37 protein-coding genes (1 of these 37 running past the window's edge) are annotated in these 57671 nt (G+C 67.3%); 21 read left to right on the top strand and 16 right to left on the bottom strand.

Annotated elements, in window-relative coordinates; translation table 11 throughout:
- Together J7J50_RS20160 and J7J50_RS20155 are read right to left on the bottom strand one after the other, a co-directional pair.
- Positions 1-12743 carry the 5' portion of a non-ribosomal peptide synthase/polyketide synthase gene (locus J7J50_RS20160; RefSeq protein WP_215057143.1) on the bottom strand. The gene continues 2464 nt to the left of window position 1, outside the view, so only the first 12743 of its 15207 coding nucleotides appear in the window; the start codon lies at positions 12741-12743; the stop codon falls past the left edge of the window.
- Positions 12744-13652: 909 nt separating this feature from the next.
- Complete coding sequence (locus J7J50_RS20155; protein ID WP_215057144.1) at positions 13653-13829, bottom strand: hypothetical protein; 177 nt, start codon at positions 13827-13829, stop codon at positions 13653-13655.
- 555 nt (positions 13830-14384) lie between these two features.
- On the opposite strand from J7J50_RS20155, the gene J7J50_RS20150 reads away from it, so the two are divergent.
- Positions 14385-15410, top strand: coding sequence for an AI-2E family transporter (locus J7J50_RS20150; protein ID WP_215057145.1), 1026 nt, complete (start codon positions 14385-14387; stop codon positions 15408-15410).
- A 24-nt stretch (positions 15411-15434) separates the two neighbouring features.
- Here the strand turns inward: J7J50_RS20150 and J7J50_RS20145 are convergent, their stop codons facing one another.
- Positions 15435-15878: a DCC1-like thiol-disulfide oxidoreductase family protein gene (locus tag J7J50_RS20145; protein ID WP_215057146.1), complete on the bottom strand. Its 444-nt coding sequence runs from the start codon at positions 15876-15878 to the stop codon at positions 15435-15437.
- 78 nt (positions 15879-15956) lie between these two features.
- Between J7J50_RS20145 and J7J50_RS20140 the strand changes: the two genes are divergently transcribed.
- The gene (locus J7J50_RS20140) at positions 15957-16241 is read left to right on the top strand and encodes a hypothetical protein (protein ID WP_215057147.1); all 285 of its coding nucleotides are present in this window, start codon (positions 15957-15959) and stop codon (positions 16239-16241) included.
- Positions 16242-16481: 240 nt separating this feature from the next.
- Positions 16482-18713: a TonB-dependent siderophore receptor gene (locus J7J50_RS20135; protein WP_215057148.1), complete on the top strand. Its 2232-nt coding sequence runs from the start codon at positions 16482-16484 to the stop codon at positions 18711-18713.
- A gap of 96 nt (positions 18714-18809) precedes the next feature.
- Here J7J50_RS20135 and J7J50_RS20130 read toward each other — a convergent pair whose 3' ends face one another.
- From J7J50_RS20130 to J7J50_RS20120, 3 genes are all read right to left on the bottom strand, one after another.
- Positions 18810-19598, bottom strand: a complete 789-nt coding sequence (locus tag J7J50_RS20130) for an NrdJb (protein ID WP_215057149.1) — start codon at positions 19596-19598, stop codon at positions 18810-18812.
- A 126-nt stretch (positions 19599-19724) separates the two neighbouring features.
- A complete protein-coding gene (locus J7J50_RS20125; protein ID WP_215057150.1) occupies positions 19725-20231 on the bottom strand; it encodes a hypothetical protein in 507 nt (168 codons plus the stop codon).
- A gap of 315 nt (positions 20232-20546) precedes the next feature.
- Positions 20547-22700 carry an adenosylcobalamin-dependent ribonucleoside-diphosphate reductase gene (locus tag J7J50_RS20120; protein ID WP_215057151.1) on the bottom strand — a complete coding sequence of 718 codons (2154 nt, stop codon included), beginning with the start codon at positions 22698-22700 and terminating at the stop codon, positions 20547-20549.
- Between the two features lie 863 nt (positions 22701-23563).
- On the opposite strand from J7J50_RS20120, the gene J7J50_RS20115 reads away from it, so the two are divergent.
- The 14 genes from J7J50_RS20115 to J7J50_RS20050 all read left to right on the top strand — a co-directional run bounded on the left by J7J50_RS20115 (position 23564) and on the right by J7J50_RS20050 (position 41030).
- The gene (locus J7J50_RS20115; RefSeq protein ID WP_215057152.1) at positions 23564-25003 is read left to right on the top strand and encodes a Do family serine endopeptidase; all 1440 of its coding nucleotides are present in this window, start codon (positions 23564-23566) and stop codon (positions 25001-25003) included.
- 307 nt (positions 25004-25310) lie between these two features.
- On the top strand, positions 25311-25673 hold the full coding sequence (locus J7J50_RS20110) for a hypothetical protein (protein ID WP_215057153.1): 363 nt from the start codon (positions 25311-25313) through the stop codon (positions 25671-25673).
- 86 nt (positions 25674-25759) lie between these two features.
- Positions 25760-26179, top strand: coding sequence for a phage holin family protein (locus J7J50_RS20105; RefSeq protein ID WP_215057211.1), 420 nt, complete (start codon positions 25760-25762; stop codon positions 26177-26179).
- The gene (locus J7J50_RS20100; protein ID WP_215057154.1) at positions 26176-26571 is read left to right on the top strand and encodes a hypothetical protein; all 396 of its coding nucleotides are present in this window, start codon (positions 26176-26178) and stop codon (positions 26569-26571) included. Before J7J50_RS20105 ends, J7J50_RS20100 begins: the two co-directional genes overlap by 4 nt.
- Positions 26572-27106: 535 nt before the next feature.
- On the top strand, positions 27107-28306 hold the full coding sequence (locus tag J7J50_RS20095) for an AI-2E family transporter (RefSeq protein ID WP_215057155.1): 1200 nt from the start codon (positions 27107-27109) through the stop codon (positions 28304-28306).
- Between the two features lie 189 nt (positions 28307-28495).
- Positions 28496-29212, top strand: coding sequence for an HAD-IA family hydrolase (locus J7J50_RS20090; RefSeq protein ID WP_215057156.1), 717 nt, complete (start codon positions 28496-28498; stop codon positions 29210-29212).
- The gene (locus J7J50_RS20085) at positions 29209-30588 is read left to right on the top strand and encodes a leucyl aminopeptidase family protein (RefSeq protein ID WP_215057157.1); all 1380 of its coding nucleotides are present in this window, start codon (positions 29209-29211) and stop codon (positions 30586-30588) included. Before J7J50_RS20090 ends, J7J50_RS20085 begins: the two co-directional genes overlap by 4 nt.
- A 76-nt stretch (positions 30589-30664) precedes the next feature.
- The gene (locus J7J50_RS20080; RefSeq protein ID WP_215057158.1) at positions 30665-31252 is read left to right on the top strand and encodes a nucleoside 2-deoxyribosyltransferase domain-containing protein; all 588 of its coding nucleotides are present in this window, start codon (positions 30665-30667) and stop codon (positions 31250-31252) included.
- Positions 31253-31579: 327 nt separating this feature from the next.
- Positions 31580-33676, top strand: coding sequence for a DUF11 domain-containing protein (locus J7J50_RS20075; RefSeq protein WP_215057159.1), 2097 nt, complete (start codon positions 31580-31582; stop codon positions 33674-33676).
- A gap of 498 nt (positions 33677-34174) precedes the next feature.
- Positions 34175-36130: a GEVED domain-containing protein gene (locus J7J50_RS20070; RefSeq protein WP_215057160.1), complete on the top strand. Its 1956-nt coding sequence runs from the start codon at positions 34175-34177 to the stop codon at positions 36128-36130.
- Between the two features lie 250 nt (positions 36131-36380).
- A complete protein-coding gene (locus tag J7J50_RS20065) occupies positions 36381-37640 on the top strand; it encodes an efflux RND transporter periplasmic adaptor subunit (RefSeq protein ID WP_215057161.1) in 1260 nt (419 codons plus the stop codon).
- 176 nt (positions 37641-37816) lie between these two features.
- Positions 37817-38509, top strand: coding sequence for an ABC transporter ATP-binding protein (locus J7J50_RS20060; RefSeq protein WP_215057162.1), 693 nt, complete (start codon positions 37817-37819; stop codon positions 38507-38509).
- A 16-nt stretch (positions 38510-38525) separates the two neighbouring features.
- The gene (locus tag J7J50_RS20055) at positions 38526-39692 is read left to right on the top strand and encodes an ABC transporter permease (RefSeq protein ID WP_215057163.1); all 1167 of its coding nucleotides are present in this window, start codon (positions 38526-38528) and stop codon (positions 39690-39692) included.
- A gap of 12 nt (positions 39693-39704) precedes the next feature.
- A complete protein-coding gene (locus J7J50_RS20050) occupies positions 39705-41030 on the top strand; it encodes an ABC transporter permease (protein WP_215057164.1) in 1326 nt (441 codons plus the stop codon).
- A 271-nt stretch (positions 41031-41301) separates the two neighbouring features.
- Here the strand turns inward: J7J50_RS20050 and rarD are convergent, their stop codons facing one another.
- The 3 genes from rarD to J7J50_RS20035 all read right to left on the bottom strand — a co-directional run bounded on the left by rarD (position 41302) and on the right by J7J50_RS20035 (position 44057).
- Positions 41302-42213 (bottom strand): EamA family transporter RarD, encoded by a 912-nt coding sequence (gene rarD, locus J7J50_RS20045; RefSeq protein WP_215057165.1) that lies wholly within the window; start codon positions 42211-42213, stop codon positions 41302-41304.
- Positions 42210-43172, bottom strand: coding sequence for a drug/metabolite exporter YedA (yedA, locus tag J7J50_RS20040; protein WP_215057166.1), 963 nt, complete (start codon positions 43170-43172; stop codon positions 42210-42212). The genes rarD and yedA overlap by 4 nt, the downstream gene beginning before the upstream one ends.
- A 324-nt stretch (positions 43173-43496) precedes the next feature.
- Entirely contained in the window at positions 43497-44057 is a 561-nt protein-coding gene (locus J7J50_RS20035; protein WP_215057167.1) for a GNAT family N-acetyltransferase, read from the bottom strand.
- Positions 44058-44149: 92 nt separating this feature from the next.
- Here J7J50_RS20035 and J7J50_RS20030 point away from each other — a divergent pair, with 92 nt between their 5' ends.
- Positions 44150-44653, top strand: a complete 504-nt coding sequence (locus J7J50_RS20030) for an Lrp/AsnC family transcriptional regulator (protein ID WP_187313058.1) — start codon at positions 44150-44152, stop codon at positions 44651-44653.
- Positions 44654-44948: 295 nt separating this feature from the next.
- On the opposite strand, the gene J7J50_RS20025 is transcribed toward J7J50_RS20030, so the two are convergent.
- The 5 genes from J7J50_RS20025 to J7J50_RS20005 form a co-directional block, all read right to left on the bottom strand.
- Positions 44949-45857, bottom strand: coding sequence for a methylated-DNA--[protein]-cysteine S-methyltransferase (locus J7J50_RS20025; protein ID WP_215057168.1), 909 nt, complete (start codon positions 45855-45857; stop codon positions 44949-44951).
- Between the two features lie 258 nt (positions 45858-46115).
- Positions 46116-48338: a carboxy terminal-processing peptidase gene (locus J7J50_RS20020; RefSeq protein ID WP_215057169.1), complete on the bottom strand. Its 2223-nt coding sequence runs from the start codon at positions 48336-48338 to the stop codon at positions 46116-46118.
- Between the two features lie 344 nt (positions 48339-48682).
- Positions 48683-49717 carry a lipoyl synthase gene (gene lipA, locus J7J50_RS20015; RefSeq protein WP_215057170.1) on the bottom strand — a complete coding sequence of 345 codons (1035 nt, stop codon included), beginning with the start codon at positions 49715-49717 and terminating at the stop codon, positions 48683-48685.
- A gap of 196 nt (positions 49718-49913) precedes the next feature.
- Positions 49914-50594: a lipoyl(octanoyl) transferase LipB gene (gene lipB / locus J7J50_RS20010; RefSeq protein ID WP_215057212.1), complete on the bottom strand. Its 681-nt coding sequence runs from the start codon at positions 50592-50594 to the stop codon at positions 49914-49916.
- On the bottom strand, positions 50594-50872 hold the full coding sequence (locus tag J7J50_RS20005; protein ID WP_057944384.1) for a DUF493 family protein: 279 nt from the start codon (positions 50870-50872) through the stop codon (positions 50594-50596). Before J7J50_RS20005 ends, lipB begins: the two co-directional genes overlap by 1 nt.
- Before the next feature lie 243 nt (positions 50873-51115).
- On the opposite strand from J7J50_RS20005, the gene J7J50_RS20000 reads away from it, so the two are divergent.
- The 3 genes from J7J50_RS20000 (at position 51116) to J7J50_RS19990 (ending at position 55315) form a co-directional block, all read left to right on the top strand.
- Positions 51116-51895, top strand: coding sequence for a hypothetical protein (locus J7J50_RS20000; protein WP_215057171.1), 780 nt, complete (start codon positions 51116-51118; stop codon positions 51893-51895).
- 420 nt (positions 51896-52315) lie between these two features.
- Positions 52316-53245 carry a hypothetical protein gene (locus tag J7J50_RS19995; RefSeq protein WP_215057172.1) on the top strand — a complete coding sequence of 310 codons (930 nt, stop codon included), beginning with the start codon at positions 52316-52318 and terminating at the stop codon, positions 53243-53245.
- A gap of 366 nt (positions 53246-53611) precedes the next feature.
- Positions 53612-55315: a hypothetical protein gene (locus J7J50_RS19990; protein ID WP_215057173.1), complete on the top strand. Its 1704-nt coding sequence runs from the start codon at positions 53612-53614 to the stop codon at positions 55313-55315.
- A gap of 80 nt (positions 55316-55395) precedes the next feature.
- On the opposite strand, the gene J7J50_RS19985 is transcribed toward J7J50_RS19990, so the two are convergent.
- Positions 55396-56649, bottom strand: coding sequence for a D-alanyl-D-alanine carboxypeptidase family protein (locus J7J50_RS19985; RefSeq protein WP_215057174.1), 1254 nt, complete (start codon positions 56647-56649; stop codon positions 55396-55398).
- Positions 56650-56839: 190 nt separating this feature from the next.
- The coding region (locus J7J50_RS19980; protein ID WP_215097542.1) for an SPOR domain-containing protein at positions 56840-57671 on the bottom strand (832 nt) is incomplete at its 5' end.

The raw sequence follows: 57671 nt of genomic DNA, 5'->3' as shown, positions 1-57671 counted from the left end.
ACGCCGGCGGCGCGCGCCGCCGCGCGCAGGCGGCGGCTGAGATCGGCCGCGACTTCGAAATCGGCTTCGGCGATGCGGCTGCCATCGCCCTGAGTGTCGAGCAAACCGAACGCCGCGGTCGGCTCGTCGATGTCGCCCAGCAGGTCGCGGAAATAGCTTTCGTGTTCTTCGCGGCTCACGCCCAGGCGGGCCTGAGCGACGAAGTTGCGGAACGGCACCGGCGCCGGCAGTCCGCTCGCGCGGCCGCGCAGGATCGCCTCGACCTCCTCATGAATCAGCTGCAGCGCGGTGTGATCGCTGGTCAGGTGATGCATCAGTTCCAGCGCGACCCAGCGCTGGTTGCGCTCATCGCGGGCGATGAACCAGCGCCATGCCGGCGCCTGGCGCAGATCCAGACGGTAGCGGCGCGGGTCGAAACGCTCGCGCAGCTGTCCGGCGATGTCGCCGTCGGCCGGATCGAGTTCGACCTGCTCGATCACCAGCGGCGCGCGCCGCCACACCACCTGCACCGGTTCGGGCAGGCCTTCCCAGGCCAGCGCGGTGCGCAGGATGTCGTGACGGTCGATCACCGTCTGCAAGGCTTCGGCGTAGAGGTCGAAATCTTCGCGATGCTGCACGGCGTACAGCGTCGGCGACAGGAACACGTCGCCGTGGCGGCCGAGCGCGTGATGGAACAGGAAGCTTTCCTGCAGCGGCGCCAGCGGATAGATGTCCTGGACATTGGCCGCGCCGCCGGGCACCGCCGCGACGATGCGGTCGATGTCGGCCTGCTGCAACCGCACCAGCGGCAACATCGCCGGCACGATGGCGTCGCAGTCGGGCGCGATCGCGTTGGCCGGCACCGCCACGCTGGCGTAGTCCCCGCCGACCGCCGCGGCCAGCGCCTGCAAGGTCGGCGCGGCGAACAAGGCGCGCACGTCGATGGCCAGCCCGGCGTTGCGCATGCGCTCGATCAGGCTCACCGCCAGCAGCGAATGACCGCCGAGTTCGAAGAAATTATCGTGGCGGCCGACCTGATCGAGCTTGAGCACTTCGCTCCACAACTGCGCGATCGCGATTTCGACCGCGCCGACCGGCGCTTCATACGCGCGCGACAGATACGCGTCGGCCTGCGGCGCCGGCAGCGCCTTGCGGTCCAGTTTGCCGTTGGTGGTCAGCGGCATGCGTTCGAGCACCACGTACGCCGCCGGCACCATGTACTCGGGCAGCGCGGCGCTCAAATGCGCGCGCAGGGTTTCGATTTCGATGCCGGCTTCGTCGTTGCCGCGAACGTAGGCGACCAGACGCTTGTCGCCGGGGCGATCTTCGCGCGCCAGCACCGCGACTTCGCCGACGCCGGGGCAACCGGCCAGACAGGCCTCGATCTCGCCCAGCTCGATACGGAAGCCGCGGATCTTGACCTGGAAATCGCCGCGGCCGAGGAACTGCAGGCTGCCGTCGGCGTTCCAGCGCGTGCGGTCGCCGGTGCGGTACAACTTCGCCCCGGCCTGCGCCGCGAACGGGTCGTCGAGGAAGCGCGCCGCGGTGAGATCCGGCGCGCCCAGATAACCGTGCGCGACACCGACGCCGCCGATGCACAGCTCGCCTTCGGCGCCGCGCGGCAACAGCCGCAGCTGCGCGTCGAGCACGTAGGTGCGCACGCCTGGCAGCGGCCGGCCGATCGGCAGCTCGGCGCCGGACAGCTCCGAGCCGTCGCGGGTGGCCAGCATGGTGGCGCAGACCGAGGCCTCGGTCGGGCCGTAGTGGTTGCTCAGCGCGACCCGGCCTTGCGTGAGTTCCGCGAAGCGGCGCACCAGTTCCAGCGGAACGCTTTCGCCGCCGAACATCAGCAGGCGCAGATCGGGCAGCACCGGCGCATCGCGGCCGGCGCGCAGATCGATCAGGCCGTCGGTCCAGCGCCGCCACAACGCCGCCGGCGCGTCGATCGCGCTGATGCGGTGTTCGCGGCAATAGTCTTCCAGCGCGCTCGCGGTCAAATCGGCGGGCGAAGGATGCAGCACCAGCGCCGCGCCGACCGACAGGACCGGAAAGACATCGCCGACCGAGGCATCGAACACCAGCGGCGGAATCATCAGCAGGCGTTGGCCGGCGAAATCGTGCCCGGCGACGAAGCCGCGCACCAGATTCATCGCGCCGCGGTGGCTGACGACCACGCCCTTCGGCGTGCCGGTCGAGCCGGAGGTGTAGATCACATACGCGGTGGCGTCGGCATCGGCGTTCAGCGACGGCGCGCGGTTGTGCGCCGGCAATCCGGCCACGGTGGCGATGTGGCCGGCCAGGCTTTCGCGCCATTGCACGGCCTTGCCGGCATATTCGGCGAACGCATCGTTCGGCAGCAGCAGGGCCAAAACTTGCGCATCGTTGAGCACGTAGGCGATGCGCTCGTCGGGATAACCCGGATCGACCGGCACATAGGCCGCGCCCGCGGCCAGGATGCCGAGCACGCCGATCAGCGAATCGATCGAGCGATCGGCCAGGATCGCGATGCGGCTGTCGGCATCGGCGCCGAGTTCGCGCAGATGCCGGGCGACGCCGTTGGCGCGCGCGACCAGTTCTCGGTAGTTCAATTCGCGGCCGGGTTCGACCACCGCGGTGGCCTGCGGCGTGCGTTCGGCCTGGGCCAGAATCCAGGTGTACAGCGATTGCGCATCGGCATCGAGGTGGCCGTGGGCATGCGTGCCGCCGTCGCCGAGCGCGAGCAGCTCGGCGCGTTCGATCGCGTCGGGCAACTCGATGTCGGCGATCGCCTGATGCTCGTCGGCGACCATCGCCTGCAGCATCCGCCGCAGATAACCCAGATGGCGTTCGATGCTGGAGCGGTCGAACAAGGCGCTGGCGTATTCCAGCTGGCCGACGATGCGCTCGCCGACTTCGCTCAGATCCAGGCCGAGATCGAACTTGGCGATGCCGTAGGCCGGATTGACTTCCGACACGCTCAGGCCGGGCAGGCGCAGGGATTCTTCGTCGAGGTTCTGCCAGGCCAGCATCACCTGGAAGATCGGCGCATGCGCCAGGCTGCGCAGCGGGTTGACGAGTTCCACCACTTGTTCGAACGGCAGATCCTGATGGTCCTGCGCTTCCAGCACCCGGCTCTTGACCTGCTGCAGCAGTTGCGCGGCGCTGCCGTCGATCTGCGCGCGCTGCGCCTGGGTGTTGACGAAGAAGCCGATCAGCGGCTCGATTTCCGGGCGCGTGCGATTGGCCACGGCGGTGCCGACGACGACATCGTCCTGGCCGGACAGACGCGACAACACCGCCATCCACGCCGCCAGCACGGTCATGTACAAAGTCGCGCCGTGGCGCTGGCCGAGCTTGCGCAGGGCCTGGGTGAGTTCGGCGTCGAACTCGACCGGCACCACGTCGCCGATGAAGGATTGCTGCGTCGGGCGCGGGCGATCGGTCGGCAATTCCAGCAGCGCCGGCGCGCCGGCCAGCGCCTGCCGCCAGTAGTCGCTCTGCTTGGCCAACACCTCGCCCTGCAGCCAATGCCGTTGCCACACCGCGTAATCGGCGTACTGGATCGGCAACGGCGGCAGCGGATCGTCTTCGCCGGCCAGATAGGCGGCGTACAAGGCGCTCAGCTCTTCGGTGAACACGCCCGCCGACCAGCCGTCGGAGGCGATGTGATGCATGGTGATCGACAGGACGTGTTCGTCGTCCGCGGTCTGCAACAGTTCGCCGCGCAGCAGCGGGCCGTGTTCCAGATCGAAGGCGCGGATGGTGGCCTCGGCCAGATTTCGGTCCAGCGCCGCGGCGTCGGCGCCGCGCAGATCGCGCATGCGCAAATCGAAGCCGGTATCGGCCGGGCCGATGTGCTGCACGGTCTGGCCATCGACGCGGCGGAAGGTGGTGCGCAGCACTTCGTGCCGCGCGACGATGCGGTCGAGCGCGCGCTGCAGCGCGCTGCGATCCAGCGCGCCGCGCAGGCGCAGCGCCATCGGGATGTGATACGCCTCGCTGCCGCCGTCGAGCTGGCTGAAGAACCACAGGCGTTGCTGCGCGTACGACAGCGGCAAGGCCTGATCGCGCGGCACCGGCAGGATCGGCTGCTGCTCGCTGCGGGTGCGGCCGTGCAGATGCCCGGCCAGTTCGGCCAGCACCGGTCGCGCGAACAGGTCCTTGAGCGAGACCTCGACTTCGAGCGCGCGGCGCAGGCGCGACAGCAGCGTCACCGCGAGCAGCGAATGCCCGCCGAGTTCGAAGAAGTTGTCGTGGCGGCCGACCCGTTCGAGCTTAAGCACGTCGGTCCACAGCTGCGCCAGGACGGATTCGACCTCGCCGACCGGCGCCTCGTATTCGCGCACCCGGTAGGCGGAGGCATCCGGCGCCGGCAACGCCTGGCGGTCGAGCTTGCCGTTGCCGGTCATCGGCATGCGTTCCAGCACCACGTACGCGCCCGGCACCATGTAGGCCGGCAGGCTCGCGGCCAGATGCGCGCGCAGGGCTTCGACGTCGATCTGGCCGGGATCGGCGGCCGACACGTAACCGACCAGGCGCTTGTCGCCGGGCTGGTCTTCGCGCGCCAGCACCGCGCTTTCGCGCACGCCGGGGAACTGCGCCAGGCGCGCTTCGATCTCGCCCAGCTCGATGCGGAAGCCGCGGATCTTGACCTGGAAATCGTTGCGGCCGAGGTATTCGATATGGCCGTCGCCGCGCCAGCGGCACAGGTCGCCGGTCTTGTACAGACGCTCGCCGGCCACGAACGGGCTGGCGATGAAACGTTCTTCGGTCAGCTGGGCGCGGTTGAGATAGCCGCGCGCGACCTGCGCGCCGCCGACATAGAGCTCGCCCGCCACGCCGATCGGCGCCGGCTGCAGGTGCTGATCGAGAATGTAGATGCGGGTGTGCACGATCGGCTTGCCGATCAGCAGTTGCGAAGACGGATCGCCATCGAGCACGCACATGGTCGCGTCCACCGTCGCCTCGGTCGGGCCGTAGGCGTTGATCAGGCGCGGCAGGTGGCCGTCGCGCTGGAACCAGCGCGCGACCATTTCCGAATTGACCTTCTCGCCGCCGATCATGATCTGGCGAACGCCGCGCGGAATCTCGCCGCCGCGTTCGTCGGCCAGTTGGTGCCAGAACGCGGTGGGCAGATTCAGCACGCTGATGCGCTGTTCTTCGCAGTGGCGCCAGAACGTGGTCGCATCGGCGATCCATTCGTCGCTGCGCAGCACCAGGGTGCAGCCGGTGCACAGCGCCCCGAAGTATTCCTCCACCGACATGTCGAAGCTCAGCGCGGCGAACTGCAGCAGGCGATCGTCGGGTTCGAGCGCGTAGCCGACCGCCAGCGCATGCACCAGCGTGGTCAGGCTGCGGTGCTCGATCATCACGCCCTTGGGCAGGCCGGTCGAGCCGGAGGTGTAGATCACGTAGGCCAGGTGATCCGGCCGCAGACCCAGCGCGGCCGGGTCCGGATTGCCGTCGTCGTGCGCGGAACGCGCATCGTCGCCGTCGAGCACGCGCACCTGCGCGTTCGTCGCCGGCAACGAAGCGCGCAATGCCGGCTGAGTCAGCACCACCTTCGGGCCGACATCGGCGAGCATGTATTCCAGACGATCCGGCGGATACGCCGGGTCCAGCGGCACGTAAGCGCCGCCGGCCTTGAGCGTGGCCAGGATGCCCACGACCATCTCGGCGCTGCGTTCCATGTAGATGGCGACGCGGTCGTCGGGCTTCAGGCCGTCCGCGATCAGGCTGTGCGCAAGACGGTTGGCGCGACGGTTGAGTTCGTCGTAGCTGACATCAGTACCCTGATGCACCAGGGCGATGGCGTCGGGACGCTGCGCGACCTGCGCTTCGAACAGGGCCTGCACGCATTGCGGCGGCGGCGGTTCGGCGGCGGTGTCGTTCCAGGCTTCCAGCACCTGATGGCGCTCGTCGGCGCCGAGCAGCTCGATCCGATCGACCGCCTGCGCGTCGTCGGCGGCCATCGCCGCGAGCATGCAGCGCAGGTAGCCGACGCCGCGCTCGACCGTCTCGCGGTCGAACAACGAGGTCGCGTATTCCATGCGGCCGACGATGCAGCCCTCGCTCTCGCCCAGGTCCAGGCTCAGGTCGAACTTGGCCACGTCGTAGGTCGAGGCTTCCAGCGAAGCCTCGATGCCGGGAAATTCGAGCACGCCTTCGGCCGTGTTCTGCCAGGCCAGCATCACCTGGAAGATCGGCGCATGCGCCATGCTGCGCACCGGATTGACCCGTTCCACGATCTGTTCGAACGGCAGATCCTGGTGATCCTGCGCTTCCAGCACCCGCGTCTTGACCCGCTGCAACAGCTGCGAGGCGCTGCCATCGACCGTGACGCGCAGGGCCTGGGTGTTGACGAAGAAGCCGATCAGGCCTTCGATTTCCGCGCGCGTGCGGTTGGCCACGGCGGTGCCGACGACGATGTCGTCCTGGCCCGACAGGCGCGACAGCACCGCCGTCCACGCGGCCAGCACGGTCATGTACAAGGTCGCGCCGTGGCGCTGGCTGAGCCTGCGCACGGCCTGGCTCAACTCGGCGTCGAAACGCACCGGCACGATGGCGCCGTCGAAGGATTGCTGCGGCGGACGCGGGCGATCGGTCGGCAGTTCCAGCACCGCCGGCGCGCCGGCCAGGGTCTTGTGCCAGTAATCGCTTTGCTTGCTCAGGACATCGCCGACCAGCCATTGCCGTTGCCAGACCGCGTAGTCGCTGTACTGGATCGGCAGCGGCGGCAGCGGATCGTCTTCGCCGGCCAAGTACGCCGCATACAACGCACTCAGTTCATCGCTGAACACGGCCAGCGACCAGCCGTCGGACACGATGTGGTGCATCGTGATCGCCAGCAGATGTTCGTCGTCGCCGACTTGCAGCAACAGGCCGCGGGCCAGCGGGCCGCGCTCCATGTCGAAGGGTCGCTCGGCCTCTTCGTCCAGGCGCCGGCGCACCGCTGCCGCGTCCGCGCCGCGCAGATCCGCGCGCTGCAGCGAGAAGCCGATATCGGCCGGGGCGATGCGCTGCACGGTCTGTTCCCGATCGCGCAGGAACGTGGTCCGCAGCACTTCGTGCCGCCATACGATGCGGTCGAGCGCGCGCTGCAGGGCGGCGCGATCGAGCGCGCCGCGCAGGCGCAGGGCCAGCGGAATGTGATACGCCTCGCTGCCGCCATCGACCTGGGCCAGGAACCACAGGCGCTGCTGCGCATACGACAGCGGCAGTTCCTGATCGCGCGGCGCCGGCAGGATCGGCTGCTGTTCGCTGCGCGCCTGGCCTTGCAGATGCGCGACCAGTTCCGACAGCACCGGCCGGGCGAACAGATCCTTCAGCGAGACTTCAACCGCCATCGCGCTGCGCACGCGCGACAGTAGCGTCACCGCCAGCAGCGAGTGGCCGCCGAGTTCGAAGAAATGATCGTGGCGGCCGACTTGGTCGAGCTTGAGCACGCCGGCCCAGATCTGCGCCAGCGCGGTTTCGGTTTCGGTCAACGGCGCTTCGTAGTCGCGGCGGCGGTAGGCATCGGCATCGGGCGCCGGCAGGGCCTTGCGGTCGAGTTTTCCGTTGGAGGTGCGCGGCAAGCTCTGCAGGTGCAGGTAGGCCGACGGCAGCATGTAGTCGGGCAGCGTTGCGCTCAGGTGGGAGCGCAATGCATCCGCGTCCATGGCTGCGCCGTCTTCAGTGACGACGTAGGCCACCAGGCGCTTGTCGCCCGGCTGATCTTCGCGCGCCAGTACCACGGCGTCGCGCACCGCTTCGTGTTCGACCAAGCGCGATTCGATCTCGCCCAGTTCGATACGGAAGCCACGGATCTTGACCTGGAAGTCGTTGCGGCCCAGGTATTCGATATTGCCGTCGGCGCGCCAGCGACCCAGGTCGCCGGTCTTGTACATCCGTTCGCCGTCGATGAACGGATTGGGGAGGAAGCGTTCCGCGGTCAGCTCATCGCGATTGAAATAACCGCGCGCCACACCCGCGCCGCCGATGTACAACTCGCCGCTGGCGCCCATCGGCACCGGCTGCAAGTGGCGGTCGAGCAGGTAAACCTGCGTGTTCGCCAGCGGCCGGCCGATATGTGGAGCAAAGCCGCTGTCGCGGTCCATCGCCACCCAGGTCGAATAGGTGGTGGTTTCGGTCGGGCCGTACAAGTTGCACAAGCGCTGCACTGGGGCCTGCATGAACAGACGTTCGGCAAGTTCGCGCTTGAGTGCTTCGCCGGCAACGTTGACGACTTCAACCTTGGGGTCGATGGCCTGCGCGTCCAGCAGCGCTTGCAGCGCCGACGGCACGGTGTTGATCAGGCGGATGTCGTGTTCGCCCTCTTGCAACGACAACGCATCATCGACGACTTCGGTGCAGCCGCCGACGATCAGCGGGGCGAAGCATTCGTAGATCGACAGATCGAAGTTCAGCGAGGTCGAGAACAGGGTCTTGGCCAGCACCGATGCCTCGAACGACTCCTTCGCCCATACCAGGAAGTTCACCGCATTGCGGTGTTCGATCATCACGCCTTTGGGCGTGCCGGTTGAACCGGAGGTGTAGATCAGGTATGCCAGATGAGCCGACGTCAGGCCGCTGACGGCCGGCGCTTCCGCCGATTCACTCCGCCACGCCGCATTCGAATCAACCAGATCGACCAATGGCGCCGCCACGACGTCCGGCAACGACTCGCGCGCAGCAGCCGAGGTCAACACCGCCATCGGCGCGCTGTCGGCGAGCATGTGCGCCAATCGATCGCGCGGGTACACCGGGTCCAACGGCACATAGGCGCCCCCGGCCTTGAGCACGCCGAACACGCCCACCACCATCGACAGACCGCGTTCGATGCTGATGCCGACCCGGTCATCGGGCTTGACGCCCAGGCCGATCAAATGATTCGCGAGTCGATTGGCCTGACGATCCAGCTCGGCATAGCTCAGCGATTCGCCGCCATGCACCACCGCTGTCGCATCCGGCGTCCGCGCGACCTGCGCTTGGAACAGCTCATGGATGCAGGCGGCGTGCGGATACTCAGCCTGGGTCTGATTGAGATCGCTCAGCACCAACCGGCGTTCGTCGGCATCGAGCAGATCGATGCGATCCACCGGCTGCGCATCGTCGCTCGCCAGCGCCTGCAGCATCCGGCGCAGATACCCCACGTAACGCTCGGCGGTGGCGCGGTCGAACAGCGCGGTCGCATATTCCAGGCGGCCGGCGATGCGGTCTTCGACTTCCGACAGTTCCAGGCCGAGATCGAGCTTGGCCAGATCGTAGGGCATCTCGATCGGGGTCGCGCTCAGATCCGGCAACGCCAACTCGCCCGCGTCGGTGTTCTGCCAGGCCAGCAGCACCTGGAAAATCGGCGCGTGCGACAGGCTGCGCGGCGGATTGACGATCTCCACCACTTGTTCGAACGGCAGGTCCTGGTGTTCCTGCGCATCCAGCACGCGGCCCTTGACCTGCTGCAACAGCTCGCCCACGGTACCGGCGATGTTGGCGCGCAACGCCTGCGTATTGACGAAGAAGCCGATCAGATCCTCGATCTCGGTGCGCGTGCGATTGGCCACCACGCTGCCGACCACGACATCCTCCTGACCGGACAGGCGCGACAACACCGCCATCCACGCGCTCAGAACGGTCATGTAGAGGGTGATGCCGTGACGCTGGCTCAGCCGCTTCAGGCTTTGGGTCAGCGCGGCGTCCAGTTCGACCGCGACGCTGGCGCCGACGAACACCGGCTGCGCCGGGCGCGGGCGGTCGGTCGGCAATTCCAGCAGCACCGGCGCGCCGTCCAATGCGTTGCGCCAGTACGCGCTCTGCCGGGACAACTGGTCGCCGCGCATCCACTGGCGTTGCCACACGGCGTAATCGGCGTACTGGATCGGCAGCGGCGGCAGCGGATCGTCCTGGCCGCGCGCGTAAGCGCTGTACAACGCATCCAGTTCGCGGATCAGCAGGCCCTTCGACCAACCGTCGGACACGGTGTGGTGCATGGTTACGACCAGCACGTGTTCGTCGTCCGCGGTCTGCAGCAGTTGCCCGCGAATCAGCGGGCCGCGCTCCAGATCGAACGGTGCTTCGGCTTCCGCGTGCAGATGCCGCTGCAGCGATTCGACATCGCCGCGCAGGTCGCGGTGTTGCAGCGCGAAGCCCAGTTCCGGCGCGGCGATGCGCTGCACGGTCTGCTCGTGCTCGCGCACGAACGTTGTGCGCAGTGCTTCGTGTCGCCACACGATGCGGTCGAGCGTGCGCTGCAGGGCGTCGCGGTCGAGCCGGCCGCGCAGGCGCAGGGCCAGCGGGACGTGATACGAGCCGCTGGCGCCATCGACCTGGGCCAGGAACCACAGGCGCTGCTGCGCATACGACAGCGGAAGTTCCTGATCGCGCGGCGCCGGCAGAATCGGCTGCTGTTCGCTGCGCGCTTGGCCTTGCAGATGCGCGGCCAGTTCCGACAACACCGGCCGCGCGAACAGATCGCGCAGCGAGACATCGACCGACAGCGCGCGGCGCAGACGCGAGAGCGAGGTGACCGCGAGCAGCGAGTGCCCGCCGAGTTCGAAGAAATGGTCGTTGCGGCCGACGCGGTCGAGCTTGAGCACATCGGCCCACAACTGCGCCAGCAGGGTTTCGGTCTCGCCCTGCGGAGCTTCGTAGTCGCGGCGGCGGTAGGCGTCGGCGTCGGGTGCCGGCAGCGCCTTGCGATCGAGCTTGCCGTTGGAGGTGCGCGGCAGGCTATGCAGGTGCAGGTAGGCCGACGGCAGCATGTAGTCGGGCAGGGTCGCGCTCAGGTGGGAGCGCAATGCATCCGCGTCCATGGCTGCGCCGTCTTCAGTGACGACGTAGGCCACCAGGCGCTTGTCGCCCGGCTGGTCCTCGCGCGCGAGCACCACCGCGTCGCGCACGGCTTCATGTTCGACCAAGCGCGATTCGATCTCGCCCAGCTCGATGCGGAAGCCGCGGATCTTGACCTGGAAATCGTTGCGGCCCAGGTACTCGATATTGCCATCGGCACGCCAGCGACCCAGGTCGCCGGTCTTGTACATCCGCTCGCCGTCGATGAACGGATTGGCCAGGAAGCGTTCGGCCGTCAGCTCATCGCGGTTGAAGTAACCGCGGGCCACGCCGGCACCGCCGATGTACAACTCGCCACTGGCGCCCATCGGCACCGGCTGCAAGTGGCGGTCGAGCAGGTAAACCTGCGTGTTCGCCAGCGGACGGCCGATATGCGGGGCGAAGCCGCTGTCGCGGTCCATCGCGACCCAGGTCGAATAGGTCGTGGTTTCGGTCGGGCCGTACAGATTGCACAGGCGCTGCACCGGGGTCTGCGCGAACAGGCGCTCGGCGAGCTCGCGCTTCAGGGCTTCGCCGGCGACGTTGACGACTTCGACCTTGGGATCGATGGCCTGCGCGTCCAGCAGCGCTTGCAGCGCCGACGGCACGGTGTTGATCAGGCGGATGTCGTGTTCGCCCTCTTGCAGCGCCAGCGCATCATCGACGACTTCCGTGCAACCGCCGACGATCAGCGGCGCGAAGCATTCGTAGATCGACAGATCGAAGTTCAGCGAGGTCGAGAACAGGGTCTTGGCCAGCACCGATGCCTCGAACGACTCTTTCGCCCATACCAGGAAGTTCACCGCATTGCGATGTTCGATCATCACGCCCTTCGGCGTGCCGGTCGAACCGGAGGTGTAGATCAGATAGGCGAGATGAGCCGACGTCAGGCCGCCGACAACCGGCGCATCGGAAGATTCGCTGCGCCACGCCGCATTCGAATCAACCAGATCGACCAATGGCGCCGCCACGACGTCCGGCAACGACTCGCGCGCGGCAGCCGAGGTCAACACCGCCATCGGCGCGCTGTCGGCGAGCATGTGCGCCAATCGATCGCGCGGATACACCGGGTCCAGCGGCACGTAGGCGCCGCCGGCCTTGAGCACGCCGAACACGCCCACCACCATCGACAGACCGCGTTCGATGCTGATCCCGACGCGGTCATCGGGCTTGACGCCCAGGCCGATCAGATGATTCGCGAGTCGATTGGCCTGACGATCCAGCTCGGCATAGCTCAGCGATTCGCCGCCATGCACCACCGCCGTCGCATCCGGCGCTCGCGCGACCTGCGCTTCGAACAGCTCATGGATGCAAGTCGCCTGCGGATACTCGGCCTGGGTCTGATTGAGATCGCTCAGCACCAACCGGCGTTCGTCGGCATCGAGCAGATCGATGCGATCCACCGGCTGAGCATCGTCGGCCGCCATCGCCCCGATCGCGCGCCGCAGATAGCCGGCGCAACGCTGGGCCATGGCCGGATCGAACAGCGTCGAGGCATAGCTCAGCCGGCCGACCATGCCGTCATCGGCGGCGCTCAGCTGCAAATGCAGCTCGAACGTTTCCCCACGCGCGAAAAACAGCGAGATTTCGCCACTGTCCGCGGCCTCGCCCGCATCCATCGCAACCAACCGGCCCACGTCGGCCAGCCATTGGCCGACGGACTGCGTCGCATCGATCGGCAAGCTGCGCGCATCGACGAAGCGGCCGGCGACGCCGTCGCGCTGCGCGTGTTCGCCGCGCGCCAGCGACACGCCGATCAACAGGCTGTCGTGCTCGCTGAGCTTCGCCAACACCGCCGCGCCAGCCGCCGCGACGACACTGCCGCGGCTCGATCGATGAGCGCGCTCCAGCGACTCCAGTTCGCGCAGCAATGCCGCGTCCCACCGTAGCGACAGCGCGCGGTCGAAGTGACCTTCGGCGCAGAACTTCAGCGTCGCGACCTGCGCGGACAGCGATTGCGCGATGGAAGCTGCAGACAATTCCGAATCTTCCGTCTGCACGGAGGACGTGTTTCGATCGCGTGTATTCACTGCTAGATCCCTTAGCCTGTGACTCAATTCCGTTCGAGTTGTATTGGTTCGCTCGAACCCCGCTACCTTCAGGCGACGAGGTGGCTAGCCGCTTGCATCGCGCATTCGCGACGCTTCCTTTCCACAAGAATCGCGCCGAGCCGTCGCTGCCTCTGCGACGGACGCCGGCGGCGCGCATCGCGGCGGGATGCGCAGCGCCCGAGTGGCAGCACCGGGCTGCCTTGGGCCGCAGGCATCGGATTCGGCATCGACCTCGACGGTGCGAGGCTCGGCCGTGATCCTGCGACCCTTGGCAACGAGTACGGAGAAATCGCCACGTTCCGGACACGAAATGTGACGTGCGTTGTGAACATGAATGATGTTCAGGAAACGCCGGGGAAACTCAGCGCGCACGCAGCCGGTCGCTGCGACAGGCATGTGCCGCAGCGGAATCGCATGGCGAAACCGTTGTTTTTCTTCGACATTCACCCACGCGCCCAGATCCGGCGCCGACGCGCTCCTGCAGTTCCCGCTGTCCATTTCGCCCCCCGGCGATGCTGCCCTGCGAACCTGCTCCGATGCCGATTCCCCGGCACTCACGCAGTGGCCTACAAATCCCTTCTGCGTGGCGAATTTGTCTACGGGATCATTATTGGGTTGTCAATTTGTGTCGCGTCGCTTGATGGAACTTGCGTGTTGAGTCGCCAGATTCGCTGTGATGGAGTTTGCGGTCCGCATGCGTAGCGGCCAAAAAAATCACAATTCAGAGTTGAACTTAAATCGAATTAGCGGTCGGCATCGTGATCGATAACGTGATTGGCATCACCGAGTTTTTCCCGCTCAAGCGACGGAATTACGAACAAACAAACTGTGCGTGGTTCACGTTGCCGCATCATCGGCGAGGCTGTTTTTCGCGCACGGCGAAACCTCGCCGAATCTCGTCGAACGGGCGACCGCTTCGATGCTGGCCGCGCCCCATTGCAAGACATCGATCGGATGCGACGTCAACGGATTTTCGTGTTGCACGAATGCAACGCAATCGTTCGGCATCGCCACTGGAAGTCGCAATCCGGCACCAACATGGCGATGCGATGCGAGCGATACACACGCGCTCGCCACCCCGATTTCAATCGGAGTGGCGAGCCTTGCCCGTAGATTTCAACGCCGATTCGCTGCCGCGTGTATTGGCAGATGAATTCGTCCGCCATGTAGTCGCTTTCGATACCGCGGGCGCCTGCCCGTCGGGCGAACGGCGACCCGGCGGAAGATCACGCGCGTTCGATGCGGGGCCGTCGAGACCGAGCCCTCGCCGATCCCGCTCCGGCAGCTTGGCGAACGCGCGCGGCGGCGAACTCGCACAGGCGGTCGGCAACGATGGCAGCCGCACAGTCGCCGGCACATCGGCTCGGCAGCGACTGCGCGCGGGCATTCGCCCGCCCGGCCGCGGGCGTCGCCGCGCCTCGCCTCACCCCTTGCCGATGACAACCCTTCATACCGTTGATGAGAGCGGTGCCGTAGTCTATGGCGCAGGCGGTTTCGCACTGCTCGATCGCGCAAGTCCGCCGGAGTTTACGGCGCGCAACCCTCTCCACCCTGCCTTGAAGAACCGCCATGTCGACAGTGTCCGAAACGCGTTCGAACGCGCCGCCCGCCCGCATCGCGGCCTGGATACTGGCCCTGATCGGATTGTTCCTGATTCTGCGGCTCGGACTGTTGAGCGCGGTGCTGGCCGGTCTGCTGGTGTTCCAGTTGATCCACGTTCTGGCGCCGCTGGTCGATCGCAAAGTACGCGGACGCCGCGCCCGGCTGATCGCGGTGGCGTTGCTGGCGATCCTGATCATCGGCTTCCTGACCCTGGCCACCCTGGGCCTGATCGCGTTCTTCCGCGCCGACACCGGCGGCGAACAGGCGCTGCTGGCGCGGCTGATGGACGTCATCGACGCCTCGCGCAATCAGGTTCCGCTGTGGGCGCAGCCCTACCTGCCCGACGACATGTCCGACCTCAAGCGCGGGCTCAATGCCTGGCTGGACGAGCATCGCGGCGAGTTGAGCCTGGTCGGCGCCGAAGCCGCGCAGTTGAGCGCGCGCCTGCTGGTGGGCATGGTGCTGGGCGCGATGATCGCGCTGCAGGAAGAACTGCCGGCGCTGCACCTGGGCCCGCTCGGGCAGGAATTGCTGGCGCGGGTCAGCCGCCTGTCGGATGCGTTCCGCCGGGTGGTGTTCGCGCAGATCAAGATATCCGCGCTCAATACCGCGTTCACCGCGGTGTTCCTGCTGATCGTGCTGCCGCTGTTCGGCATCCACGTGCCGATGGCGAAGACGCTGATCGTGGTGACCTTCATCGCCGGCCTGTTGCCGGTGGTGGGCAATCTGATCTCGAACACCCTGATCACCATCGCCGCGCTGTCGGTGTCGATCTATGTCGCGATCACCGCGCTGGTCTATCTGGTGCTGATCCACAAGCTGGAATACTTCCTCAACGCGCGGATCGTCGGCGGCGAAATCAAGGCGCGCGCCTGGGAGCTGCTGCTGGCGATGCTGATGATGGAAGCGGCGTTCGGCATCCCCGGCCTTATCGCCGGCCCGATCTATTACGCCTATATCAAGCGCGAGTTGGTCGATCAGTCCTGGATCTGATGCGCCGGCCGTCGCTCGCGCCGGTCAGCGCGCGTTCGCCGGCGGCGATCCGGGCGCGGTCTTCAGATTGTCGATGTAGCGGATGCCCAGCAGCTTGAGCACCAGATTGCGGATCGCCTTGCTCAGCGGATAGAAGATCCGCGCGCGCCGGGTTCCGCCGAAAAACCAGTAACTGATGCGATTGAAGTAACCCGACGGCGTGCTCAGCAAGGTCAGCATCCGGATCGCCTCCGGGCCGTAGTACATGACGTTCTCGAACTTGAGGACCATGCCCTGGTCGATATCCAGCCCGGCCGCGGTGATTTCGTCCATCAACGCGCCCGGTTCGCGCGCATCGACCAGATGCAGCCGGCCGACGGCCTCGCTCACGCGCGCATGCTTGCAGTAGGCGTTGCACAGCGGACATTCGCCGTCGTAGACCAGCCAGACGTCCCCGCGTCCCGGCCCTGCTTCCGATTCCCGACTCATGGCTGGCTCCTTTCAGGCTCGCGCTGGAAATGCCGCTGCGTTGGGCGTACCTTACACAATAATTAACAAAATAGCTAATTGATTAATTCCAGCCTCACCCGGCCGATCCCGCGCGATGCCCACGTCGGGAACAAGTTCATCCGTCCGCACGAACTGGCCGCGTCGATGAATCGCCATGGCCTGCGCGAACACGAATTCGCCGGCCTGTCACCGGACATCAATCCATTGACCGCGCTCAACGCCCTGGTGCGCAACAAGCTCGGACGCATGAGCTTCGCCGAGTTGGGCTCGAAGCTGAAACTCAAGCGCAGCGACGACTTGTCGATTTCCTACATGGGCTTCGCCCGGGCGCGGGCGCGCTGAACCCGTTCCGCGGATCAACGACGGAACCCGCGCGCGCGGCGGCATCGTCCGGCCATCGCGGCGCGCGCCGGACGACCGCCGGCACGTCGCCGTCGTCGCGCGTGGCGGAGACGCTGAAGGCGGCTCGCGATCACCACGACCCGGATTGGCCATATAATCGCCACCGCCGCGGCTTCCGCCCGCGCGCGACGTCCCCTCGAGCCGCCGCCAGAGGAACCACTCTCTCTGGAAGCGCTTGCCATGTCCGTTCGTTACGCCCTGCGTGGGCTCCCTCCTCATCCCTTGTTCCGCGCCGCCTCCGCGCGGTCGCTGAGCGCCTGCCTGCGCATCGCGCTCACGGCCGGCGCGCTCGGCCTGAGCGGCGCCGGCGCCGCCTGGGCGCAGTCGCCGAGGGCCGCCGATGAACCCGCGCCGCCGTCGCCGGACGACGCGCAGACCCTGGAAACGGTGCGGGTCACCGCCAACCAGCTCGGCACCGTCACCGAAGGCAGCGGCGCCTACACGCCGGGCACCATCGCCACCGCCACCCGCCTGGTGCTGACGCCGCGGCAGACGCCGCAGACGATCAGCGTCATCACCCGTCAGGAAATGGACGACTTCGGCCTGACCGGCATCGACGATGTCGTGCGCGTCACGCCCGGGCTGAGCATCGTCACCTACGACAGCGAGCGCACCGAGTACTACGCGCGCGGCTTCCCGGTGAACAACTTCCAGTACGACGGCATTCCGATGCAGCGCGATTCGGCCTACTCGGCCGGCAACACGCTCAGCGACATGGCGATCTACGACCGCGTCGAAGTGCTCAAGGGCGCGACCGGACTGCTGACCGGCATCGGCGATCCCGGCGCCACCATCAACCTGATCCGCAAGAAGCCTTCGCGCAACGAAGTACGCGGCAGCGTCACGCTCGGCGCCGGTTCCTGGGACGACTACCGCGGCGAGTTCGATATCGGCGGGCCGCTCAGCGCCGACGGCCGCATCCGCGGCCGCGCCGTCGCCACCTACCAGGACGCGCATGCGCACACCGATCACTATCAGCGCCGGACCGAGGTGCTGTACGGCGTGCTGGAAGCCGATATCGGCGAGGCCACGCTGCTGACCGTCGGCGCCGATTATCAGGACAGCGATCCGCGCGGTTCCAGCTGGGGCGGCATCCCGCTGCTGGACAGCCGCGGCGATTTCAATCGCAAGCCGCGCTCGTTCAACAACGGCGCGCGCTGGAGCCGCTGGCGCCAGTACACCCGCACCGGCTTCGCCACGCTGGAACACCACTTTGGCAACGACTGGGTCGCCAAGCTGCAGCTCAACCATCAGGTCAACGGCTACGACGCCGCGCTCGGCGCCGGCGCATCCGGCAATCCCGATCCGGTCACCGGCACCGGCGTCGGCCTGTGGCTGGGCCAGTACATCGGCAAGACCGTCAGCAACGCGGCCGATGTCTACCTCAGCGGCAAGTTCGCCTGGCTGGGCCGCGAGCACGAGCTGGTGATCGGCGGCAGCGTGTCGCGCAAGCGCTGGACCAACGACGGCTACTTCGCGCCGGCCGACTATCCGCTGCAAGTGCCCGACTACCGCAGCTGGAACGGCGATATCCCGGAACCGGCGTGGGTGCCGGCGTTCGCCAACGACGAAGTCACCCGCGAGAGCGGCGCCTACATCGTCGGCCGCTTCGATGTGGCCGATCCGTTGAAGGTCATCGTCGGCAGCCGCATCGCCAACTACAAGGCCGTGGATATCGACAAGAGCGGTATCCTGGTGCCCTACGCCGGCGCGGTCTACGACCTCAACGACAACCTGTCCGCCTTCGTCAGCTACAGCAGCATCTTCAAGCCGCAGAGCAATCAGGACGAGCAAGGACGCCGGCTCGATCCTCTTGAAGGCCGCAACTACGAGCTGGGCCTGAAGGGCGAGTTCCACGACGGCCGCCTCAACGCCAGCGCCGCCGTGTTCCGGCTCGATCAGGACAACTACCCCGACCCGACCGGCGGCCGCACGCCCAGCGGCGGCATCGCCTATCGCGCTTTGCCCGGCGTGCGCACCGAGGGTTATGAGCTGGAACTGTCCGGCCAACTGCGCCCGGGCTGGCAGATCCAGGGCGGCTACGCGCACAAGATCGCGCGCAAGGACGGCGGCAAGATTTCAACGCTGGAACCGGAAGATCAGTTCAGCGTGCACACCAGCTATCGCCTGCGCGGCGGCCTGCAGGGCTGGACCGTCGGCGGCGGCGCGCGCTGGCAGAGCCCGACCTGGGGTGATATCCCGCACCCGACGCTCGGCACGATCGAACACCGCACCCAGCCCTATTGGGTGTTCGACGCGATGGCGCGCTATCAGGTCAGCGAGCAACTGTCGGCGACGCTTAACATCGGCAACCTGTTCGACAAGCGCTATTACACGATCTTCGACGCCTACAGCACCTACACCTGGGGCGAGCCGCGCAATGTGCGGGTGGCGGTTACGTATCGGTTTTGAAGCGGGCGTCGGCGCTCGTGGACAAAAAAGAAGGGCTCCCGCGTGGGAGCCCTTCGTGTATTCAAGCCGTCGATCAAGCCGCCGGCCGAAGCCCCCTCAACCGCATTTCGAATAACCGCAGTTGAGGCAGGTCGCGCAGCCGTCCATCAGCACCAGCGCCTTGGTGCTGCACTTGTGGCAGACCGTGGCCGAAGGCGGGAACGAGGCGCCGTCGCCGGTGACGGTGACATCTTCGTTGCGCGGCTCGACCACGGTGATGCTGGCCGAACGGGTTACTTCAGCGTTTTTTTTTGCGCCGCGCTGTTCGTAGGCGGCGCGCTTCTCGGCGATGAGTTCGCGCTGGGCGTCGCTCATCTCCGGGTCGTGGATCATGCCGATCGACTTGAGGTGGTCTTCGACGATGGCGCCCATCTCGGCCACCAAGGACGGCATGTAAACCCCGCCGGCCTTGAAGTAGCCGCCGCGCGGGTCGAACACCGCCTTCATTTCATCGACCAGGAAGGTCACGTCGCCGCCCTTGCGGAACACCGCCGACATGATCCGCGTGAGCGCCACGATCCACTGGAAGTGGTCCATGTTCTTGGAGTTGATGAAGATCTCGAACGGCCGGCGCGATTCGTGTTCGGTGCCGGCGTTGAGCACGATGTCGTTGATGGTCACGTACAAGGCGTGCTCGAACAGCGGCGATTTGATCTTGTAGGTCGAGCCGATCAGGATCTCGGGACGCTCGATGCGTTCGTGCATCTGGATGACGTTGTCCGCCGGCAGTTCCTCGGCCTTCACGGCCGCGGCGCTGGCCGCGGCTGCCTTCGCCGCTTCCTTCGCCTTGTCTTCCGGGGTGACGACGCTGTAGCCCTTGATTTTCTTTTCGATCTTGACGGCCATGGGCCCGACTCCTACTGCGTTGCGTGTTCTGGTGTGGGGTGACGCTGGAACGGGTGCGGCGCGGCTGGGGCGGCCCTCACCCTAGCCCTCTCCCGCCAAGCGGGAGAGGGAATGGAGCGTTGAGGCTTAACGTTTGGCGGCTTTCTTGGCGGCTTTTTTCGCAGCCTTCTTCGCCGGCGCCTTCTTGGCGGCGGCCTTCTTCACGGCTTTCTTCGCGGGCGCCTTCTTGGTCGCGGCTTTCTTGGGCGCTACCTTCTTGGCCGCCTTCTTCGCGGTCTTCTTCACGGCCTTGACCGCCTTCTTCGCGGCCTTGGCTACTTTCTTCGCGGCTTTTTTCGGCGCGGCTTTCTTTGCGGCCTTCTTCGCCGCCTTCTTGGCCGGTTTCTTGCCGGTGGCCTTGTCCTTCAGCGCGGAGGCTTCCTTCTTGGCCTTGGCGCTGGCGGAGGCGAGTTTCTTCTTCGCCGAGCCGACGGCTTTCTTGGCGGCCTTGCGGGCCTTGGTCGCGGTCTTCTTGACCGAGGCCACGGCTTCCTCGGCGCGGGTTGCGATGGCGCTGCCGATGTTGGACGCGGTTTCTTTCACGTTCTCGGCGGCCTGGGTCAGGGTTGCCGTCACTCCATTACCGTTGCTCATGATGCCCTCCTGGTGGGCGATTTCTAATAGCGGTACGCGTGGCTACGTGCAGCAATCGGGGTGTTGCCGGAGTGATGCTATACCCGTGGCGCGAGAGAAAAACAGTGGCGGCTGATACCCGATCGCATCCGGGAGATTCGTCGCGGTTACCGGCGCTGCCGGGGCGGTCGTTGGCGCCGGCCCGGGACGCCGGACCGGACCGGTCGCGGGCCTGCGCGAAGACGCTCGGCGGGCGCCGCGGCTGAATGCGACCGCCCGCCTTGCGCGTCCCCGGAATCGATCCGACTTCCCGGGCCGCGCGCGGCGGGCGCGCCGTCAGAACTTGCCGTAATAGCCTTCTTTCAGGGCGTCGAACAGGTTCGCGGCGGTGTGCATCTCGCCGTCGTATTCGATCTGTTCGTTGCCCTTGACCTCGAGCACGCTGCCGTCTTCGAGCTCGAAACGGTAGGTGGTGTTCTCCAGGTCCGCTTCCTTGACCAGCACGCCCTGGAAGGCGGCCGGGTTGAAACGGAAGGTGGTGCAACCCTTCAGGCCTTGCTCGTGGGCGTAGCGGTAGATGTCCTTGAAGTCCTCGTACGGATAGTCCGTGGGGACGTTCGCGGTCTTGGAAATCGAGCTGTCGACCCATTTCTGCGCAGCGGCCTGGACATCGACGTGCTCTTTCGGGCTGATGTCGTCGGCGGAAATGAAGTAGTCGGGCAGCCTGGAGTCGGCCTCTTCGCTGAACGGCATGGCGCGGGCGTTGATCAGCTCGCGGTAGGCCAGCAGCTCGAAGGAATAGACGTCGACCTTTTCCTTGGACTTCTTGCCTTCGCGGATCACGTTGCGGCTGTAGTGATGGGCAAAGGACGGCTCGATGCCGTTGGAGGCGTTGTTGGCCAGCGACAGCGAGATGGTGCCGGTCGGCGCGATCGAGCTGTGGTGGGTGAAGCGGCTGCCGATGTCGGCCAGTTCCTCGACCAGTTCCGGCGCCACTTCGGCCACCCGCTGCATGTAGCGCGAGTACTTGGCGTGCAGGACCTTGCCCGGGATCTCCTGGCCGATCTTCCAGCCATCGGCCTTCATCTCCGGACGCTTGCGCAGCATTTCGGCGGTGACCTCGAAGCGCTCTTCCATGATCGGGGCGGCGCCCTTCTCCTTGGCCAGCGCCAGGCCCATTTCCCAGCCGGCCACGGCCATTTCGCGGGCGATGCGCTCGGTGAACTCGCACGACTGCTCCGAGCCGTACTTCATCTTGAGCATGGTCACGGTGCTGCCCAGGCCGAGGAAGCCCATGCCGTGGCGGCGCTTGCGCATGATTTCGTCGCGCTGGCGCTGCAGCGGCAGTCCGTTCACTTCGACCACGTTGTCGAGCATGCGGGTGAACACGCGCACGACTTCCTTGTATTCCTCCCAGTCGAACTCGGCCCGGTCGGTGAAGGCGTTGCGCACGAACTTGGTCAGGTTGACCGAACCCAGCAGGCAGGCGCCGTAGGGCGGCAGCGGTTGTTCGCCGCAGGGGTTGGTGGCGCGGATGGTCTCGCACCACCAGTTGTTGTTCATCTCGTTGACGCGGTCGATCAGGATGAACCCGGGCTCGGCGTAGTCGTAGGTGGAGACCATGATCATGTCCCACAGGTGGCGGGCGCGGATGTGGCCGTAGATCTTGCAGGCGACCAGGCCGTCTTCGCGCGAGATGTAGTTGCGCGCGGTCGGCCAGTCGCGCCAGACCACTTGCTCGGCGTTGTCCAGATCGACGTCGCCGCGCTCCTTGATGTTGACCGGGAACACCAGCGGCCAGTCGGCGTCCACTTTCACCGCGTCCATGAAGCCGTCGGTGATCAGCAGCGACAGGTTGAACTGGCGCAGGCGGCCGTCTTCGCGCTTGGCGCGGATGAAGTCCTTCACGTCGGGGTGGCTGACGTCGAAGGTGCCCATCTGGGCGCCGCGGCGGCCGCCGGCGGAGGACACGGTGAAGCACATCTTGTCGTAGATATCCATGAAGGACATCGGACCGGACGTGTACGCCCCGGCGCCGGCGACGAAGGCGCCGCGCGGCCGCAGGGTGCTGAATTCGTAACCGATGCCGCAACCCGCCTTGAGGGTGAGGCCGGCTTCGTGGACCTTCTCCAGGATGCCGTCCATCGAGTCTTCGATGGTGCCCGAGACGGTGCAGTTGATCGTCGAGGTCGCCGGCTTGTGTTCCAGGGCGCCGGCGTTGGAGGTGATGCGCCCGGCCGGGATCGCGCCGCGGCGCAGGGCCCAGGCGAAGCGCTCGTACCAGTACTGCTGCTTCTCGGCGTTGGGCTCGGCATCGGCCAGAGCGCGGGCGACTCGCAGATAGGTGCCGTCGATATCGGCGTCTACCGCTTCGCCGCTCTTGGTCTTGAGGCGGTACTTCTTGTCCCAGATGTCCTGGGACGCGGGCTGCAGGGCGATCTCTTGCTCTGCCGCCGGATTCTTGACCGCCTCGAGGCGCACGGTGCTCATGCCTGTTTCATCTCCTTCTATTGGCGGCGGGCCGTTGGGTTGCGCCCGCCGCCGGTGGTTTCTTTTTTGTACGAGGTAATCGGGGTGTAGCCGATGGTGTCGCGGTGCTGCGGTGAAGCGGTTGGATCGGGTCGAACGGTAATCGGGACGATCGTATGTGTTCCGCTTCGGATGTCCTTACCTACATGTTGTGTATCGATTCACGTGTGTACGGACCGTCGCGGGTGTTGCAGCCTGCGCCGGACCAGGTCCGGCGCGGGGATTTCCAGCCGTCGTCAGCCCCCCGCCGACGACAAAGCGCGCGAGCGCGTTGTTACGCGCCGCGAGCGGCTGATTTGGATGTTTTGAGGTTCGCGTCCGCTCTCGTCATGAGCCCGCTCACTTCTAAGGAGACGCTGAGACCATCCCAAGCTGAACCCCTACGCTTGGGCTCCCTCCACGGAACCAACCACTAGATGTTGTGGCCCCGCAGGGAACTCAAGCTACGCCCGGCTTTCCTGGAAGTCAACGGCTTGTTGATGACTATCACGCTTTTCGCGACATGGCACCGTCACAAAATGCGTATCCCGATGCGTGTCCGATTCAGTCCCGGGACGCCATTACTCGTGCCTGGATGCGCCCTCGATGGCCGCGGCCGCGGCGGCGCGCGATGGCGGCGCTGCGCCGACGCACTTCATCGGTTATTTATTGCCGGTCTTCGACACTGAACGCGGCCGGCACTGAACGAGTCGCGGCGGTCGCAGTCCAAGTTCGTCGCCCGCCGGCGGTGGATTCGTACCCCGCGGTTGGCTCTGCCCCGTCGCGCCCACATCGTTAGTCAGACCGCTCCGCTCCCTTTCACGCTCAACCGGAACCGCAACGCGATGCGCCCCTTGCCGACCCTGATGACTCTTGCCCTGGCCGCTGCCTTCGGCGGCTTCGCCGCCACCGCGATCCGCGACGGATTGCAGGCCCCGGCCCAGGCCTCGCCGGCCGCGTCCGCCCTGCTGCCCGTCCCCACCACCGCCGCGTTGCCGGCCTCGGTGAGCGGACAGGCCCTGCCTTCGCTGGCGCCGATGCTGCAGAAGGTCACCCCGGCCGTGGTCAGCGTGCACACCAAGCAGACCGTGCGCATCCGCAATCCATTCGCCAACGATCCGATCTTCCGCCGCATGTTTCCCAACATCCCGCAGGAACGGATCAACGAGTCGCTGGGCTCTGGCGTGATCATCGATGCCAGGAACGGCTACGTGCTGACCAATCACCATGTGATCGAAGGCGCGGACGAGGTCTCGGTGACCCTGGCCGACGGGCGCACGGTCAAGGCCGACTTCATCGGTTCGGACCCGGACACCGACGTGGCGCTGATGCGGATTCCGGCGCAGAACCTCAGCGCGATCGTCCTGGCCGACTCCGACGGATTGAAGGTCGGCGATTTCGTGGTCGCGGTCGGCAATCCCTTCGGCATCGGCCAGACCGTGACTTCGGGCATCGTCTCGGCGGTGGGCCGCAGCGGTCTGCGCGGGCTGGGCTACCAGAACTTCATCCAGACCGACGCCTCGATCAATCCGGGCAACTCCGGCGGCGCGCTGGTCAATCTCAACGGCGAACTGGTCGGCATCAATACCGCCAGCTTCAATCCGCAGGGCAGCATGGCCGGCAACATCGGCCTGGGCTTCGCGATTCCGGTCAATCTGGCGCGCAACATCAAGGACCAGCTGATCGCCAACAACGGCGTTGTGCGCCGCGGCACGCTGGGCCTGGAGACGCAGGACGTGACACCGCAGCTCGCCGCCGGCCTCAAGCTGGGCGAAGCGCGCGGCGCACTGGTCTCGCGCGTGTTCGCCGGCAGCGCGGCGGCGGCGGCGGGGCTCAAGCCGGGCGATGTGATCCTCGGCGCCAACGGCCAGCGCCTGGACGGGCGCGATGCGCTGCGCAATTTCGAAGGCCTGCAGTCGATCGGCAGCAAGATCGCGCTGGAGGTGCGCCGCGACGGCCAGCCGCTGCAGCTCAACGCCACCTTGCGTGAACAGCCCAAGTCCATCGCCGGCACCGAACTGGACCCGCGCCTGAGCGGCGCGACCTTCGGCGAATTGCCCGAACGCCTGCGCCAATCGGGTTTCTCCGGCGTGGTGGTGGAAAACGTGGCCCGCGGCAGTCGCGCCGAGGCGAACAATTTGCGCAAGGACGACATCGTGCTTGCGGCCAGCAGCGGCGAATTCGACGATCTTCCGGGTTTCCGCGCGAGCTTCACGCGCAATCCGGCACAGTTGATCCTGCGCATCCAGCGCGGCAACGGCGGCGGCAATCTGCAGATGCAATAACCGCATCGACACGCGCGGCCGTTAAGATCGGCTCACGCGGCGCGATGCCTGGTCGATCGCACTGCGTCGGCCGATGTCGAATCCGTCGCCGCGGTCGCGGCGATGAGGTTCAACGATCCGGAATCCATCGGCCCGCGCGCCGGCCGGTCCGGAGGTTCCACCGACAAGCAATCCGTTGCACCCGGGCGCCGCGCGCGGCGCGTCGCTTACCACCGTCGAGGGCAGGCACCGCCCGGCCCCGCGACGGCCCGCTAGAGCCCTGGATTCGTTCAGCGGTTCCATTCCATGCAGCACGGAGGAACACCCGATGACCCCTACCTCGACTGACGCCATCAAGAGCAACCTCGGCGAAGCCGGCACCCATCTCAAGCAGGCCGCCAGCGATGCCGGCGAAGCGATCCGCAACGCCGCCGGCGTGGCCGGCGAAGAATTGAAGATCGGCAAGGCCAACGTGAAGTCCGGCCTGGCCGACAGCGCGCTGGCCGGCATCGCCGCGGCCGAGAACGCCGGCGGCGCCGCGCGCGAGCAAGTCGATGCGCTCATGGACAAGGGCCGCGACCTGATCGAAAGCGCCGCCGAACTGGTGCGCGAGCGTCCGCTGGCCTCCTTCGGCGTGGCCTTCGCCGCCGGCTTCATCATCGCCAAGCTCGCCCGCAGCGGCGACAAGTAAGCGTGAGCGACACGCCGCCCACCGATCGCGAGGCGGACGACGCCGCGCACGCCGGCCGCGCGCCCCGCCAGGGGCCGCCGCCGTCGATCGACGATGCCTTCCGCGAGATCAGCGACGCCGGGCGCGAAGGCCTTTCCGCCGCGCTCGACACCGGCCGCGCGCTGCGCGGCCTGCTGATCGCGGACTTCGCCCTCGCCCGCAGCGCCCTGGGCCGGGCTTTGCTGTGGGTGAGCGTGGCGATCATCTTCGGCGCGTCGTCGTGGCTGTTGCTGATGGCGGCGTTGATCGCGCTGCTGCAGGGCATCCTGGGCTGGTCGTGGCTGGCGTCGATGTCGGCTGCGGCCGGACTGAGCCTGGTGGTGACCGCCGTCGGCGTGTGGCAGGCGCTGCGTTATTTCGAATACACCCGCTTGTCGGCGACGCGGCGGCAACTGCGCCGGCTGGGCCTGGGCGACGACGACGACGACGATCGCGAGATCGGATCGCACAAGACGGAGGCGCGATGAGCCGGTTCGATCGTCTGCAACGGCGGGTGGACAAGCGCGAGCAGTTGCTGGAGGGGCGCTTTCAGCAGGCTGTCGAGCGCAAGGAAGTGTTGAAGAAAACCTGGCGGGAGGCGTGGACGCCGGGGCGGATCATCATTGCGGGGTTGGTGAGCGGTTTCGTCATGGGCCGCGCCGAACCGGTCAAGATCGCGGTCAAGAGCGGCACCTTGATGCAGATGGTGACGATGCTGTCCGGGCTGTTCGCCGGCAGCGGCGCGCAGGAAGCCGCCGAACATGCGGATCAGGCCGCCAGTCAGGCCGGCCATGCCGCGCGCGAGGCGGGGCATGCGGCCGATAGCGCGCAGGCGGCGACGGGCGCGCCGGCGTCGGCTGCACGGCGCGACGCGGCTTGATTCAGTAGTGAAACTTTTGCGGGAGGAAGCTTTTGTGGGGGAGCTTTTGTGGGGGAGCTTTTGTGGGAGGGAGCTTTAGCCCCGATGCTTTTGTCTCCGCTCGTACCCGACTCTCACCACTGCTGATCGAACAGCGTCGGGCCTGAAAGGCCCTCCCACAGTGGACCTCCAAGCCACGAGCGATAGCTTTTTTGTGGGAGGGAGCTTTAGCCCCGATGCTTTTGTCTCCGCTCGCACCCGACTCTCACCACTGCTGATCGAACAGCATCGGGCCTGAAAGGCCCTCCCACAGTGGACCTCCAAGCCACGAGCGATAGCTTTTGTGGGAGGGAGCTTTAGCCCCGATGCTTTTGTCTCCGCTCGCACCCGACTCTCACCACTGCTGATCGAACAGCATCGGGGCTAAAGCTCCCTCCCACAAAAACACCCCTCCCACAAAAGCTCCCTCCCACCACCGCCCCCGGATCGCGCAGGCCCTACCCCACACGCATGCTGGCGCCCTCACGCACGACGGCGCACAGTGCGCGTCTGCCGAATGCACGATCCCGCCGCCTTGAATCCGTCCACGCCGCCACCGCCCGACGCCGCCGATCCCGCCTCGCCGCCTGAGCCGATCACGCCCCGGCCGGGATCGCCGGAAACGGCCGCCGCCGACCCCGGCGCCGACTCCGCGCAAACCTCCGCCACCCCGCCGCGCCCGCCCGGCCCGGTCTCGCTGCTGGTCCTGGCCGCGCTGGCCGTCGGCTACACCCTGTGGGCCGCGCAGGAACTGATCCTGCCGATCCTGCTCGCGGCGTTCTTCGCCCTGGTCGGCAATCCGATCCTGCGCCTGCTCGGCAAGCTGCGCTTGCCGCGGGCGCTGGCGGCGCTGATCGTGCTGATCGGCGGGCTGGCCATCGCCGGCACGCTGACCCTGCAACTGGCCGAGCCGGCCAGCGAGTGGGTGCGGCAGGTGCCGCGCGAACTCAAGCAGGTCGGGCCGAAGCTGCGGCAGATGACCAAGCCGCTGCAGGAGGCCAACCGCGCCGCGCAGAATTTCGCCCGCGCCGCCGGCGGCGAAAGCACGGCCAAGCCGGTGCAGGTGGTCAAGACCGAACTCAACGATCCCTATCGCTCGCTGACCGCGACGCCGCGCTACGTCGCCCAGGTGCTGGCGGTGGTGCTGCTGACCTTCTTCTTCATGGTCTTCGGCGAATCGCTGCAACGCAATGCGATCGCGCTGCTGCCGAATCAGCAGAAGAAAAAACTCACCATCGACATCCTGCATTCGATCGAGCGCGAAATCTCGCGCTACGTGCTGACCATCAGCCTGATCAACAGCGGCCTGGGCCTGGCGCTGGCCTGCGCGCTGTTTGCGCTGGGCGTGCCGCCGCAGGAGTCGCTGCTGTGGGGCACGATGGCGGCGATCCTGAATTTCGCGCCGTTCGTGGGGCCGTTGATCGGCATCGCGGTGATGCTGCTGATGGGCTTCGTCGCTTTCGACGATCCGGGCGCGTCGCTGCTGCCGGCGGGCTTGTACCTGTTGCTGCACACCATCGAATCGCAGGCGGTGACGCCGATCGTGCTGGGCCGGCGCATGCGCCTGTCGCCGCTGGTGCTCATGCTGGCGTTGATGTTCTTCGGTTGGCTGTGGGGCATCGTCGGCCTGCTGCTGGCGGTGCCGTTGCTGGTGTGCGTGAAGCTGGTGCTGGCGCGCATCGAAGGCATGGAGGGGTGGTCGAAGTTGATGGAGTGAGGGCGCGGGGCCGGGTCTGCCGGCCGCCGCAATCGCGGCCTGCCTTTCGCGATTTCGGCGACCGGAACCAACAGCGTCGGGCCTGAAGGCCCTCCCACAGGGATTCGCCGGCCGCGGCCGGCGTGTGCCGCGGCCGGCCTGTCGCCTGCATCACCCATTCAGCGGCGCGGCGCGCGCTAAAATGGGCGGATGAGCTTTCCCGTCCGTGCCATCACCCTGGACCTCGACGACACTGTCTGGCCGATCGCGCCGGTCATGCTGCGCGCCGAAGGCGTACTCGACGACTGGCTGCGCCAGCACGCGCCCAATACCGCGCAGCGGTTTCCGGTGCAGGCCATGCGCGCGTTGCGCGATGAGATCGCCGTGCAACGGCCCGATCTGGCCCACGACTACACCACCCAGCGCCGCCTCACCCTGGAACGCATGCTGCGCGAGTCCGGCGACGACATCGCCCTGGCCGCGCCGGCCTTCGACGTGTTCTTCGCCGCGCGCTGCGAGGTCGAGCACTACGCCGACAGCGAAGCCGCGCTGCAGCGGCTGGCGGCGCGGCTGCCGCTGGCCGCGCTCACCAACGGCAACGCCGATCTGGTCAAGATCGGGCTGATGCCGCTGTTCCGCTTCCAGCTGGGCGCGCGCGAACACGGCCGCGCCAAGCCCGATGCGAGCATCTTCCACGCCGCCTGCTCGCGCCTGGAGCTGGAGCCGGCGCAGGTGCTGCACGTCGGCGACGACATCGAACTCGACATCGTCGGCGGCGCCCAGGCCGGCCTGCGCACGTGCTGGATCAATCGCGAAGACCGCCGCTGGCCGCACGCGCACCTGCGGCCCGACCTGGAATTCACCACCCTTGCCGAACTGGCCGACTGGCTGGACACGGCGCATCGCACGGACACCGCAGCCGCATGACTCTGCCTTTGGGCTTCACCTCTTCCGACGCCGACGCCCTGCCGCTGGCCCTGGTCGGCCGCGTCGGCTTCAACGCCTGGCGCGACGCGCTCACGCCCGCGGCCGCGGCCTGGGCCCAGGCGCAGGGTTTCGACGGCTCCGCCGGCACCGTGCTGGTACTGCCCGGCGAACACGGCGAACTGGCCGGCGCCGCGCTCGGCATCGGCGACGCGCTCGATCCCTATTCCTACGGCCACGCGCCGTTCGCGCTGCCGGCGCGCAGCTGGCGCCTGCAGGGCGAGCACGACGCGGCGATCCGCGATGCCTTGCGCCTGGGCTGGGGCTTGGGCAGCTACCGCTTCAGCCGCTACAAGACGCCTTCGCGCGCACCGGCGCTGTTGCACACCGACGCCGCGACCGACGACGAAATCTTCGCCCTGCTCGCGGCCAGCCTGCGCGTGCGCGATCTGGTCAACACCCCGACCGAGCACATGGGCCCGGAGGAACTGGAAGCGGTCTCGCGCGAGATCGCGCAGCGCTTCGGCGCCGACATCGATGTGGTTACCGGCGATGCGCTGATCGCGCAGAACTTCCCCGCGATCCACGCCGTCGGCCGCGCCTCGCATCGCGCCCCGCGCCTGATCGCGTTGCGCTGGGGCGATGAATCGCATCCGCATATCGCCATCGTCGGCAAGGGCGTGTGCTTCGACACCGGCGGCCTGGACCTCAAGCCGGCCGACGGCATGCGCTGGATGAAGAAGGACATGGGCGGCGCGGCGCACGCGATCGCGCTGGCCGAACTGATCATGGCGCGCAAGCTGCCGCTGCGGATCACGATGCTGGTGCCGGCGGTCGAGAACGCAGTCGGTCCGGATGCGTTCCGGCCGGGCGAGGTGATCGCCACGCGCCAGGGCATCAGCGTGGAGATCGACAACACCGACGCCGAGGGCCGCGTGATCCTGTGCGACGCGCTGACCTACGCCGGCGAGCAATCGCCCGAACTCCTGCTGGATTTCGCCACCCTCACCGGCGCGGCGCGGATCGCGCTGGGCCCGGATCTGCCGGCGCTGTATTCCAATCAGGACGAGATCGCCAACCAATGGCTGGACGCCGGCGCGCATCAGCGCGATCAAGTCTGGCGCATGCCGCTGTGGCGTCCGTATCTGCGCTATCTGACCAGCCACATCGCCGACATCGCCAACGGCGGGCCGTCGAAGATGGCCGGCTCGGTGACCGCGGCGCTGTATCTGGAGCGCTTCGTCCCGGCCGACCTGGCCTGGGCGCACCTGGACGTCTACAGCTGGAACGACGCCGACCGCCCGGGCCGTCCGGCCGGCGGCGAGGCGCAGGGGCTGCGCGCGGTGTACGCCATGCTGAAGGCGCGCGCGGCGGCTTGATCGCTTCGCTACGCAGACCGCGGATGGCGCCCGTTGTCCGCGGCCCGTCCGTCCCTCCGCGCCCGGGTTCGCCGCGATGAAAGCTGTGTTGGTGTCGATCACTTTGGCGATGGCGACGATGACGACGCTGCCGACCCAGGCCAGCGAAACTCCCGCCCCGGCCGGCGTCTCGGTCACCGTGCGCTCGCCGCAACCGCTGCCGCGCGACGGCCGGCTGACGGTGTTCCTGGCCGGCAGCATCGACATGGGCGGTTCCAGCGACTGGCAGGCGCAGGCGGCGCGCGAACTCGCCGACGAAGGGGTGATCCTGCTCAATCCGCGCCGCGAGGACTGGAACCCGGCCTGGAAACCGGTGGCGCAGGAGCCCGAATTCCGCCGCCAGGTCGAATGGGAACTGGCGGCGCTGCAGCGCGCGGACGTGATCCTGATGTATCTGCAGCCCGGCTCGCAAAGCCCGGTAAGCCTGCTCGAACTCGGCCTGCATGCCGCCTCCGGGAAGTTGTTGCTGGCCTGCCCGGACGGGTTCTGGCGCAAGGGCAATGTCGATATCACCGCCGACCGCTACGGTGTGCCGCGCTATGAGTCGCTGCCGGCCCTGATCGAGGCGGTGCGCGCGCGTCTGGCGCGGTTGCGCCGCGAACGGCCGGGCCGCGCCGCGGACTGACCCGGCCGCGGCGATCCGCAGGCTCCCCTTCTCTTTAATGACCTTGCGGCCAGACCGGTTCGAATCCGTCCGCGCCTGAGCGACGGCCCGGCCCGGCCGGTTCGCCGCCGCTCCCGTCCCGGCCGGGAGCCCAGTTCAGCCCTTTTACGCTCCGTGCCTCCCCGGGCTTGGCATTCGCCCCCGCTTTCAGACAAAATGTGATTGTCGGCACATTTTTAATGCCGCGAATCATCAAACGGCGACCCGGGCATCGGCCAGGGGGCCGGGGCAGCCAGGCAGCGTCAGCGCGCCCGAACCTTCGCAGTAAGGCTCGTAATAGGGGATTACATGAATCGTTTGACCCGCATCGGTCGCAGGACCGCCTGGACGCTGTGCGTGTGCCTGATGACTTTGGCCGGCGCGGCCCACGGCAACGGCGCCACCACCCAGCGCGCGGCCAACAGCACCGGCGGCGTGCTCGCCAACGGCTCCGACGGTCTGCTGGTGACCTGGGGCAGCAACAGCCAGTTCCAGGTACGGCTGGCCAATGCCAATCAGGTGTATTCGAACACCGCCTTGCCGAACTCGGGCTCGATGTTCAACAGCGTCTATCTGCGCGTGGACCGCGGCACCAACGCCACCACCCGCATCTACACCAACGCCGACAACGCCGCGGGCGCGCCGTTCTCGACCTTCACCCAGGTCTCGCAAACCGCGCTCGCCGGCACCGGCACGGCGGCCTCGCCGTATACGACGACCACGGTGCTGCGGCCCGGGGCTCCGGACAACGCCATCACCGTCACCATCGTCGATAGCTACATCATCCCGCAGGCCTGGTTCACTCGCCGGGTCGCGGTGAGCGGCATGCCGGCCACCGGCGCGACGATCAAGCTGTATCAGAACGTAGACACCTATCTGCTGGGCGGCGATAACGGCCCGGGTTTCACCCGCACCACGCCGGGCAACACCAGCGGCCGGCCGGATCTGGTCGGCGTGATCAAGAACAATCAGTTCGAAGCGCTGTGGTGGGAGCCGTCCTCGGGCACGCCGAACTGGGACCGCTATTTCAGCGCGACCTACAGCCAGGCGCAGTCGCTGATCTGCAACGGCACCACCACCACGACCACGCCCTGCACCACCGGCACCGGCAACCTCAACAACACCATCGATGCCAACGCCGCCACCGACAACGGCATGGCCGCGCAGTGGAACGTGCCGTCCGGCGCGGCCAGCTTCACCGCCGAATACCGCATCACCTTCGCCTTGAGCGCGGTCGATCTGACCAAGAGCTTCGCGCCGACCACGATCAACACCGGCGGCATTTCCACGCTGACCTTCGATCTGGCCAACAAGAGCGTCAACGCCACCGCCAGCATCAATTTTCTCGACACTCTGCCGACCAACGTGGTGGTTGCGCCGACTCCGAACATCCGCACCAGCTGCCCCTCGGGCGCCACCATGGGCAGCGCCTTGCCGGCGGGCATGACGGTCGCCGCAGGCGCGGGGACCGGCACGATTACCGTGACCGGCGCCAGCGTGAACGGTGCCAGCGCGGTCGGCAATCAGGTCGTCTGCCAGATCGCGGTGGACGTCACTTCGAACACGGTCGGCGTCTACCACAACACCAATTCCAGCATCAGCAACACCAACAACCTGGTGAATCTGGTCGCCGACGAAGTGCTGACCGTGGTGCAGGCGCAGTTGACCGCGAGCAAGACCGTCAACGGCACCCTCGCCGCCGGCCAGACCGGCGCGGCCGCCGACGGTTATTTCTCGATCGGCCTGCAGAACAACGGCAGCGGCCCGACCGTGGGGGCGATCACCGTGGTCGATACCCTGCCGGCCGGCTTCACCCTGACGGCGGCATCGAGCGCGCAGGGCACGGTCAACTGCGGCACCTTGCCGGCGACCGGCACGGTGACCTGCACGTTCACTCCGACCACGCCGATCGCGGTCGGCGCCAGCGCCAGCGTGCGCTTGAACGTGGCGATCGCCGCCGCGACCAGCGGTTCGCCGACCAACCACGTCGCGGTCGCCGGCGGCGGCGATCCCGATCCGCTGCCGACCTGTCCCGCCGCGGGCAATCCGCAGTGCGCGCAGGTGACGGTACCGGTCGCGGTCAACATCGCCCTGAGCCTGACCAAGAACGAGGTCGGCGGCGCCACCGCCTACACTCCGGGCGGCACCACCACCTACACCCTGAGCGCCTGCAATCCGACCGGCCCGGCCGTGGCCAGCGGCGCCACGGTCAACGATCCGCTGCCCAACGGCGTGACCCTCACCGGCCCATGGAGCTGCACCGCCACCGGCACCGCGACCTGCCCGGCCAGCGGCGGCGCGGCCGGCGGCAACAGCGTGCAGATCACCGGCGTGGTCCTGCCGGTCGGCACCTGCATCAACGTGCAGGTGCCGGTGCGGTTCAGCGCGAACCCGGGCGACTACTGAGTCATGACGCGTCCGGCGCCTTCGCGGCGCCGGGCGCGGACTGCCTGCCCCGCTTCCGCGATCCGGCTCCGGCCGGGGCCTGCCTGACCGATCGCCCCAGCCGTCGCCGCGGCCACCGTCCGACCCCGATTCCACGCCCAGGCACCGTGGCGGCGCGGACCTCCGGCACCCGCTCCGCCCCGTGCATACGCCCCGGGTTCGCGCAAACCACCCGCCAATCCGGCCGATCAGGACCGGAATCGCCCGCCGGCGCGCGCGAAATTCACGCCATTACGGCCCCCGATCACGCACCGTGGCCGCACCAATACACAAATTACGTGTTGAGTCTTAAGGCTTGAATCCGTATTGGATGTGCCAGTCGTAGAGTGCGCCTGTACGTCATTGCATCAGGGCTCCTTGCCCGCGGGCAGGGTTTGCAACGCGTCATCAGGGGAAATCGCTATGGGGAAGCAGGCGCGCTCACAGCGGAACTGGCGTCTGGCGACGCTGGCGGCGGGTATGGCCCTGATGGCATGGGGCTCCACGGCGGGCGCGGTCCAGCGCAACAACGCCACCGCGACCGGAACGACCGGCCTCAACGCCACCTCGACCAAACCTTATCCGTCGAATCTGACCGCGAGTTACGCGGTCTCCGGCGCCAACCTTCAGATCGATTCCAACACCGCGCTGATGAACGCGATCGGCGGCGCGGCGGACACGATGTACACCCCGAACTTGCCCGTCAACGCCACGACGGCGATCCAGTTTCAAACACTCGATGCCGGCTGCCCCTTCACTGTCGGCGCATCGACGGTGCTCTGCAACCGCGGCACCCTGACCATCACCTACAGCCGGCCGGTCACCAATCCGACGCTGCATTTCGTCGGACTCGGCGGCCAGAACGCCAGCGCGGTCGACATCATCTCCTCGCGCACCGTGCATACGCTGACCACCGCAGGCGTCAGCATGACCTTGCTGGGCGGCGCGACCAATCTGCAAGTGACCGGTTCGACCCTGGACCTGGTCAACACTTCGTTCAACGGCACCAGTTGCACCGCGCCCGCCGCGCCGGCCAACCAACTCGCCGGCTGCGGCAGCGTGCGCATCAACGGCACGGTGACGACGCTTACGTTCAATGTGCAGCTCGCGGCCAGGCGCAATAACGTGGCGTTCGGCCTGCAGGCGACGGCGGACGCCTACCTGATCACCACCACCGTCGACGAAGACTACGGCGACGCGCCCGCGAGCTACGACTCCGTCGCAGCAGCCAGCCACATCGTCGATGGCATCCGCCTGGGCGCCACCGTCGATCTCGACAACCCGACGCTGTTCAACGACACCACGCCGGTCACGCCCAGTCCGTTCGCGGTCGCCGCCGGCGGCGACAACAACGGCGCGGCCGGCGACGGCAACGACGAAGACGGCCTGAGCACGCCGCTGGCGAACCTGCATACCGGATTGATCGGACAGACCTATACGCTTTCGCCCAGCCTGAGCGGCAGCACCGCCGCCGGCACGGTGTGCGGCTGGATCGACTTCAACCGCAACAACGTGTTCGACACCAGTGAGGGCGTGTGCAACGCCGTCGCCAGCGGCGCCACCGGCACCGCGCTGAATTGGACCGTGCCGATCGCGACCACCGCCGGCCGCAGCTACGTGCGCCTGCGCGCGACCCAGGGCACCCAGCTCACCACCGCCACCCCGACCGGCCGCGTGGACAGCGGCGAGGTCGAGGACTACATGATCGAGATCAAGCCGGCGGTGCGGGTGATCAAACTGCTCAATCCGACCAGCGCCACCGGCCGCTTCGACCTGGGCATCGGCGGCACCGCCTTCGCCCTGGCCGCGGGCCACAACGACACCACCGGCTTCCGCACGCTGTACCACAACAGCGCCTCGGGAGCGCCCGACCTCACCGTCGCGCAGAACATCACCACCACCGCGATCACCACCACGGTCAGCGAAGTGCCGACGCCGGCGACCACCGCGCTGTACGTCAGCACCTACGCCTGCGTGAACGGCTCCGGCGCCAGCGTCGCCACCGGCACCGGCACCAGCGTCAACATCACCTTGCCGGTCTCGGTGACCGGCGCGGCCGCCAACGGCCGCGCGCAGACGATCACCTGCACCTTCACCAACCGTCTGGCGTCCGCGGCGCTGTCGATCGCCAAGACCGAGAGCCCCGTGCGGACCACCTACACCCCGGGCGGCTCGACCACCTACACGATCCAGGCCTGCAACGCGGCCGGCGCCGACCCGGCCGACGGCGCGGCCGTCGCCGACACCTTGCCGCCGGGCGCGACCCTGTCGGCGCCGTGGAGTTGCACCGGCAGCGGCGGCGCCACCTGCTCGGCCGCCAGCGGCGGCACCGTCGGCAGCAATCTGATCTCGCTGACCGCCGCCACGCTGCCGGCCGGCGGTTGCATCAACATCAGCGTGCCGGCTGTCTTCAGCTCGAATCCGGCCGATTACTGATCGCCGATCGCGACATGCTTGCGCCCTCTGCCGTTGACCGCAGAGGGCGCATGGCCCGGCCGGGCGGCCGAACCGCAAGCGCCGCATAACCGGTTGCCGCTACGGTTCGCGGGCGTCGACACATGCCCGGCATGACAGTTGTCAGGCAAAACCGGCGACGGCCCAGCTGACAAAAACTGACTTTCCGCAGGTTGGCGCCCTCCCCTGGCGCAGTCACACTAGGCGACATCTGGCGTCCTGGTTGGAACACATGAGTGCATCTGCCGATCTGCTGAAGGAACTTCGCATCGACCGCGACCGGCCGGCCCAGTCCTCCGGTCCCGGCCGCGGCACGATCGTCGGCATCGTCGTGCTGGTGCTGATCGTGCTGGCCGTCGCCGGCTGGTTCGCGTTCGGCCGCGGCGGCGCGCCGCAGGTCAAGACCGCCAGCGTCACCGCGATCGGCGGCGGCAACGGCGCCGGCAGCTCGGTGCTCGACGCCACCGGTTACATCGTCGCCCGCCGCATCGCCACGGTCTCGGCCAAGATCACCGGCAAGGTGCGCGAGGTGATGATCGAAGAAGGCCAGCGCGTGGAGGCCGGCCAGATCATGGCCACGCTCGACCCGATCGACGCCGACGCCCAGCGCTCGCTCAGCGCCGCCCAGCTCGCCGCCGCGCAAAGCGATACCGCGCGCGTGCAGGCCCAGCTCAAGGAAGCCGAAGCCAACGCCACCCGACTGGCGGCGCTGGTCAGGCAGCAACTGGTGTCCAAGTCGCAGTACGACCAGGCCGTGGCCTCGCGCGATTCGCTGCGCGCGCAGGTGGACACCGCGCAACGCAACGTCAAGGTGTCGCGCGACAGCCTGCACATCTCCGACCTGGGCGTGGACAACACCATCGTGCGCGCGCCCTTCTCCGGCGTGGTCACCGCCAAGGCCGCGCAGCCGGGCGAAATCGTCTCGCCCTTGTCGGCCGGCGGCGGCTTCACCCGCACCGGCATCGGCACCATCGTCGATATGGATTCGCTGGAAATCGAAGTCGATGTCGGCGAAGCCTTCATCGGCCGCGTGCAGCCGAAGATGCCGGTCGAGGCCGTCCTCAACGCCTACCCGGACTGGAAGATTCCGGCCGAGGTGATCGCCATCATCCCCACCGCCGATCGCGGCAAGGCCACGGTCAAGGTGCGCATCGCGATCAAGAGCCGCGATCCGCGCATCGTCCCGGAGATGGGCGTGCGGGTCAGCTTCCTGGAAGCGGCCAAGCCGGCCAACGCCGTGCAGACCAAGCCCAGCGCGATGGCGCCCAACGCCGCGCTGGCCCAGCGCGACGGCAAGGACGTGGTGTTCGTGGTCGCGCAGGACAAAGTCGCGCAGACCGCGGTGACCCTGGGCCGCAAGCTCGGCGACGACCGCGAAGTCACCGCCGGCCTGAGCGGCGGCGAGAGCATCGTGCTCGACCCGCCCGAATCGCTGAAAGACGGATCGCGCGTGCGTGTCGAAAACGCCGGCGCCGATTCGTCGGACAAGTAGGCCCTGATGCCCGCACCGCTTTAGGCGCCCACCGGCGCGGCCGCGAAATCCGCGGCCGGTCGCGACAACGAGTTCGAACCGTCGCGCACCCGCGCGGCCGCTCCACCGATCTGCGACCGGCGCGCAGCGCGCCCCTCGCCCATTCACCGCAATCAACACGCTCGAGGACGTCGAAGATGGAAACCCTGGTTTCGATCCATAACCTCACCAAGACCTACCAGCGCGGCCCGGAAAAGGTCGAAGTGCTGCACGGCATCAACCTGGACATCGCCAAGGGCGATTTCGTCGCGCTGATGGGGCCATCGGGTTCGGGCAAGACCACCTTGCTCAATCTGATCGGCGGCCTGGACAACCCCAGCGGCGGCGAAATCTCGATCGAAGGCGAGCGCATCGACCGCATGAGCCCGGGCCAGCTGTCGCAGTGGCGCAGCCGCCACGTCGGCTTCGTGTTCCAGTTCTACAACCTGATGCCGGCCTTGAGCGCGCAGAAGAACGTAGAACTGCCGCTGCTGCTGTCGCCGCTGGGCGGCGCCCAGCGCAAGCGCAATGCCGAGATCGCCCTGACCCTGGTCGGCCTGGCCGATCGCGGCAAGCACCGCCCCAACGAATTGTCCGGCGGCCAGCAGCAGCGCGTGGCGATCGCGCGCGCGATCGTGTCCGACCCGACCCTGCTGATCTGCGACGAACCCACCGGCGACCTGGACCGGCACGCGGCGGAGGAAATCCTCAACCTGCTGCAGTTGCTCAATCGCGAACACGGCAAGACCATCGTCATGGTGACCCATGACCCGAAGGCCGCCGAGTACGCCACCCACACACTGCACCTCGACAAGGGCACCCTGGTCGAGCAGCAGTCGCACGCGGCCTGAGCCGGGAGCGGCCACCATGAAATATTTCCATCTGATCTGGGCCGAGCTGATGCGTCGCAAGACGCGCACGCTGCTGACCCTGCTGTCGATCATCGCCGCGTTCTTGTTGTTCGGCCTGCTCGATGGCGTGCGCGAGAGCTTCGAGCAAGCCGGCAACAGCGCCAACGGCGCCAGGCGGCTGCAGACCGGCTCGCGCCTGTCCTTCATCCAACAGCTGCCGATGTCGCTCAACGACCGCATCGCGCAGGTACCGGGCGTCAAGCAGGTCACCTATGCGAACTGGTTCGGCGGCGCCTATCAGGACCCGCACAACCAGATTTTCAGCTTCGGCGTGGCCGATAACTATCTCGATCTGTATCCGGAAATGGCCGTGTCCGCCGCACACCGCAAGGCGTTCGCCGCCACCCGCACTGGCGTGCTGGTCGGCGAAGGCCTGATGACGCGCTTCGGCTGGAAGCTCGGACAGAAACTGCCGCTGCAGTCGACGATCTTCACCAGCAGCGATGGCACCAAGAACTGGAGCTTCGATATCGTCGGCACGCTCGCGGCCACCGACAAAAAATCCGGCGGTTGGTTCGACCAGATGATCCTGCTGCATTGGAAGTACTTCGACGATTCCACGCCCTACAACCGCGGTCAGGTCGGCTGGTACGTCACCGAGGTCAATGACGTGAACCAGGGCGACCGCGTGGCCAAGGCCATCGACGCGATCTCGGCCAATTCCGATCACGAAACCAAGACCCAGACCGAAGCGGCGGCGACCGCGAGCTGGATGAAGCAGATGGCCGACGTCGGCCTGATCGTCGGTTCGATCATGGGCGCGGTGTTCTTCACTCTGGTGCTGCTGACCGGCAACACCATGGCCCAGGCGGTGCGCGAGCGAACTTCCGAACTCGCCGTGCTCAAGACGATCGGTTTCCCCGACCGCAGCGTGTTGATGCTGGTGCTGGCCGAGTCGATGCTGTTGATGCTGATCGGCGGGGTTCTCGGCGTTCTCATAGCCAGCGGGCTCGGCCCGGCCGTCGGCGTGATGAGCCGCGGCGCCATCACCGTTCCGCCGATCGGGCTGAACAGTTGGTCGTTGGCGCTGGTGTTGATGATCGGCATCGGCCTGGTGGTCGGCGCGTTGCCGGCGATCCGGGCGATGCGCTTGAACATCGTCGATGCATTGGCCGGACGCTAACGGAGAGCGCACATGAAAAAGTTCCTATCGTTTCTGCGCGGCCTGGCCACGTTCCTGGGCCTGATCGCCGGTCTGGCGCTATGGGCGATGGCGCCCTGGCCGGTCCTGCTCGCCATCGCCGCGCTGATCGCGCTGTGGATGCTGCTGACCCGCAGCGGCAAACAGGCCGCGTCGGTGGCCGGCGTCGGCATCAGCACGCTGAGCCAACGCCTGGGTTCGTCCTCGGTGGTGGTGATCGGCATCGCCGGCGTGGTCGCGGTGCTGGTGGCGATGCTGTCGATGGCCGAGGGCTATCAACAGACGCTGCGCCGCACCGGCAGCGAAGACAGCGTCATCGTCTTGCGCGGCGCGTCCGCGGCCGAGGTGATGTCCACGCTCGATCTGGCCAGCATCAACGTGATCGAACAGGCGCCCGGCATCGCCCGCAGCGCCGACGGCCGTCCGTTGGCGTCGCCGGAGACCGTGGTCGCGGCGAACCTGCCGATCATGGGCGGCGCGCCGGACGAAGACGGCAGCGTGCAATTGCGCGGCGTCGGCGATCGCGCCTGGCAAGTACGTAAGCAGGTCAAGATCGTCGAAGGCCGCAAATTCGAAACCGGAAAGCGCGAAGTCGTCGTCGGCAGCGGCGCGCGACGTCAGTTCCGCGGCATGGAGGTCGGCAAACAGATCCGTCTGGGCAGCGAGATGTGGACGGTCGTCGGTATCTTCAAATCCGGCGATGCGATGGATTCGGAACTGTGGGCCGATGCCGAGATGGTCGCCTCCACATATCGTCGCGGCGCCTCGCGCAACTCGGTCATCGCCCAGCTCGCCGACGCCAGGCAGTTCAAGCAGTTCAAGGCCGCACTCGCCGGCGATCCGCGTCTGCAGGTCGATACCACCACGACCTCGGAGTATTTCGCCAAGCAATCGGAAACCATGACCAAGATCATCCGCACCATCGGCATCATCGTCGGTTCGATCATGGCCATCGGTGCGGTGTTCGGCGCACTCAACACCATGTTCGCCACGGTGGCCACGCGTGCGCGCGAGATCGCGACCCTGCGCGCGATCGGCTTCCGCGGCGTACCGGTGGTGGTCGCGGTGATGCTGGAAACCATGCTGCTGGCGTTGCTCGGCGGCCTGATCGGCGGCGCGCTGGCCTGGGTGATATTCAACGGCTACACCGCATCGACCATCGCCGGCGGCGTCGGACAGTTGACCTTCGACTTCCGCGTCACCGGCGGGCTGCTGTGGAGCGGCTTGAAGTGGGCGCTGGCGATCGGTTTCGTCGGCGGCCTGTTCCCGGCGCTGCGCGCGGCGACCTTGCCGGTGACTTCGGCGTTGCGCGATTCGTAAGCCGGCGCCGCGCGAGTCCATCGTGCGAAGCAAAGCCCCCTTCGCGAGAAGGGGGCTTTTTTGTTCGGTTGGATTCGCGCTGCCGCGGGAAGAGCAAATCCCCCCTGCCCCCCTTTTTCAAAGGGGGGAACTCGTCTTGGGGACGGTGGTGGTTGTGGCCATGTCGCTTCGTTCAATCGTGAGCCGATGCCGGCTCAGTTCACAGCGACCATCGCCGAAGTTCCCCCCTTTGAAAAAGGGGGGCCAGGGGGGATTCGCTCTTAAGCGCAGATCAAGCCGCCTGCGCAGCCGCCGCCATCCGCCGCGAGCGCAGCACGCCCTCGCTGGCGAACAGCATCAAGCCCAGCCAGATGATCACGAAGCCGATCGCGCGTTCGCGGTCGAACGGCTCGCGCAGGATCAGCACGCCGATCATGAACTGCAGGGTCGGGGCGACGTACTGCAGCAGCCCGATCGCGGTCAGCGACACGCGCCGCACCGCATAGGCGAAGCCGATCAGCGGCAACGCGGTCAGCGCGCCGGCGATGATCAGCAGCACGTCGATGCCCAGGCCCCAGCCGCCGAGGAAACCGCCCTGGCCGTGGCTTTCGCCCCACAGCAGCAGCCCCAGCGCCGGCACGAACAGATAGACGTTCTCCACGCCCAGCCCGGTCACCGCTTCGACCGCGACCAGCTTGCGCACCAGTCCGTACACCGCGAACGACACCGCCAGGCCGAGCGCGATCAACGGCGGGCGCCCGTACTCCATGGTCAGCCACAGCACGCCGGCGAACGCCAGCGCGATCGAAATCCATTGCACCGGGCGCAACCGCTCGCCGAGGAACAGCACGCCGAGCATCACGCTGACCAGGGGGCCGATGAAGTAGCCCAGGCTGGTTTCGATCACGTGTCCGGCGTTGACCGCCCAGATGTACAGGCCCCAGTTGAACGCGATCAGCACGCCGCTCAACGCCAGCATCGCCGCCTTGCGCGGTTCGCGCAGGATGTCGCGCAACCAGTGGCGGCCGAACTTCCAGCACAGATAGCCGGTGACCAGCAGCGTGCTCCAGACGATGCGGTGAGCGACGATCTGCAAGGACGGCACCGAATGCAGCAGGTGCCAGTACAGCGGCATCAGCCCCCACAGGACGAACGACGCGACCGCGATCCAGAGCCCGCGGCGGTCGGTTGTGGCGGCGGTCATGCCTGTTTCTCCAGTTCAGCGGCTTGCGGCGGCGCGACCGCCGCGACCGCCGGTGCGGCCTTGGCGGCGCGCGCCTTGGCCAGGGTGATGATGACCACCCCGACCAGGATCACCGCCATCGCGCCCAGGTCGTGCGAGGTGAAACGCTCGCCCGCCAGCAGCGCGCCGAACAGCACCGCGATGGGCGGATTGACGTAGGCGTAGCTGGTCGCCAGCGCCGGGCGCACGTGATGCAGCAGCCAGATGTAGGCGGTGAAGCCGAAGATCGAGCCGGCCACGACCAGATACAGCAGCGCCGCGGTGGCGCTGAAGGTCGGCATCGTGGTGATCCGCTCACCGGTCACCACCGCCGCGCCGAGCATCCACGCGCTGCCGGTCAGCATCTGCGCGCTGGCGGCCATGAACGGCGACGGCAGGTCCTGGTCGCGGCTCCAGATCGAGCCCCAGGCCCAGGCGATCGGCGCGACGATCAGGCACACCAGCCCGAGCGTGGACGCCGACAGCTTGCCGCCGGCGTTGAGCCAGATGACGCCGAGAAAACCGATCGCCAGGCCGACCCATTCGATCTTCGACGGATGCCGTCCACGCAGCATCGCGAACACGCCGGCGAACAGCGGCATCGACGCCACCGCGATCGCGGCCAGGCCGGAATCGACCTGGGTCTCGGCCAGGTTCACCAGGCCGTTGGACAACAGCACCATCCAGATCGACAGCAGCCACAGCGTGCGCCATTGCTTGCGCGTCGGCGCCGGCGTGCCGCGCCAGCGCAGCACCGCGTACATCAATACGCCGGCCAGGAACATCCGCGCCGCGCCCAGCAGGAACGGTGGATAGCTTTGCAGGGCGAAACGGATGCCGAGGTAGGTCGATCCCCACAGCACGTACACCGATCCCAGGGCGAAAGCGACCGCGAGGGCGCTGGGAGCGTGGCGTTCGACGGTCGATGGTGCGGCGCTCATGACGCGGATACTCGGGGGAAGTGAATGGGATAGCTTGAAGCCAATGCGCGGCGAGCGGGAGCGAGAAAAACTTGCTACAGCCTGTAGAAATTCGCGGGGTCCGCGGGCTGGCGTCGGCGCCGACGGCGGCGCGAACACCGATGCGCGGAAACGGCGCGGGGGCCGGACGACGCGAGCCGGCCGCAGATCGAATTAAGAGTCGGTCGCGGCCACACGCCGCCGCGACATCACAAAGAAAGCGAATCGGACGAAGCTACACGTACAAGCCGGTGCCGACGAAGGTGCCGCCCGCGGCGCGCGCATCGGCGCGGCGCCACGCAAGGATCAAGGATGCGGCCGGTAGCGCGACACCGTGGTGCGGCGGCTGCCTGCATCGCGGCGGCGCGGATCGTCGAACACGTCGATGACCACGAAACCGGCGTTGCGCATCATCCCCGCCGAGCCCTCGTTGTCCTCGTGGCGCTCGACGTAGATTTCGATCAACCCCATCTGCTGCAGCCGCGCCACCGCCGCCTTCAACAGCTGCGTGCCCAGCCCCTGCCCGCGATGCTGGCGATGCACGACCGCTTCGCCGATATGGCCCTGCCACTCGATCTCGCGCCCGCCGGGCTGATAGCGATGGAACGCATCGCTGGGTTCAAATGTGACGACCGCCACAATTTGGTTTTCGAGCAAAGCGACTACCGCCTGCGTGCGGCCGCGCCGGATCGCCGACAGATGCGCGGCGAGCTCGACCTCGGGCAGGTAATTCCAGGGGTTGGGACCGTGTTCGCGGATCAGCGTCAGAATCTCGCCGATCTGCTCGGGTACTGCGGCTTGCGTCACGTACCGGGACATCCCGGGGGCGTCCGTATGTAGGGTTTCGGGGGGATTGCGCCGCCACATAAAAATTCCTTATGTGCCTGGCACACGAATAGCGTATCGATGTCAGTCAAATTCCGGTTGAATATTTGTCCGCGTGGACGCAAAAATCTTGCATGAGTGCTGCCCCCCTGATTTTGGACGAGTTCGACCACAAGTTGCTCGAACTGTTGCAACAAGACGCCTCCTCGACCCTGAGCGAGCTCGGCGACGCGGTCGGGCTGTCGCCGAGCGCGGTGCAGCGACGCATGACCCGTTACCGCCAGGACGGCCTGATGCGGCAGGTCGCGGTGCTCGACCCGCTGGCGCTGGGCAGCACCCTGGCGGCGGTATGGGTGACGATGGAGCGCGAGTCGGTCGAACGCCACGCCGCCTTCCACGCCCGGGTCCGCGCCGCGCCGGAGGTGCAGCAGTGCTACACCCTGGCCGGCGAATGGGACTACCTGGTGATCCTGGCCACCACCGGCGTCCTGCATTGCCGGCAGGTGGTGGACCGTTTGTTCCTCGATGAGGGCAACGTCAAGCGCTACGACACCCATCTGGTGTTCGACGTGGTCAAGCATGGCTTGGAGCTGCCGACTCGCGATGCGCCGCGTGCTGCGCGTAAGCGGCGGGGGTGAGGTGGCTTTTGGTTGGGGCAGGTTTTTAGAGCAAGAGCGAATCCCCCCTCCCCCCCTTTTTCAAAGGGGGGAAATGCTTGGGGTTGATTTTCGGCAGGTGGGGCCTCGGCTGCTTCTCGCTTTCCGCTGCTTCTTACTTCCGCTTTCCGCCTGCGGCTTTCCGTTTCTCGCTTTTGCGCTCTTCGCAACGAAGATCCGCAACTGCACGTCATCGCTCTCCCCACAAAACAGGTTCCCCCCTTTGAAAAAGGGGGGCCAGGGGGGATTCGATTTTGCTTTGCTTAGCCCCCAACCCTCAAGCCGCCCGCTCCCGCTGCAGCAACTTCTCCTTGAGCGGCAGCCCCCAGCGATACCCGCCCAGCGAGCCGTCGCCGCGCACCACGCGATGGCAAGGCACGACCACCGCTACACGATTGTTCGCGCAGGCACGCGCGACCGCGCGCGCGCCGCGCGGGGAACCGATCTGCCGCGCGATCTGCTCGTAGCTGCGGGTCTGCCCGGCCGGAATCTTCATCAGCGCATCCCAGACTTTTTTCTGGAACGCGGTGCCGATCAGATCCACCGGCACCGATTGCTTCTGCCCGCCGAGCGTTTCCGCCACCGCCTGCACGCGCGGGGCGAGGAATTCGTCGCGGCCGGCGTCCACGCGCTCCAGCGCGGCCTGCGGGAACTCGCTGCGCAGCTTGGCTTCCAGCGCGGCCGGATCGTCGCCGAGTTCGATCATGCAGATGCCCCGCGTGGTGGTCGCGATCAGCGCGGTGCCGATCGCGGTCCTGGCCAGGCTCCAGCGGATCTGCTCGCCGGCGCCGCCGGCGCGGTAGCGCGCGGGCGTCATGCCCAGGCGCGCGGCGCCGCTCTCGTACACCCGCGAAGGCGAGCCGTAGCCGGCGTCGTACAACGCGGCGCTGACGTCGCTGCCTTCGCGCAATGCCGAACGCAGGCTGCCCAGTTTGCGCTGGGCCAGATACTCGGCCGGGCTCAGGCCGAAGCGCGCGCTGAAGCGGCGCTGCAGGTGCGAGGGGCTCAGGCCGACGGCGTCGGCGAGGTCGGTCAATGAGGGTTCGCCGGCTTCGAGCAGGATGCGCGCCTGTTCGAGTTTGTCCGCCTTGATGGAAGCCGGCGGGACGAGGGTGGAATCGCGGGCGGCCGACACGTCAGCGGCGTGGCCGGATTCGGGCTTGCGCGGAGTGGTTTTGGCGTTCATGGCGCAAGACTAGGCCTCATCCGCGGGGGCCGCTATCCGCATCTTGCGAGGGAGGGGGTCGGGTTTTCTGCCTGGATTCAGGTCGGATTTTTCTTGGGTGCGTGGGTAACTGAGCGAAAAGCTTCGGGGCTAAAGCTCCCTCCCACAAGAGCCGCCCCCGCACAAAAGCGGTCCTGCCGAAGCACAGGTCGGACTCGGACCCGGAAAAAGAAAACGCGCCCGAAGGCGCGTTTTCTGTCGACCTCTAAGCCTTCCGGCTCAGTCGGCCCAATGCCCGGGCCGGGTCGCGGTCGGCAGCACTTGCGCCGACAGCTGACGGTCGTTGTTGAGCAGGCGCACCGCGTCGGCCAGGATCGCCGCCGATTCGCGCAGCAACGGGTCCGGACGCTTGTCGGCGAGCTTCTCGCGCGCGGCGTCCTTGACGATGTCGCGCTCGGACGAAGCCAGGCCGTCGTCGTTGGAGTCGTCGCCGAGCGGGTCCAGGGTCAGGCCCAGTTGCTTGCGCTCGCTCTGACGCTGCTTGCGCTTGGCGTCTTCGCGATCGCGTTCGGCGCGGCGGTCGGCTTCGTTGAGCGAGATCCACTTCTTGGCGCGTTCCTCGCGGAACTGGGCCACGTCCTGCGACCACCACTGGAATTCCTTGTCGCTGCCGATGCGGCTGGAGTGCAGCGTTTCCAGCTTCGGCAGCAGCGGCGCGAAATTGCCGTAGCTGGTGTGCGGCACCGCGGCGATCTTGGTCCACGGCAAGGCGTTGTCGTAGGTGCTCTCGCCGTACTCGGTCGCGTCCACCGACACCGGGAACGCGATGTCCGGCACTACGCCCTTGTTCTGGGTGGAGCCGCCGCTGACGCGGAAGAACTGCGCGATGGTCAGCTTGACCTGGCCGAAGCGCGCGCTCTCGTTGGCCGGCCAGCGGTCCAGATCGACCAGGTTCTGCACCGTGCCCTTGCCGAAGGTGGTTTCGCCGATGACGAGGCCGCGGCCGTAGTCCTGGATGGCGCCGGCGAAGATCTCCGAAGCCGAGGCCGAGCCGCGATTGATCAACACCGCCAGCGGGCCTTCCCAGGCGATGCCGGTATCGCTGTCGCCTTCGACGCTGACGCGGCCGCCGGATTCGCGCACCTGCACCACCGGGCCGCGATCGATGAACAGACCGGTGAGCTCGATGGCTTCGTTGAGCGAGCCGCCGCCGTTGTTGCGCAGGTCCAGCACCACGCCATCGACCTTGTCGGCGCGCAGCTTGACCAGCAGCTTGGCGACGTCGCGGGTGGCCGAGGCGTAATCGTTGGCGTTCTTGCGGCGGCCTTCGAAGTCCTGATAGAAGCCCGGCAGCTTGATCACGCCCACGCGCTTGGCCGGCACGCCGTCGGTGGCGGGAATGTCGATGATTTCCGACTTGGCCGCCTGTTCTTCCAGACGCACCTTGTCGCGCACCAGCACGATCCGGTTGGGCTTGCTGTCCGGGCCGGATTCGGCCGGGATCACGTCCAGGCGCACCTTGGTGCCCTTGGCGCCGCGGATCTTGGCGACGACATCGTCGATGCGCCAGCCGATCACGTCGTCCATCGCGCCGCTGTCGCCCTGGCCGACGCCGACGATGCGGTCGCCGGGCTTGAGCAGGTTGCTGCGCGCGGCCGGGCCGCCGGGGATGATTTCGCGGATCGCGACCACGTCGTCCTGCTTCTGCAGTTGCGCGCCGATGCCGTCGAGCGACAGCGACATGGTCATGTTGAAGTTGTCGGCCGACTTCGGCGTGAGGTAGTCGGTGTGCGGATCGATCGCGTTGGCGTAGCTATTGACGAAGGTCTGGAACACGTCCTCGCCCTTGAGCTCGGAAATGCCCTTCGCCATGTTGGTGTAGCGCTTGTCCAGGGTCTTGGCGATGTCGTCGTTCTTCTTGCCGGCCAGTTTCAGGCGCAGCCAGTCGTTGCGCACCGACTGCTTCCACAACCCATCCAGCGCCGCCGTGTCGGCGACCCAGGGCGCGTCCTTGCGGTCGTAGTCGTAACGGTCGGCGCCGTTGAACTCGAAGTTGGCCGGCTGCTTGAGCAGGCCGCGCGCGTAGGCGACGCGTTCGTCCACGCGCTGCTTGTAGGTGGAGAAGATCGAGTACGCCGGCGACAGGTCGCCGCTCTTGATCGCGTCGTCGAGCTTGTTCTTGTAGGCGTCGAAGCGGGCGATATCGACGGCGGTGAAGAACTGCTTGCCGCCGTCGAGCGATTCTAGATAACGCTTGTACATGTCGGCCGACAGCGCGTCGTCGAGCGCGCGCGGCCGATAGGCGTAGCGGCTGTCGGAGAGCAGGCCGTACACCAGCTTGGCGGCGGTGGTCTGGTCGGCGGTGGGTGCGCTGGGCAGGCTGATCGCACCGCCCGTGGCCGCCGGAGCGGTGGCGGAGTCGGGCCGCGCGAGCAGCGCCAGCGGAGCGGTCAGCAGGAAGCCTGCGACGAGGGTCAGGGCACGCGTGTTCTTGAGGGTCATCGCGAAGTCTTCCCGGCCGGGGAGAGCCGGACTTTAAGAGAGGATGCAACAGGAGGATGGTGCGGCTTTCGACAAGGCCACAGTGCCGAAAGTTGCCTGCGCTGTCACCTTCGCTGCCGAAATTGCCCGTTGCGGGCGTGAATGCGGTTCAGTTTGGACGGCGCGGGCGTTATTGGGCCGTTATCGCGCGGCCGGATCGTGACCGCCGGGCCGTTTTCGCAAGGCCCGCGGGCCGATCCGGACAGACGATGACAGCGGCCGATCCGCGCGTGCCGGGCGGCGCCGGCGCGCGGGCCGCGGCTAGGGCGGCCCGTGGTCGCCGCGCGAGGCGCGGCGAATGCGGCTCAGGCGTCCGCGAAACCGGCGTCGATGGCCTGCCGGTCGGCGTGATAGGACGAACGCACCAGCGGGCCGGAGGCGACGTGGGTGAAGCCCAGCGACATGCCGTAGACCTCCAGCTCCTTGAACTCTTCCGGCGTCCAGTAACGCAGCACCGGGTGATGGTGCGGAGTCGGCTGCAGGTACTGGCCGATGGTGATCATGTCCACGTCGTGCGCGCGCAGATCGCGCAAGGTGGCCTGCACCTGCTCCATCGTCTCGCCCAGGCCGAGCATGATCCCGGACTTGGTCGCGACCTGCGGATGCTGGGCCTTGAACTTCTGCAGCAGGGTCAGCGACCACTGGTAGTCGGCGCCCGGACGCACGTTGGCGTACAAGTCCGGCACGGTCTCGACGTTGTGATTGAACACGTCCGGCGGGCTGGTGGCGAGGATCTCCAGCGCGCGTTCCATGCGGCCCTTGCCGCGGAAATCCGGGGTCAGCACTTCGATCTTGGTGCGCGGGCTCTGCTCGCGGACGGCCTTGATGCAATCGACGAAATGCTGCGCGCCGCCGTCGCGCAGGTCGTCGCGATCGACGCTGGTGATGACCACGTACTTCAGGCCCATGTCGGCGACGGTGCGGGCCAGATTGGCCGGTTCGCTCGCGTCCGGCGGCTTGGGCCGGCCGTGGGCGACGTCGCAGAACGAGCAGCGGCGGGTGCAGACCTCGCCGAGGATCATGAAGGTCGCGGTGCCGTGGCTGAAGCACTCGTGGATGTTCGGGCAGCTGGCCTCTTCGCAGACCGTGACCAGGCGGTTCTCGCGCAGCTTGGCCTTGAGCACGGCGACCGAATTGCCCGACGGGATGCGCACCCGGATCCACGACGGCTTGCGCAGCACCGGCACGTCGGCGAACTGCACCGGCGAGCGGCTGATCTTGTCGCCGCCGATCTGCTTGGCGCCGGGCGTCATCGTGGTCGATTCCAGCACCGCCGGCACGAAATCCTCGGACGCGCCGACGACCGTGAGCGGGATGGACTTGGAGGCGGGGTTGGTCATGGGGGTCGCTTCGACTCTTGGCTGTTAGCTCCCTCTCCCGCGCGGGAGAGGGGCGGGGTGAGGGTCCGCGGATTCGCGCGCCCTCATCCGTCCTCCGGGCACCTTCTCCCGCACGCGGGGGAAGGAAGATCAAACACTCCTCCCGCCGGGCGGGAGAAGGGAAATCGGTGCTTCTCCCGCTGCGCGGGAGAGGCTGTCAAAAGCTCAACGGCTCTGCTGCCTCGACCGTCAGTCCGAACTGCCGCGCGAGCTGCGCGACCAGCACCGGCTTGACCTGCTCCATGCCCGAGGGGCCGCCCAAGTCTAGCACCGAGGTCACCTGCAGCCCCTGATAACCGCAGGGATTGATGCGCTGGTAGGGCGACAGGTCCATGGCGATATTGAAGGCCAGCCCGTGGAAGGTGCAGCCGCGGCGCACCCGGATGCCCAGGGCCATGACCTTGGCCCCGGCCACGTACACGCCCGGCGCGCCGTCCTTGCGGGCGCCTTCGATGTTCCATTCGGCCAGGGTGTCGATCACCGCCTGTTCGATCCGGTCCACGTACTCGCGCACCCCGACCTTGAGCCGGCGCAGGTCCAGCAGCGGGTACAGCACGATCTGGCCGGGACCGTGGTAGGTCACCTGGCCGCCGCGATCGACGTGGATCACCGGGATATCGCCCGGCATCAGCACGTGTTCTTCCTTGCCGGCCTGGCCCAGGGTGAACACCGGGTCGTGCTCGACCAGCCACAGCTCGTCGGGGGTGTCGGCGTCGCGCGCGTCGGTGAAGGCCTGCATCGCCCGCCAGACCGGCTCGTACGGTTGCCGGCCCAGGTCGCGCAGTTGCGCGGCCGGGGGCGCGACCACGCCGCCGAGCACCGCGGCGACGGTGTCGATCACAGTGTCCACTTCACTTCCGGATGCTCGCGCAGCACCTGGTGGGCCAGGTCGTACTGCTCGCGATTATTGGCGCGGAAGGTGATCCGTACCGACACGTACTTGCCGGTCGAGGAATGCTTCCACTGGATGGTCTCGGTTTCCACCTCGAGGCCGGCCTGAAGCAGCAACCGCGGCAGTTCGCGCTCCAGGCCCGCCTCGGCCGCGCCCATCGCGCTGAGTTCGAAGGTGCCGGGGAACTGGAAGCCGTGATCGGGATTGTCGGAATTAATGTCCATGGCGGCCATTATGGGTCCGCGTGGGGGGCAACCCAAGCGCAGCGGTGGGACGGCGGTGTCGCTCGGATGGAACGGCCCCGCGGCGCGGCCGCGGACGCTTGATCGCGCCGTGGACCGCCAGATCCGGCATCGCCCGCGGCCCAGGTGAATATGCTGTCCGGACCGCGCGGCGGCGGCTCGATCGCCCTGCCGCGCCGGCACGCGAACCGTTAACCTCATCGACTGTTTCGCACGGACGCCGCGATGGCCTCGAAAGCGACCTTGAACTCGGTGAAACCCCGCGTGCGCGGGCTGTTGGCGCTGGCGCTCGCCACCGTGCTGCTGTCGCTGGCCGTGACCGTGCTGCGCAAACCCGAGCGCGACGGCTGGATCGCGCTGCCGCCGCAGCCGATGGACGCGACCGATCCGGATATCCGCCAGTTGCTGAGCAAATCCGAAATGCTGACGCCGCGCCAGCGCGTCGGCGAAGGCCCGGCCGATGCGAGCCTGGCGCAGCGCTGCGGCGAAGCGGATACGGAAGCCGAAATCGTGCCGGCCGGCCAGCCCGCGGCGGGACCGGTCACGGACTGGGTTTCGCCCGGCCCGCCGCCCCCGCCGCCGCTGCCCGATGAGCGCTACATCATGGTGATCGCCGGCGCGCCGGCCGGTCCGTCGTATACCCGGCGCGTGCAGATCGATATCGATGGCGGACGCGCGCGGGTACTCATGAGCAACGGCGACTGGCTCCATGCCGGCACGACAGCGGGGGCGGCCGCCGACATCCGCAGCGAACAGCGTCTGCCGCTGAGCGCCCTGGCGCCGTTGCGCGAAGCCTGGCAAGTGCCCGAGCTGTGGAGCGCCAACCAGCGCAGCGGCGTGTGGTGCGCCGACCACAACGGCTTGCGCGAGGCGTTCTTCGAAGCCTGCGTGCAAGGTCGCTACTACGCCCGCGACCGCGCCTGCGATCGCAATGCGCAGGAGCCGTTGGCGGAGTTGTGGAAGCGCGTGGTCGAACTCACTCCGTCGTCGAAGCCTGCGCGTTGAATCGCGACTGTGAATAACTCAAGCGCAAGCGACCGCGGAAACTCAAACCTCACTTGGAATGCCTACTGGCGATCGACGGCAAGCCCAGGAAGCACGCATGAACCTGCGGCGATCCGCAGCCTCGAAGTCTTTTGTGGGAGGGGCTTTTGTGGGAGGGGCTTCAGCCCCGATGCTTTTCGATCAGATATGGTCGAAACCCATCGCAATCTGGAACAAGAGCATCGGGGCTGAAGCCCCTCCCACAAAAGCCCTTCCCACAAAAGCCCCTCCTACAAGGGCTTGCAACAGCGCCCCATGGCCTGCGTCGGACCGGGCGAGCGTTCTCAACCACTGAGCAGCACGTGCGCTATCAACATGCTGTAGCACGCAGCGTTTAGAACTTGGCCCATCGCGCACCGGATGCGCATTCAGGAGATCCCCATGCCCGCCAGCCAATCCGTCGCCCTACCCTTGCGCGGGCAGTTCCGCAGCCTCTACACCCAGCTCAAGCGCGCCCGTCTGCTGGAGCGCACGCCGGTGATCTTCTGCGAAGGCGATTCGTGGTTCTCCACGCCGCTGGCGATGAACCTGCTCGACTGGATCGTGTCGCCGGCCCCGGAGGACGAGGAACGCGGCGTCCCGCTGCTCGGCAACGGCGGCCTGTTCTTCCGCGCCGAACACAGCGGCGACCACGCTTCGCGCAATCCCGACGATCCCAAGCGCTCGATGTTCGTGCGCGACAACATCGACGACGTCATCGGCTGGTACGACCGGTTCGATTTCGACATGATCCTGCTCAGCGCCGGCGGCAACGATTTCGTCGATGAATTCCTCAAGCGCACTCTGCGCGGCCAGACCGCGTTGTCGGCCGAGGCGGCGTTCCAGCTGGTGCTGGATTCGGGCAAGTACGAAACCGTGCGCAAGGCCTACGCGCTGTTCCTGCAGGCCGCGCTGGCGGCCAAGCCCGACACGCCGATCCTGGCCCACACCTACGATCATCCGCAGCTGATCGGCCGCCCCGGCGCGCTGACGCCGGGCAATATCGGCGTCGCCGCGCTGCTGAAGAAGAAGGTCGGGCCGTGGATCGGGCCGCATATCAACGCGGTGGTCAACGCCGATCCGGCCAAGACCCCGGACGAGCGGCGCCGCTTCGTGCGCATGCTGATCGACGGCTTCGAGAAGAACGTCCTGCGCGAACTCAAGCACGATCCGCGCTTCGGCGGCCGCTTCGACTACGTCGATCTGCGCGGCACCCTGACCGGCGAAAGCCAGTGGTTCGACGAGATGCATCCCACCGAAGCCGGCTTCCACGCTCTGGCGACCAAGTTCCGCGGCGCGATCATCGGCAAGTTGCCGGCGGCCAAGCGCTGAGTCCACTCGCCCGCATCAAGCGGCGCTAAGCGCTCGCGACACGATGGCCGAAGCCATCGCGTCGCGCCAGCCGGACAACGGTCCGCACCTGCGTCTTCCAGCGCGTCCTTCGAGCCCGAAACCGAATGCGCGCGGACCTCGATCGTCCGCGTGCCGCCGCCACGCGCGCCGCCCGCATCGCTGCCGCACCTCGCGCGGTACCGCGAATTCACAAACTTCCTCGCGCACCGCTTAACACGAGTGTCGCCCCGGCGCTGCCGGCTACCGCGACGCCACCGGTCCCGTCCGCAGGATGCTTCCACTATGAAAAACGTGTTCTTCGGCTTAGGCCTTCAGTACGAAGACGGTTCCGCGCCAAGCATCGCCATGAGCCGGGACGGCCGCGTCATGGAAGTCCACGAATCCTTCGGCGACGGCGATTTGGCCTATCGCCTCGGAAAGCGGCGGCAGATGGGACTGCTGTGGGCGAAACAGAACGTGGTCTACGGCCGCGGCCTGACTCCGTCCATCGCCTTCAACGGCAGCCTGTTGATGGAGGTGCACAAGGAAATATTCGGCGACGACGACCTCGCCTGGCGCACCGCCGTGTGGGACGACGGCGATGAAGGGCCTTCGGAAATCCGATTCAGCGACCCGGTCAAGTACGCCAGCGGAAAGATGCCGCGCATCGCGATGAACGACCGTATTGCCGTCGCGGTCCATCAATCTCCCACCGGTCCGGCGGTCTGGTACAACGTGTGCGATATCGGCGACGCGGCGCTGCGCTGGCGCGGCAACGTCGGACTGGGGCCGGGAATCCAGCCCAATATCGCGATCAATCACGACAACGTCGCGGTGGTCGTGTATCGCTCGCCATCGGATTCCAATCTGTACTACCGCATCGGCGCGGTCCGCGATCTCGAAGTCGTGTGGGGGCAAGCGATCGTGTTCGGCAACGGCAGCGATGCCGCGGTGGCGCTGACCGACGACGGCGAGGTCATCGTCGTCTTCCAGTCCAGCCAGTCCAGGACCTTGTTGCAGCGCTTCGGAAAGATCGGCGACAACGGCATCCAGTGGGCCGGCGAAGCGGTCCATTTCGACAATGGGGAGCATGCCTGCGTGGCCTGCGCCGGCCACATGGCGATCCAGGCGCACGAATCGGAAAACTCGGAGACGCTGTGGGCCTCGACCTCGCGCATCACCAACCGCGCGCGATGGATGCATCACAACCTGGACGTCCTGGGCGACATGACCCTGTCGCAACTCACCACCGGCGCCTCGCACGACGCGGGCATGTACCAGCACGGCGCCCTGGCCACGCTGGGCAAGACCCAGAACCTCAGTATTTACCAGCAACTGCGCAACGGCATTCGCTATTTCGACCTGCGGCCGAAATGGAGCGGCAGCACCCTTTACGTTCATCACGGCGGAGTCAGCGGCCCGACCGTGGCGGAGATCGTCGACGACGTCGCCAGCTTCATGCGCGAGGGACACCGAGAGCTGGTGGTGCTCAAGTTTTCGCATTACGAGAAATTCACCGGCGCGGCCTACGAAGCGCTGGTCGCGATGCTGCAGGACAAACTGCGCGACTGGCTGTATCGGCAGCCGTTGCAGGACAGGCGCCTGGCGAACATCCCGATGCGGGAATTCATTGCCGAATCCGGTGTGGTCCTGGTCGTGTGCGACGACGATTATCCGATCGCGTTCCCGGCGGCCGGCGTCTGGATCTATCGGGATTTCGACGCGGCCCATCCGGAACTCGGCGACCTGCGCGTCTACGACAAGTACTCCAATTCCATGATCTACGAAACCATGAAAGCCGGCCAGCTCAGGCAGTTCCAGGCCTACAACGGCCTTTGCGCCGCGCCCAACGCCGCCGTGCCCTGCGATCAGTTCCTGCTGTCGTGGACGCTGACGCCGCTGACCGGGGTCTGGCTGCTGTCGCAGGAGGCCAACCGCAATCTCGGCGAAGTCATGTCGGTGCAGGGCGAGCCCAACCCTGCGGGCTTCGTGATCAATTACCTGTATGTCGACTACGAGGAATACTCGCGCGCCACCGACGTGGCGATGTTCATGAACGGAATCGAGTAAGCGATCGGCCGCCCAAAACGCAACGAGCCGGCAATGCCGGCTCGTTGTATTTCATCCGCGGTGTCGGGCGATCGCAGCGATCACTCCGATTCCCACCACATCCAGAACTCGTCCCACAGCCGCTTGAAGAAGCCGCCTTCCTCGACCGCGGCGATCGCCACCAGCGGACGCTGGGCGATGACCTTGCCGTCGAGCATGACCTTGACCGTGCCGATGGCCTGGCCCTTCTTGATCGGCGCGACCAGGCTCTTGGGAATGTCGATGCTGGGCTTGAGCTGCGCGTACTTGCCGCGCGGCACGGTCACCAGCATCGGCTCGGCGACGCCGAGCTGGACTTCGGGCGACTGACCCTTCCACACCTTCTGCTTGGCCACGGCCTTGCCGGCGTCGTACAGCTTGTGCGTTTCGAAGAAGCGGAAGCCCCAGTTGAGCAGCGCCTGGCTGTCGGTGGCGCGCTGGGCTTCGGAGGTCGAACCCATGACCACCGAGATCAGGCGCTGGTCGCCGCGCAGGGCCGAGGCCATCAGGCAGTAGCCGGCCTTGGAGTGGTGACCGGTCTTGATGCCGTCGACGGTGTTGTCGCGCCACAGCAGCAGGTTGCGGTTGGGCTGGGTGATCGGCCCGACTTTCAGTTCCTTGATCTTGTTGTACGAGTACGCGACCGGGAAATCGTGGATCAGCGCGCGTCCCAGCAGGGCCAGATCGTGCGCGGTGGAGTAGTGATTCTCCTGCGACAGGCCGTGCGGATTCATGAAGTGCGAATTCTTCAGGCCGATGCGCGCGGCGTACTGGTTCATCAGCGCGGCGAAGGCGTCTTCGCTGCCGGCGACGTGCTCGGCCAGGGCGATCGCGGCGTCGTTGCCGGACTGCACCACCATGCCCTTTTCCATCTCGGTCAGCGGCGCGGTCTGGTTGACCGCGAAGCCGGAGTAGCTGCCGTCGGTGGCCGCGCCGCCTTTGCGCCAGGCGTTCTCGGTCATCATCACCTGGTCGGTTTCCTTGACCTTGCCGCCCTTGAGTTCGGCGGCGATGACGTAGCTGGTCATGACCTTGGTGATGCTGGCCGGCTCGACCCGCAGGTCCGGATTGAAGCTGGCCAGGATGTTGCCGCTGGCCGCGTCGATCAGCACCCACGCGGTGCCCTGGATCTGCGGCGGCGGCGGAACCGGCAGCGAATCGCTGGCCGGCGGCAAGGCCGCGGCCGGGGTCGCCGCGGCGGTGGCGGCGGGCTTGGCCGGCGCCTGCGCGCTGGCGAATCCGGCGAAGGCGGTGACCAGAAAGGCCGAGGTCAGCGCGGCGAAGGCGGCCGCGCGAGGGGTGAAGCGAACGATCATCTGTGAACTACTCCGGAGGCCGGAACCGTGCCGGCCGAGGGGGTGGGTGTTGGGGCGCGGCGCCCGCGTCCTGCGGCAAACCGTCGAATGTGGCCGGACCGTGCCTTCCTGCTGCGGTCCGCGAGCCGTGCATCGTGCCTCAGATACGCGGCGCTTGCAGCCGCCGGCAGCGCCGGACGGCGGCGGAGGTTCAGTCGCGAACGCGTTGGGGCTGACCGAATCCCAGACCCACGATACGGGCGGCGAGTTCCGGAGCGGCGTCGGCCTGCAGCGGCCCGACCCGCAAACGCCAGACTTTCTGGCCGTTGGCGGCGCTGCCGTCGAGCAGCCGCGCGGCGGCGATGCCGGCGCCGCGCAGCATGGTCAGGGCGCGATCGGCGTTGCTGCGCGCGGAGAAACTGGCGACCTGCAAAGTCACGTCGCCGGCGCTGGGCGTGTTGGCGGCGACCACGGCGGCGGCCTTGGACGGGCTCGGCGGCGGCGGCGCGGCGGGCGGCGCCGGCAGCGCGGCGGCGGAGGCAGCGGCCACGACGGTGGCCGGCGGCGTCTTGCCGGCCTTCTTCGCGGCTTTCTCGGCCTGCGCCAGGGCGCGCTGCTGTTCCTTCTGCTGCTTGGCCAGAGCGCGTTTTTCCGCCTTGGTCAGCGGCTTGGGCGGCGGCGCGTCGATGCCCTTGCCGGTGGCGACCCGGACCTGGCGCGACTTCATCCAGGCGTCGAACTCGTCCGCGGTCATCGACTTGCCGTTCTGCATCATGTCGAAGCGGTAGTCCTGCGCGCCGCCGCTGAGCGGCTTGGCGGCGCCGGCGACCACGGCGGGCTTGCCGGTGGCCACGGTGGTCGGCAGCGAGGACGCCACCGGCGCGGGCTGTCCGGTCGCCACCGTGGTCTTGACCGACGCGACCGGGGTCACCGGCGCGGGCTTGCCGGTGGCGATCGTGGTCTTCGCCGAACCGTAGGTGCCGGTCTCGGCCTGGCTGGCGACCGGCGCCGGCTTGCCGGTGGCGATGCGCACGCCCGGCGGC

This window comes from Lysobacter sp. ISL-50, from assembly GCF_018612875.1.
Taxonomy (GTDB): domain Bacteria; phylum Pseudomonadota; class Gammaproteobacteria; order Xanthomonadales; family Xanthomonadaceae; genus Lysobacter.
This window is presented reverse-complemented; position numbering and strand designations above follow the sequence as displayed.

Bases quoted from the DNA above. Each gene is read 5' to 3' on its own strand.
- J7J50_RS20150 (WP_215057145.1), top strand. From the start codon at position 14,385: ATGTCGACAGTGTCCGAAACGCGTTCGAACGCGCCGCCCGCCCGCATC.
- J7J50_RS20145 (WP_215057146.1), bottom strand. From the start codon at position 15,878: ATGAGTCGGGAATCGGAAGCAGGGCCGGGACGCGGGGACGTCTGGCTG.
- J7J50_RS20135 (WP_215057148.1), top strand. From the start codon at position 16,482: ATGTCCGTTCGTTACGCCCTGCGTGGGCTCCCTCCTCATCCCTTGTTC.
- J7J50_RS20130 (WP_215057149.1), bottom strand. From the start codon at position 19,598: ATGGCCGTCAAGATCGAAAAGAAAATCAAGGGCTACAGCGTCGTCACC.
- J7J50_RS20125 (WP_215057150.1), bottom strand. From the start codon at position 20,231: ATGAGCAACGGTAATGGAGTGACGGCAACCCTGACCCAGGCCGCCGAG.
- J7J50_RS20120 (WP_215057151.1), bottom strand. From the start codon at position 22,700: ATGAGCACCGTGCGCCTCGAGGCGGTCAAGAATCCGGCGGCAGAGCAA.
- J7J50_RS20115 (WP_215057152.1), top strand. From the start codon at position 23,564: ATGCGCCCCTTGCCGACCCTGATGACTCTTGCCCTGGCCGCTGCCTTC.
- J7J50_RS20110 (WP_215057153.1), top strand. From the start codon at position 25,311: ATGACCCCTACCTCGACTGACGCCATCAAGAGCAACCTCGGCGAAGCC.
- J7J50_RS20100 (WP_215057154.1), top strand. From the start codon at position 26,176: ATGAGCCGGTTCGATCGTCTGCAACGGCGGGTGGACAAGCGCGAGCAG.
- J7J50_RS20095 (WP_215057155.1), top strand. From the start codon at position 27,107: ATGCACGATCCCGCCGCCTTGAATCCGTCCACGCCGCCACCGCCCGAC.
- J7J50_RS20090 (WP_215057156.1), top strand. From the start codon at position 28,496: ATGAGCTTTCCCGTCCGTGCCATCACCCTGGACCTCGACGACACTGTC.
- J7J50_RS20085 (WP_215057157.1), top strand. From the start codon at position 29,209: ATGACTCTGCCTTTGGGCTTCACCTCTTCCGACGCCGACGCCCTGCCG.
- J7J50_RS20080 (WP_215057158.1), top strand. From the start codon at position 30,665: ATGAAAGCTGTGTTGGTGTCGATCACTTTGGCGATGGCGACGATGACG.
- J7J50_RS20075 (WP_215057159.1), top strand. From the start codon at position 31,580: ATGAATCGTTTGACCCGCATCGGTCGCAGGACCGCCTGGACGCTGTGC.
- J7J50_RS20070 (WP_215057160.1), top strand. From the start codon at position 34,175: ATGGCCCTGATGGCATGGGGCTCCACGGCGGGCGCGGTCCAGCGCAAC.
- J7J50_RS20065 (WP_215057161.1), top strand. From the start codon at position 36,381: ATGAGTGCATCTGCCGATCTGCTGAAGGAACTTCGCATCGACCGCGAC.
- J7J50_RS20060 (WP_215057162.1), top strand. From the start codon at position 37,817: ATGGAAACCCTGGTTTCGATCCATAACCTCACCAAGACCTACCAGCGC.
- J7J50_RS20055 (WP_215057163.1), top strand. From the start codon at position 38,526: ATGAAATATTTCCATCTGATCTGGGCCGAGCTGATGCGTCGCAAGACG.
- J7J50_RS20050 (WP_215057164.1), top strand. From the start codon at position 39,705: ATGAAAAAGTTCCTATCGTTTCTGCGCGGCCTGGCCACGTTCCTGGGC.
- rarD (WP_215057165.1), bottom strand. From the start codon at position 42,213: ATGACCGCCGCCACAACCGACCGCCGCGGGCTCTGGATCGCGGTCGCG.
- yedA (WP_215057166.1), bottom strand. From the start codon at position 43,172: ATGAGCGCCGCACCATCGACCGTCGAACGCCACGCTCCCAGCGCCCTC.
- J7J50_RS20035 (WP_215057167.1), bottom strand. From the start codon at position 44,057: ATGTGGCGGCGCAATCCCCCCGAAACCCTACATACGGACGCCCCCGGG.
- J7J50_RS20030 (WP_187313058.1), top strand. From the start codon at position 44,150: ATGAGTGCTGCCCCCCTGATTTTGGACGAGTTCGACCACAAGTTGCTC.
- J7J50_RS20025 (WP_215057168.1), bottom strand. From the start codon at position 45,857: ATGAACGCCAAAACCACTCCGCGCAAGCCCGAATCCGGCCACGCCGCT.
- J7J50_RS20020 (WP_215057169.1), bottom strand. From the start codon at position 48,338: ATGACCCTCAAGAACACGCGTGCCCTGACCCTCGTCGCAGGCTTCCTG.
- lipA (WP_215057170.1), bottom strand. From the start codon at position 49,717: ATGACCAACCCCGCCTCCAAGTCCATCCCGCTCACGGTCGTCGGCGCG.
- J7J50_RS20005 (WP_057944384.1), bottom strand. From the start codon at position 50,872: ATGGACATTAATTCCGACAATCCCGATCACGGCTTCCAGTTCCCCGGC.
- J7J50_RS20000 (WP_215057171.1), top strand. From the start codon at position 51,116: ATGGCCTCGAAAGCGACCTTGAACTCGGTGAAACCCCGCGTGCGCGGG.
- J7J50_RS19995 (WP_215057172.1), top strand. From the start codon at position 52,316: ATGCCCGCCAGCCAATCCGTCGCCCTACCCTTGCGCGGGCAGTTCCGC.
- J7J50_RS19990 (WP_215057173.1), top strand. From the start codon at position 53,612: ATGAGCCGGGACGGCCGCGTCATGGAAGTCCACGAATCCTTCGGCGAC.
- J7J50_RS19985 (WP_215057174.1), bottom strand. From the start codon at position 56,649: ATGATCGTTCGCTTCACCCCTCGCGCGGCCGCCTTCGCCGCGCTGACC.